The organism is Bradyrhizobium sp. MI1.3 (assembly GCF_055811695.1).
Genome location: NZ_JBVVPQ010000017.1, coordinates 1 through 57671 on the forward strand (window position 1 = coordinate 1; position 57671 = coordinate 57671).

The window sequence follows — 57671 nt, forward strand, 5'->3', positions numbered from 1 at the left end:
GGCCAACCTGTCAGTGATGTGTCCGAACAAGCGTCAGCTATGTCTCCGGTCTAAACACTTGACCGGGCGATCCAGTATTCCAGAGACGGTTGCGATCAATCGAGAAGCCGCGGCGTACTGGGGTCGCCCGGTCAAGCCGGGCGACGACACCGCCTGTGAGGCGACGCCCTGGACCTCACACCCGTCTCGCCTCAATACCCCCGCGCCCTCGCCAGCTGCTCGGTGTGGTAATTGGCGTCGCCGAACAATTCCTCGCACACGCGCGCGCGCTTCATGAAGAAGCCGATGTCGAACTGGTCGGTCATGCCCATGCCGCCATGCATCTGCACGCCTTCCTGCACCGCGCGCGTGGCGGTGGTGCCGGCGCGGGCTTTTGCCACTGCGACGCTTGACGCCGCCTTGGCGACGTCCGTATCGAGCGCTTGCAGCGCCTTCATCACGGCGGCGCGGGTGATCTCGATGTCGACATAGAGTTCGGCGGCGCGGTGCTGCAGCGCCTGGAATTCGCCGATCAACTTGCCGAACTGCTTGCGGCTCTTGAGGTACTCGACGGTGCGGTTGAACACTTCTTCGCTCAAGCCGACCATTTCGGAGGCTACCGCGCCGCGCCCGATATCGAGCACGCCGTCGAGCAGTGCGGCGCCCTGGTCGATCTCGCCCAGCACGCTGTCGGCGTCGACCTCGACATTGGCAAGCTCGATCCGCGCCGCATTGTGCGCGTCGACCATGATGGTGCGCTCGATCGCAACGCCCTTGGCCTTGGGGTTGACCAGGAACAGCGTCAGCCCCTCGCGTTCGCCGGCCGAGCCGGCGGTGCGTGCCGCGACAATGAGAAGGTCGGCGACGTGACCGTCGACCACCAGCGCCTTGGCGCCGGACAGCCTGAAACCATTGCCGGCGCGCACGGCCTGGAGGCCGGTCTGAAGCGGGCGATGTTTTGCACCCTCGTCGACCGCAAGCGTCGCCAGCAGGGAGCCGTTGGAGATCTTCGGCAGATATTCCGACTTCTGCGCGGCATTGCCGCCACGGTTCAGCGCCGAGGCCGCGACCACGCTGGTGGCGAGGAAGGGCGACGGCATCAGCGTGCGGCCGATCTCCTCCATCACCACGCCGGCCTCGACATAGCCGAGGCCGCTGCCGCCGAACTCTTCCGGCACCAGCAAGCCGGCAAAGCCCATCTCGGCGAAGGAATGCCAAAACTCCCTGGAAAAGCCGGTGGGGTCCTTGCTGTCGCGCAGATGGCGCAAATGCGACACCGGCGCCTTGTCGCTGATCAACCCGCGCGCGCTGTCGCGGAGCATCGATTGTTCTTCGGTGAGGACGAGGGCCATGACGGGCTCCAACAAAATGCGGTTCGACTGAATTCGGTGGTTGAACCTCATGGTGAGGAGGCGCAAAGCGCCGTCTCGAACCATGCAGGCCCCACTCATCCTTCGAGACGCGGCCTGACGGCCGCTCCTCAGGATGAGGACTTTTGCTAGGCCCCCGGCAAATCCAAAATGCGCTTGGCGACGATGCCGAGCATGACCTCGGTCGTGCCGCCCTCGATTGAGTTGGCCTTGGTGCGCAGCCAGGCGCGCGGACGGGCGCCTTGCCTGGAGCGCTCGCTCTCCCATTCCAGCGCATCGACACCGCCGGCCGACATCAGGATCTCGTAACGGCGCTTGTTGAGCTCGGTGCCGTAATATTTCATTGCCGACGAGAACGCCGGATGCGCCTGCCCCGCCTTGGCGAGATCGACCGCGCGTTCGGCGCAGGCTGCAAGGGCGGCTTCATCGACGTCGAAGCTGGCGATCCGGCCGCGCAGCATGGAATCGTCGAGCCGTCCCAGCGCATCGGTGCCGATGGAATCGGCCGCGATCTGGCCTAGCGGACGGCCGACGCCGCGCTCGCCCATGCCTGATATCATCGCGCGCTCATGCTGGAGCAGATATTTCGCGACGTCCCAGCCGCGATTGACGGTGCCGACCACATGCGATTTCGGCACGCGGACATTGTCGAAGAACGTCTCGCAGAACGGCGAGTAGCCGGAGATCAGCAGGATCGGCTTGGTCGAGACGCCCTTCGAGGCCATGTCGAACAGGATGAAGCTGATGCCGTCATGCTTCTTCGCGGCGGGATCGGTGCGGACGAGGCAGAAGATCCAGTCGGCGTAATTGGCATAGGACGTCCAGATCTTCGACCCAGTGATCACGAAATCGTCGCCGTCGCTCTCGGCGCGGGTCTGCAGCGAGGCAAGATCGGAGCCGGCGTTCGGCTCGGAATAGCCCTGGCACCAGCGGATCAGGCCCCCTGCGATTTTCGGCAGGTGCTCTTTCTTCTGCGCGTCGTTGCCGTATTTCAGCAGCGCCGGCCCGAGCATCCAGATGCCAAAACTCGACAGCGGCGGGCGCGCTCCGATTCGTCCCATCTCCGCACGCAGCACCTTGTGCTCGGCGGCGCTCAGGCCACCGCCGCCGTACTCCTTCGGCCAATCGGGTACGGTCCAGCCCTTGTCGCGCATGCGCTCGAACCAGATGCGCTGCGGCTCGGACGAGAATTTTGCGTTACGTCCGCCCCAGAACACGTCGGCGTCGGACGTTGCGGGCTTGCGCATCTCCGGCGGGCAATTGGCTTCCAACCAGGCGCGCGTTTCGCTGCGGAATGTTTCGAGATCGGCGGTCTCAGTCTCGCTGGCCCTGGAGTCAGTCATGGGTCGTTTCCATCATTCAAAATCGGCTTGTTGGGCACGACTCTGGGCCAAGCTCCCGCGGAATTCAACCACTTCCGTGTCACGCATCCGCTATAGTCGCGGCCACGGCGAGCTTGAAAACAAAGAGGAAACAACAATGCGCCTGAAGCTTCTTTCGCCTGGCGAAATGAACGAGAGCCAGCGGCAGACCTATGACGAGTCGATTGCCGGCAAGCGCGGCAAGCCGCCGGCACCGATGATGGCGTGGCTGAACAGTCCCGACATGGCCCGTCATGCCACGCGGCTCGGCGAGGTCCTGCGCTACGACACGATATTCCCCGCAAAACTTTCGGAGATCGCGATCCTGGTGACGGCGCGGCACTGGACCGCGCATTACGAATGGTACGCGCACAAGCGCCTCGCGCTTGCCGGCGGCATGGACCCCGACATCATCGACGCGATCCGCGACCGCCGCACGCCTGTCTTCGACGATCCCAAGGGCAAGATGATCTACGACGTCGCGAAGTCGCTGCATGAGGGCCATGGCGTCGAGAAGGGTCTCTATGATGAGGCGGTAAAGCTGCTCGGCGAGCGCGGCGTGGTCGAGGTGATTGGTCTCTGCGGCTATTACACGCTGGTGTCGATGACGCTGAACACGTTCGAGTTCGAGCTGCCGGAGGGCGAGGCGCGGGAGCTGTCGTAAGTTGCCTATCCGGAAACGCTGGGTTTCGGGATAGGTCAGTAGCACTGTTCCGAGCCCGGGCTTATGTGGAGTCCATCAACGGAGCAGCCGCATGTCGCAGAACCAAGCCGTCGCCGCCGGCACCAGGATCGGCCACGTCCATCTCAAAGTCGCCGATCTCGATCGCGCGCTCGGCTTCTATTGCGGCGTGCTCGGTTTCGAGCTGATGCAGCGCATGGGCTCGGGCGCGGCCTTCATCTCGGCCGGCGGCTATCACCACCACATCGGGCTCAACACCTGGGAGAGCAAGGGCGGCTCGCCGCCACCGCCAGGCACGACCGGGCTCTATCACACCGCGATCCTCTATCCGACCCGGCCCGCGCTGGCGGATGCGCTGCACCGCGTGCTCTCGGCCGGCATTGCGCTCGACGGGGCGAGCGACCATGGCGTGTCCGAAGCGCTGTATTTGCGCGATCCGGACCAGAACGGCGTGGAGCTGTATTGGGACAAGCCGCGGGAGCAATGGCCGTTCGGGCCGGATGGCAAGCTCGCGATGTTTACGAAGCGGCTGGATGTGGACGGGCTGCTGAAGCAGCGGGAGGCTTAAACTCAACTCTCTCCTCGTCATTGCGAGGAGCGAAGCGACGAAGCAATCCAGAATCTTTCCGCCGTAGCAGTCTAGATTGCTTCGCTGCGCTCGCAATGACGGAGGATGTTGAAGCGACGCCGCGCCTCTACGCAGTCGTCGCATGCGGCTTCCCCCGCACCATGATCAGCGCCGCCGCTACCAGCTCCAGCGCAATACACAAATAGAACGGCAGCTCATAGCCACCGGAGAAATCGCGCAGAAAACCGACCACGCCGGGGCCGAATGCATAAGTCACCTGGTTGATCGCGGTGTTGAGGCTGATCAGCACGCCGAACGAGGCGGAATCGAATTCCTGCTGCACGATCAGCGACGGCAGCGTGATGAGATTGCCGACCGAGAAGCCGAACAATGCGCAGGCGGCGATCAGCACGTAATCATTGTGCAAATTGATGACGACGAGAAGCGCGACGGCCTGGCTCAGGAACGACAGCGCCGAGGCAAGCCGCTGATTGAGGCGGTCGATCACCAGCGAGAACAGCACCCGGCCGATCACCGCCATCGCGGTCAGCACCGCAACCGCGACGGCCGCGCGCTCGCGCCCGATCACGGGATCGAGGAACGAGATCAGGTGGACGATGAAGCCGACCTGCGCGAACAGCACCAAAGCAAAGGCAATTGTCACCGTGAGGAAGCCGACATCGCGCAACGCCTGGCTGCGAATCTGCGCCGACGATTGCGGTTTCGTTTTCGTCGCGGCGCGCCGGCCATGGAGATCGGGCGGGCGGCCGACGACAACCAGGATCACCGGCACGAGCAACGCCAGCATGGCGCCGGCGACGATAAACATCGCGCTGGCGAAGCCGACATGGCCGATCAACGTCACCAGCAGCGGCACGCCGACGATGCCGCCGAAGCTTGCGCCGTTCAGCGCGAGACTGATGGCCATACCGCGCTTGTGGTCGAACCACAGGCTGATCGTGTTGGTGATCATGGCCAGACTCGTGCCGGCCCAGCCGAAGGCGAGCACGGCGTTCGCGAGATAAAGCTGCCACGGCTCACGCACCGCGCCGATCGCGACCGCCGCGGCGGACATCGCCAGCGTCCCCGCGATCAGGCCGAGGCGCGGGCCGTATGTGTTGACGGCCTCGCCGACGAAGACGACGAGCAGCGCGCCGAACAGATAGAAGAACGTGGTGCCGGACGAGATCAGCGAGGCCGACCAGCCGTGCGCGCGCTGGAGCTCGGCGACATAGACGCTCTGGCCGTAGAAGCCGAGCCCCCAGCCGAAGGTCGCGAGCAGGAAGCAGACCGCAACGATGCGCCAGCCTTCGTAGCGGAGAGAGGACTCGTCGATCGTGGGATGTTGAGGATTGTCGAGCATGCCGCTTACTCCGTCATGCCCGGACTTGTTCCGAGCATCCTCGTTCTTCGATCCGGGCGCCCAAGACGTGGATGGCCGGGACAAGCCCGGCCATGATGACATCTAAGCAACTCGCCCCGGAAATCACTTCGGCCTGGATCGAACTATCAACGCTGCTGACAGCCTCCCGCCATCTCAGATCGCGTCCGGAAACTCGCCCATGGCCGCGTCCAGCCGCGCCTTGCGGCGGCGGGTCCAGGACGCCAGCGAGAGCACGGCGAGCCCGAGCAGCACCGGCGGGAACACCACCATGTTCACCGCGGACCAGCCGTAACTGGCGAGCAATTGGCCGGACGAGAACGAGCCGATCGCCATCATGCCGAACACCAGGAAATCGTTGAAGGCCTGCACCTTGTTGCGCTCCTGCGGCCGGTGCGTCTCCAGCACCAGCGCGGAGGCGCCGATGAAGGAGAAATTCCAACCGATGCCGAGCATGATCAGCGTGGCCCAGAAATGCATCGCGGTGATGCCGGACAGGCCGATGCCGGCCGCGCCGGCCTCCAGCAGCAGGCCGGCGGCAACAACCTTCCGCGCGCCGAAGCGGGCGATCAGCGCACCCGTGAAGAAGCTCGGCCCGTACATGGCGACGATGTGCCATTGAATGCCGAAATTGGAATCGGAAACGCTCAAGCCGCACAGCTTCATGGCGAGCGGCGCCGAGGTCATCACCAGATTCATCATGGGGTAGGAGATGACGCCGCACAGCGCCGCCGCGATGAAGCGCGGCTGGGTCACGATCTCGAGCAGCGGCCGCCCGCCGTGAAGATCGGCCGGTGCCGGCTTCGGCATGTCGACCCCGGCGACGATGCCCATCGCGATGAGCGCGACAGCCGCCTGGACCAGGAAGCTGAAGGCGAACAGATAGGGCTGCCAGACATCCATGGTCCATTGCACGAGCTGTGGACCGAGCACGCCGGCGAACACGCCGCCCGCCATCACCCAGGACACCGCCTTGGGCCGGTACGCCGCGCTGGCGCCGTCGGCGGCAGCGAAGCGGTAGGACTGCGCCACCGCGCCGTAGAGGCCGCCGAGAAAAGTCGCCAGACAGAACAACGGAAACGAAGCGTGCAGGATCGCGAAGCAGCCGAGCAGACCGGTCAGCGCGCCCACACCGGTGCCGACGATGAAAGCGACGCGGCGGCCGAAGCGGCGCGAGATCGCGCCGGTCGGCAGCGTGCCGGCGGCGAGGCCGAGCACATACATCGAGATCGGCACGGTTGCGAACGAGACGTCGGGCGCGAGCGTCGCGCCGACGATCGCGCCGGTTGCGAAGATCACCGCCGAGTTGGCGCCGGTCAGCGCCTGCGCGGCGGCAAGGCGCACCACATTGGCACGCACGCGGGCGTCGGCGGCGATCTCATTGGCTGCAGTCACATCCAGCATCGGCATTTCCGCCCCAACGGGCTTTCGAGGGGCTTCAAAGGCTTTCAAAGGCTCGCTTGATTCCCGCCACTATGGCGGGACGCGAGAGGGCGGGCAACCGGCGCAAACGGGCGCAGGCCATGCCTCTGACGCAATCGGGCCGATGATAATGGGCCGCGCACTTGACGGCTTGCGCTCGATCAAATCCTATCCGCCGCGACCTTCCGGAGTTTCGTTCATGTCCGTCGACGACAGGCCTACGCTCAGCGCTCCCGACGACGATCCCTGGCTCTGGCTGGAGGAGATCGAAGGCAAGCAGGCGCTCGATTTCGTCACGCGGCAGAACAGCCTGACGCTCGACGCGTTCGGCGGGACCGCCTTCGCGCGCGACCGCGACATGCTCGCGGCGATCTACGATCGTCCCGACAACATTCCCTATGTCAGCCGGCGCGGCGACGAACTGCACAATCTCTGGAAGGACGCCACCAACCCGCGCGGCTTGTGGCGGAAGACTTCGCTCGCCGAGTTTCGCAAATCGCATCCCGCGTGGGAAATCCTGCTGGACGTCGACCAGCTCGCGGCACGCGAAGGCGAGGACTGGCTGCTGAGCGGCATCACCACTCAGCCGGGAAGCGCGCGCGCCATTTTGAGTCTGTCGCGCGGCGGCAGCGACGCCGTCACCTTGCGGGAATTCGACCTCGGCACCAAGAGTTTCGTGGCGGACGGATTTGCGCTGCCGGAAGCCAAGGGCGGCGCCGATTGGCTCGATGCCGACACGCTGCTGCTGTCGAGCGCCCATGGCGAAGGCATGGCGACTGCTTCCGGATATTCGCGAACGGTTCGCCTGTGGCGGCGCGGCCAGCCTGTCGATCAGGCGCAAATGATCATCGAGACCACGGCCGATCATATGGCGATCTCCGGCATCGTCGACGACACCGCTGCGGCCCCGCGCAGCTGGATCGTCGACCAGATCGACTTCTTCAATCTTGCGCTCTGGCTGCGCGACGCCGACGGCACGACGACGAAGCTCGATCTGCCGACCGGCATCTGGTTGCAGGCGCATGGCGACTGGTTCGCGATGAAGCTGCGCGAGGCCTGGTCGATCGAGGGCAGAACCTATGCCGCCGACACCGTGCTCGGCATCTCGCTCCCGGCCTTCCTCGCCGGCAGCCGCGATTTCGCGGTGCTGTTCGCGCCCGAACCTCGCCGTGCCCTGCAAGGCCTGTTCTGGGCCGGGGGCAGGCTGGTGCTGTCGATCCTCGACGAGCTCCAGCCGCAATTCGAGATCTGCACGCCGTCCGCCACAAGCTGGAGCCGCGAATCACTTGGCGGCCTGCCGCAGATCGGCGTGGTCGACATCTGGCCGCTGGATCGCCATCCCTCCGAGAGCAACGGCGACCTGCTTGCCAATGTGCAGGATCCGCTGACGCCGCCGTCGCTGCTGCTCATCGAGCGCGGCGTCGCGAGCCCGATCGTGCTGAAGCAGGCGCCGAAAACATTCAACGCCGACGGCCTCGTGGTCACCCAGCACGAGGCGATCTCGATCGACGGCGAGCGCATTCCCTATGTGCAGACCGGCCCCAGCGGCGAGACCGGCGATGCGCCGGTCTATATGAGCGCCTATGGCGGCTTCGGCCTCGCCGTGAAGCCGTACTACAATTCGTCGCTCGGCAAGCTGTGGCTGGAGCGCGGCGGCACCACGGTGCAGGCGAATTTGCGCGGCGGCGGCGAATTCGGTACGCGCTGGCACGATGCGGGGCGATACGCCGGCAAGAAGCTGTCGCACGATGATTTCGCCGCCGTTGCCGCCGATCTCGTCCGCCGCGGCGTGACGACGGCAAAGCGCATCGCCGCGCAGGGCGGATCCAACGGCGGCATCCTCATCACCAACATGCTGGTGCGATACCCCGAACGTTTCGGCGCGCTGTTCTGCACCATCCCGCTGATCGACATGCGCCGCTACACGAAGCTGCTCGCCGGCGCGAGCTGGATCGCGGAATATGGCGATCCCGACAAGCCCGAGGAATGGGACTGGCTGAAGACCTACTCCGCCTATCACAACGTCAAAGCCGGCCAGCCCTATCCGCCGATCCTGATCGCCACCACGCGGCGCGACGACCGTGTCCATCCCGGGCATGCGCGCAAGATGGCGGCAAAGCTCCAGGCCATGGGCTACGAGGCCTGGTTCTACGAGCCTGAAGCGGGCGGCCACGGCTACGGCAAGGACAACAAGGAGCGCGCCGGGTTCGAGGTGATTGGCTTTCGGTTCTTGAAGGACAAGATCGGGTGGAAGGACGGCGAGGGCTGACGACCTCTTGATTGAATCAGTGGGAGCGCAGCAGGCGGTGCACCTCGCCCGCTTGCGGGAGAGGTCGGCGCGAAGCGCCGGGTGAGGGTTCTATCCTCTAGGGGATACCCCATTGCGGAGACACCCTCTCCCCAACCCTCCCCCGCAGGCGAGGGAGGGAGCGCAGCGCCGTCTAGGCTTAGCGCGAAAACACCAGCGTGAGATTGTTCGCTGGCATGTCAATGGTATCGACAAGGCGAAGACCTGCGCCGCGCGCGAGCGCCTCGACATCGGCGATGTCACGCACGCCCCAGTCGGGATTGCCTTCACGCAAGGAGGTGTCGAACACGGCGTTGCTGAGCGCGATGTGCTTGCCGCCGCGCTTGAACGGGCCGTAGAGGAGCAGCTTGCCGTCGGTCCGCAAATAGCGGCCGGCGCCGGCGAACAGACCCTCGGCGACGCTCCATGGCGCGATGTGGATGACATTGGCGCAGAACAATGCGGCAAGACTCGACGGTGCCTGCCCGCTTTTCATCTCCGGACACCAGTCCGGATCGGTGAGATCGATCCGCAGCGGCGAGCGGATGTTTTTCAGGCCTGAATGAACACGCCAGGCCTCGATGCTCTTGAGGTGGCGCTGGTTGAGATCGCTGGGCCACCAGATCAGGCCGGGCGTGTGACGGGCGAAGTAGACCACGTGCTGGCCGGTTCCGCTGCCGAGCTCGACCACGTTGCCGGTGCAGCCGGCGAGATGCTTCTCCAGCGCCGCCCAGAGCGGCTCGTGATTGCGATGAAATGCCGGTGCATCGAGCCGACCATCCGACTCGACCCGACCGCCATCCCTGCCGAATTCGACGACATATTCAGCCAAGTGAGGTCCCCTTGAAAAAACGAGAACGCGATGAAAACAGGTTGAGCGCCCAAACGCTCGGGAAACAGCCGGCCCGCGCCACAGCCCTTAACTCTCGGGCCAAATCGGCTGAACAAATAATCTCATTAGTTGCAATGGGGAAGATATTAACTTCATTTTGTCGCGTGCATAGTCTTGATTGTCAGGCGGTGCCCTTTGTGCTTTGGAAACGCTTCTATTTCGCGATCGAGACCATCGATATAACGCCTCGGAATAACGCCGTGACCGCCTTTTCCCGGACGCCCGTTCTGTTCATCTTGCTGGCCATTGCCGCCGGCCTCGCCAGCCCGGCGTGGGCGCAGTCCGCTGTGGCCGACGGCCAGAAACTCGCTTTCGACCGCGGCAAGGGCAATTGCCTGACCTGCCACGTGATCAAGGGGGGCGACCTGCCGGGAACGATCGGGCCGGAACTGAAGGACCTCAAGGCCAAGTACCCCGATCGCAACGAGCTGGCCGCGATCATCTTCGACGAGACCAAGCGCAATCCGCAGACCATGATGCCGCCGTTCGGCCGGAACCGGATTTTGACCGAACAGGAGATCAGCGCGATCGTTGATTTCCTGCAGACCCTGTGACTTCAGGCACGCCACGAGATTTGGTTGGGAGACCCGAGATGACCACACTCACCGGCCCAAGCGCGACGCGGCGCCTGATCCTTCAGGGCGCAGCCTCGGTCGCGCTGCTCGGCCTCGGCAATCTGCCGTTCGGCGCCGCGCCCGCGCGCGCTGCGGCCAACGACAAATATCCCGAAGAGGCCTTCAAGCAGAAGAGCGAGGCGGACGCCATCAAGGCGCTGTACGGCAAAACCGCCGAGCCGTCCGACAAGGTCAAGCTGGACGCCCCCGAGATCGCCGAGAACGGCGGCGTGGTGCCGATCTCGGTGGCGACGACGCTCGACAAGGTCACCTCGATCTCGTTCTTCGTGGCCGAGAATCCCAGCGCGCTGGCCGCGTCCTACAGGATTCCCGAAGGCACGATCCCTGCTGTCGCCAACCGGCTGAAGATGGCCAAGACCACCAACGTCGTTGCGATCGTGGAGGCCGACGGCAAGCTCTACAGCGCGACCAAAGAGGTCAAGGTCACCGTCGGCGGCTGCGGCGGCTAAGCGAGGAAGATCGAGATGGCATCCAGCATTCGCGTCCGCGCCACCGCCAACGGCGACATCACCGAGGTGCAGGCGCTGATTCAGCACCCCATGGATACCGGCTTCGTCAAGGACGCCAAGGGCGAGCTGATCCCGGCGCATTACATCCAGCAGCTGAAATTCGAATGTAACGGCAAGGACGTCTTCGTTGCCGATTGGGGCACCGCGATCTCGAAGGACCCCTATGTCAAGTTCAGCTTCAAGGGGGCCAAGAAGGGCGACGATCTCAAGGTCTCCTGGACGGATAACAAGGGTGCGTCGGACACGACCACCGCGAAGATTTCGTGATGAAGGCCCGCACCTCCATCCTGCTTGGTTCGTTGAGCGCCGCGCTCGTCGCGTTGGCCCTCACCTCTCCGCGCGTGGTGGCGGCCGACAAGGTCGATCCCGTCGCCGATGCCAAGGCGTTCCAGAACTTCTTCTTCCAGAAGTTTCCGACCGTGAAGCACGAAGATTTCGTCAACGGTCCTTATTCCATGAACAAGGATATGAAGCGGCAGTGGCAGGAGAAGGAGGAATTCCCGCCCTACGAGTTCGCGCTCGACGCCGGCAAGGAAATGTTCGCCACCCCGTTCAAGAACGGCAAGACCTATGCCGACTGCTTCCCGAACGGCGGCATCGGCATCCGCCAGAACTATCCTTATTTCGACGAGAAGGAAGGCAAGGTCGTCACGCTGGAGCTGGCGCTCAACCGCTGCCGCGAGGCCAATGGCGAGGCGCCCTATTCCTACGTCAAGGACGAGATGGCCTCGCTCACCGCCTACATGGCCTTCACCTCGCGCGGCAAGCCGATGGACATCAAGATCCCCGACGATCCTCGCGCGCTTGCGGCATTCGAGAACGGCAAGCGCTATTTCTACACCCGCCGCGGCCAATTGAATTTCTCCTGCGCGAGCTGCCATGTGCAGAGCCCGGGCGAGCGCATCCGCGCCGAGATCCTGGCGCCGGCGCTCGGCATTCTGAACGCGATGCCGATCTACCGCTCCGAATGGAGCGGCATGGGCACGACCAGTCGCCGCTTCGTCACCTGTAACAGCCAGACCCGCGCGGTTCCGCTGGAGCCGCAGGCGGATGAATATCGCGACGTCGAATATTTCCTGTCCTACGTCGCCAACGGCCTGCCGATATCGGGACCGGGAGCGCGGCCATGAAGCGGTCGCTTGCTCTCGCCGTGGTGCTTGCCTTGCCGCTCGCCCTGAGCCTCGCGCCGGCGGCGCGTGCGGCAAACGAGGCGGATTACAAGACGGCCTATGCCGCCGCCGAGGCCTCCTCCAAGGAGGCCGCCGGCATGCGCAACCAGTGGACCGTGACCGTCTCGACGCTGGCCGCCGCGAAGAAGGCGGCCGATGGCGGCGATTACGACCGCGCCGTGGCCGCAGCCAGGGAGGCCGAGGCGCTGGCGAAAGCGTCGATCTTCCAGGCGATTTCCGAAAAAGAAGCCTGGAAGGCGATGGAAATCCGCTAGACTGTTCGCTCCTGCAACAGCCTTGCGACCATGAGAGGGCGCGGAGAATTTCTGGATGGCGATCCGCCGCCGCGATTTCCTGAAGAATGCAGGCCTTGCTGCCGCATCGCTCAGCCTGCCACGGCTTGCGCGCGGTGCTGAGGCCGCGAGCATTTACGACCTCGAACGGTTCGGCAATGCGCGTATCCTTCACCTCACCGACACGCATGCGCAACTCAATCCGGTCTATTTTCGCGAGCCCAGCGTCAATATCGGGATCGGCGAGATGGCAGGACGGCCGCCGCATCTGGTCGGCCGCGCCTTCCTCGACCGTTTCGGCATCAGGCCCGACAGCGCGGACGCCTATGCCTTCAGCTGCTTCGAGTTCGAGAAGTCCGCAGGCCGTTTCGGCAAGCTCGGCGGCTTCGCCCATCTGAAGACGCTGATCGACCGCTTGCGCGGCGATGCCGGCGAAAAACACTCCATGCTCGTTGACGGCGGCGATCTCTGGCAAGGCACGGGACTCGCCAACATCATGCAGGGCCGCGACATGGTCGAGGCCGCAAACCTGCTCGGCATCGAGGCGATGACCGGGCATTGGGAATTCACCTACGGCGAGCAGGCGCTGCGCGACAATCTCGCGCGCTTCAAGGGCGAGTTTCTGGCGCAGAACGTCTTTCTCACGGAGGAAGCCGCATTCAACGACGCCCCCGCCTTCGACAAGGCGACGGGGCGCGTGTTCAAGCCCTCCCTGATCAAGGAGCTCGGCGGCCATCGCGTCGCGATCGTCGGCCAAGCCTTCCCTTACGTGCCGATCGCGCATCCCAAACGGTTCACGCCGGACTGGTCCTTCGGCATCCGCGAGGAGGAACTCCAGAAGCATGTCGACCGCTTGCGCGGCACCGACAAGGTCGATGCGGTCATCCTGCTGTCGCACAACGGCATGGACGTCGATCTCAAGCTTGCAAGCCGCGTCACCGGCATCGACGTCATCCTCGGCGGACATACCCATGATGCGATCCCGCAGCCCATCGCCGTGAAGAATGCGAGCGGCACGACGCTCGTCACCAATGCCGGCTCCAACGGAAAATTTCTTGCCGTGCTCGATCTCGCGCTCGAAAAAGGCAAGGTCGGCGACGTCAAATATCATCTGCTGCCGGTTTATTCCGAGCTGTTGAAACCCGATCCTGGGATGGCCGAACTGATCGGCCGGTTGCGGGCGCCCTTCGCTAACGACTGGTCGGAAAAGATCGCGACGCCCGATCGCCTGCTGTATCGCCGCGACAATTTCGCCGGCCCGGTCGACGAGCTGATCTGCAGCGCGCTGCGCACCGAGCTCGACGCCGAGATCGCGCTGTCGCCGGGCTTCCGCTGGGGCGTCACCGGGCTGTCCGGCCAGGCGCTGACGATGGAGGATTTGCTCGCGGAAACCGCGATCAGCTATCCCGAGACCTATGTGCAGGAGATGACGGGAGCCCAGATCAAGGACGTGCTGGAAGACGTCTGCGACAATCTCTTCAATACCGATCCCTACTACCAGCAGGGCGGCGACATGGTCCGCGCCGGCGGGCTCAGCTACACCTGTACGCCGACGGCGGCGATCGGCAGCCGCATCTCGGAGCTGAAGCTCAATGGCGGCAAGGCGCTCAGTGCCAGCCACCGCTACAAGGTCGCGGGCTGGGCCTCGGTCAACGGCCAGCAAGGCGCGCCGGTGTGGGATGTGGTGGCGAAATATCTGCGGTCCGGCCGGATGTTTCAGGAGCGGCTCGGCTCCGGCGTCACGCTAAAGGGCGTCGAGGGTAATCCGGGCATTGCAGGACAGGGATGATGCGGTCGCAAGCCCTATCCGCGATGCTACTGGCGCTGTTCGCCTGGGCGGCGATGCCGCCGGCGTTTGCGCAACAGGTGCCGCTCCAGGACAAGCCGTTCGCCGAGCACAAGATCGTGCTGCAGCTCTCCGATGGCGATGCCAGGAAGCAAGCTCTGGTGCTCAGCGTCGCCAACAATTTGCTGAAGGCCTACGACCCCGACAAGGTCGCAATCGAGGTGGTGGCGTTCGGTCCCGGCATCGATCTCCTGTTATCAGGCAGCGAGCGCCGCAAGCAGGTCGAGAGCCTGATCGCGCAAGGCGTACGCTTCGACATCTGTCTCAACACCGTCGACACGATCGAGCGAGAAACGGGCAAGCGGCCGGACTTCATCCCCGCCGCCACGCCGGTGCAGGTCGGAGTCGGGCAGATCCTGTTTCTCAGCGAGAACGGGTACACATTGGTGCGGCCCTGAGCCTTTTGTCGGGGCAAAGCGTCGCGGCACAGTCGGTGTCATCGCCCGCGAAGGCGGGCGATCCAGTACTCCGAGACCGCGAGGGATACGGAAAGGGCGCGGCGTACTGGATTCCCCGCCTTCGCGGGGAATGACAGCGGTGGCCAAGTGACGCCCACTCGCCGGTCACAGGAATAAAAATCTTCCAAATTTTCTTGCTTACACAGTGAATTGCTTCTCTTGTGAGCCCGAAATGTAGTAGAATCTCCGGGTAATTCACGCCGGGTCTTGCCATGATCTTCCGTCAGCTCTTCGACAGTGTTTCGGGTACCTACAGCTATCTCCTGGCGAGCCGCCCCGGCGGCGAGGCGCTGATCCTCGATCCCGTCCTCGAGAAGGTCGACCGCTACTGCCAGCTGCTGCGCGAGCTCGATCTCAAGCTGGTCAAGGCCGTGGACACCCATCTCCATGCCGACCACGTCACCGGCCTCGGCGAGCTGCGCGACCGCACCCATTGCATGACGGTGATGGGGGACCAGACCAAGGCCGACGTGGTGGCGATGCGGGTTGCCGACGGCGACAAGGTGACGATCGAGGGCCTGGCGCTCGACGTGATGTACACGCCCGGCCACACCGACGATTCCTATTCCTATTTGATGGGCGACCGCGTCTTCACCGGCGACACGCTGCTGATCCGCGGCACCGGCCGCACCGATTTCCAGAACGGTTCTTCGCGCGCGCAGTATGAGTCTATTTTCAATCGGCTGCTGAAGCTGCCCGACGAGACCATGGTGTTCCCAGCGCATGACTACAAGGGCGACACCGTCTCCACCATCGGCGAGGAGAAGCGCTACAATCCGCGGCTCCAGGTTCGCTCGGTCGACGACTATATCGAGCTGATGGCCAATCTGAAGCTGCCCAACCCGAAGATGATGGACGTCGCGGTGCCCGCCAACATGCATGTCGGCCTGCACCAGGAGGAGCTGGAGAAAGAGGGCCGCGCGCTCCGCGCCGTCGAGGCGATCCGCAGCCTCGGCCGTCCCGATATCCTGCTGGTCGATTTGCGCGAGACCAATGAGCGGATGAAGCACGGCATGCTCGAAGGCGCGTTGCATACGCCCTATCCGTCCGTCGAGGACAGCCTCAAGCCCGGCGGCATGCTGCGCGAGGTCGCGGCCGCCACCGGCCGCCGCGTCGTGTTCTTCTGCGCCTTCGGCGAACGCTCGGCGATGGCCGTCGCCGCCGCCAAGGAGGCCGGGCTCACCAACACCGCCCACATCGCCGGCGGCATCGACGCCTGGAAGAAGGCCGGCGGGCCGGTGGTGCACTGACGACTTGAGATAAGTCAGGAACCGCACATATCTTCCGGATAGGATCGGCCGCAGCATCACCATCCGGGACCAGCCATGGCCAAGATCGGCAAGCCGAGCGCGCCGCCCAAAATTGCGGACGACACGCCAGCAAAAGACAAGGCGAAGAAGCCTCCGCCTCCGCGCGACACCGAAGACGATGATTACGAAGACGGCGACATCGCGACACCAAAGCGAGACCGCTACGGGCCGGATGACGAGCCGTTTTGAGGGCTCGGCTCTTGCCTCGCTCTCAACTGTCGTCCTGGCGAAAGCCAGGACCCATACCGCGTGATCTCTCGATCGTGGATGGTCGCAGTACCGGACCACGAGTTTTCGCCAAACTGCTTCCTGGGGTAATGGGTCCTGGCTTTCGCCAGGACGACGGCGGGGAATCTCCCACCCACACTACCTGCCATGCGCCTGCGTTCATGGACAAATAACCGCTCTGCCCGATAGTTTGCGCGTCTCCAAAGGACGTGAAACGGAACTGCAATGGTCGACGTTCTCGCCGCACCGCAACAAGGCAAGGCGGACAGCGCGCTACGCACGCTGACGGGAATCTCGATCGCGCATTGGGTCAGCCATTTCCATCTGCTGGTCCTGCCGATGCTGTTTCCGTTCCTCAAGAATCAACTCGGCGTCGGCTATGTCGAGCTCGGCTTTGCACTGACCGTGTCGGCCGTGGTCTCGGGGCTGACGCAGGCGCCGACCGGCTATCTCGTCGACCATTTTGGTGCGCGAAGAATCCTGCTGGGCGGCCTCACGCTTGGCGGCCTCGCGCTGATCCTGCTCGGCCTGCACCTCAGCTATGCCTCGCTGATCGCCTGCGCCGTGCTGCTCGGGCTCGCCAACAGCGTCTACCATCCCGCCGATTACGCCATTCTCGCCGAGCACATGGACGAAGCGCGGATGGGCCGTGCTTTCTCGATCCATACCTTTGCCGGCTATTTCGGCGGCGCGGTGGCGCCGGCGATCGTCGCCGCGCTGGTCACCGTATCTGGCGGTGCCGGCGCGCTGATCGCATCGGGGGCGATCGGTGTTCTGGTCGCGCTGCTGCTGGTGACGATGAACATTCCCGATGCCGGCGCGCACAAGACGAAGCCGGGCACCGAGAACGCACCAAAACAAGCCGTGATCACGCCGGCGCTGATCACGCTGACGGCGCTGTTCATGCTGCTCAGCCTGTCGGTCGCCGGCATCAACAATTTCGGCGTGGTGGCGCTGATGAGTGGCTACGGCGTGACCTATTCCGCGGCCAATGTCGCGCTCACCGCGTTCCTCGGTGCAAGCGCCGCCGGCGTGCTCGCGGGCGGCTTTCTCGCCGACCATACCGAGCGCCACGGCTATGTCGCCGCCGCCTGCTTTGCCGCGAACGCGGCGATCGTGCTGCTGATCGCGCTGGTCACGCTCCCGGGCTGGGCGCTGACCGCCACGATGGCGGCCGCGGGTTTCCTCTCCGGCGTGATCGCGCCCTCGCGCGACATGCTGGTGCGCAATGCAGCACCTCCCGGTGCTGCGGGGCGCGCCTTCGGCATCGTCTCCACCGGCTTCAATCTGGGCGGCATCGTCAGCCCGCTGCTGTTCGGCTGGATCATGGACCAGAGCGCGCCGCATTGGGTGTTCGGGGCGTCCGTGATCTTCATGGTCGCGACCGTGGTGCTGTCGCCGTTCACGGAGCGGAAGCGGCCAATCGCTGCTTGAGCAACAAGCTCAATTGTCGCCCCGGCCTTGCGCGCAATTGCGCACAGGGGCGGGGATGACGTTGTGATTGGGTTGACCGAAGTGGCCCCTTACGTCGGCGATACCGCGCCCTTCAGCGCGCTGGCCTGCGGCGCGGCGGTGCCGGTCAGCCTGGCGCGCTCGGTGTTCGGCCACAGCAACAACAGGCCAACCACACCGGAGCCGACCATCACCACCGCATTGATGGTGAAGCCGGTCATGTAGCCGTCCAGCATGCTGCCGGCGCGCTGGATCACGGTGCCCATCACGGCGGGCGCGATGATGCCCGAGAGCGTATAGAGCGCGCCGTAGATCGCGAGGATCGCGCCGCGCTGCGACGTCGGCGTGAACTCGCCGAGCATCGGCGGGCAGACCACGTAGATCGCTCCGCACAAGCCCGTTCCAACCACAAGCAAGGTGAGCTGAAAGCCCGCGCCCTGAACATGCGGCATCGCGGCCAGGATCAGGCCACCGATGACCAGCGGCACGGAGCCGAGCACGCCGCGTGCGACGCGGGTGGTCGAGCCGCGGGCCATCATCAGTTGCGAGATCCAGCCGGTCAGGATCACAATGGTGGCGCCGAACACCCAGGGCAGGGTCGAGATCCAGCCGGCCTGGCTCTGCGAGAAGCCGAGGCCCTTGATGATGAACGGCGTGAACCAGGTCAGCCCGAGCGACAGCGCCCAGTAAGCACCGAAGGTCGCCGCGACGCAGCCGAGGAAGGTGCGCGAGGTGAGCAGCTGAAGGTAGGGAATCTTCGTCTCGGCCGCAGCCTGAGCCTGTGTGTCCTCCAGCGGGCCTTCCTTGCCGAATGCGAGCCAGGCGCAAACCCAGATCAGGCCGACGACGCCGAGCGCGCCGAACGCATAGTGCCATGAATGATTGACGATGATCCAGTTCAGCGCCGGCACAGCGAGGATGACGCCGAAGGTCGAGCCCTGCGACAGGATCGCGGTCGGCAGCGTCCGCTTCTCGTCGGGAAACCATTTGTAGATCGCATGCGCAGCGACCGAGAAGGCCGGGCCTTCGCCGGCGCCGAGCACGATGCGGCAGATCAGGAGCGTGGTGAAGGAGACGGTGCCGACCATCGGAAACTGCGCGAGCGCCCAGACCACCGCGAGCGCGAGCAGCACCCAGCGCGTCGGCACCTTGTTGACGATGAAGCCGACCACGATCGCAGAGATCGAGAACAGGAAGAAGAACGACGAGCCGAGCAGACCGAACTGCTCGGGCTCGAGCTTCAGCTCAGTCATGATCGGAACGCCCGCGAGACCGACGACGATCTTGTCGGCGAAGTTCACCAGCATGAAAAGAAACAGCAGAAATGTAACGGTCCAGGCGCCCTTAGGCGTTCCAGTCGTCTTGCCCGCCACCTCGGGCGTTCCCTGAGCGCTCATCATTCTCCCCGTCGTCCGTTTTTGGCACTTTTTTGATGTAGTCCTCTTAGGAGCTAACAACGGCTTCAAGACCAACGCAACCCGGCATTTCCGCAGCAGGTGTGCTACGCAGCAATTCCAGTAATTCCGTCCGGCGCCATTCATCGTGCTGAGCATCCGAAACCTCTCCAAGACGTTCTCTTCGGCCGGTGAGCCGGTCCATGTGCTGCGCGGCGTCGATCTCGACCTCAAGGCCGGCGAACGCGTCGCACTGACCGGCGAGTCCGGCAGCGGCAAGAGCACGCTGTTGCACCTGATCGCAGGGCTCGATGCCGCCGATAGCGGCACGATCCGACTGGAAGATACCGAGGTCACCAAATTGTCCGATGCGGGACGCGCCGGCCTGCGGCGCGACCGGATCGGCCTGGTGTTTCAACAATACAATTTGATCCCGAGTCTGTCGGTCGGAGACAATCTGGTGTTTCAGGCGCGGATCGCCGGCCGGTACGACGCAGCTTGGTATAAAGAGCTGATCGAGCGTCTCGGGCTTGGCGGCCTGCTCAAGCGTTATCCAGAACAATTATCAGGCGGACAGCAGCAACGCGTCGCGATCGGCCGGGCGCTGGCGACAAAGCCGTCGTTGCTGCTGGCGGACGAGCCGACCGGCAATCTCGACGAGGCCACCGCCGAGGACGTGCTTGCCCTGACGCGCGACCTCGTCACGCGCACCGGCTGCGGCTTTCTGATGGTGACGCACAGCCTGCATCTGGCCGCGACACTCGATCGCCACGTCAATCTGCATGCCGGGCGGATCGCATGAGGCGCGCGCTCTGGGTCCTCGCCGTGCTGCTCAGCCATTGGCGGCGCCACAAGATGCAGTTCGCGACGCTCCTGATCGGGCTGATCGCGGCGACCGCGCTGTGGAGCGGCGTGCAGGCGATCAACCAGCAGGCCCGCAACGCCTATGACCGCGCCGCGGCAACCTTCGGCGGCGCGCGCACGCCGATGCTGGTCGCGCCTGACGCCGCGACTTTTCCGCAGGAGCTGTTCGTCAAGCTCCGCCGCGCCGGCTGGCCGGTCTCACCGATGCTGGAGGGACGCATCCAGGTCAACGGGCGCTCGGTCCGGCTGCTCGGCATCGAGCCGGTGACGCTGCCGGTCGATGTCGGCAATGCACCGCGCCTAGGCGCCGCCGATCTGAGCAACTTCATCGCGCCGCCGGGCCAGACGCTGGTGGCACGGGAGACGCTGAACGATTTGCAGGAGCAGGAGGGCGCGGCACCAGCGATCAGCAGCGGCGCAAAACTGCCGCCACTGCGCGTGCTGCCGCAGCTTGTGCCCGACGTGCTGGTGGTCGATATCGGCGTGGCGCAGCGGCTGCTGAACAAGCCGGAGCAAATCTCGCGACTTCTGATCGGCAAGCCCAGGGGCAAGCCCGCGCCATTGGCGAGCGTCGTCGGCGACCGCTTGCAGCGGGTCGAGCCCAATGCGGAGACCGAGCTGGAGCGCCTCACCGACAGCTTTCACCTCAATCTCACTGCGTTTGGCCTGCTGTCGTTCTTCGTCGGTCTTTTCATCGTCAATTCTGCCGTCGGTCTCGCCTTCGAGCAGCGGCTGCCGATGCTGCGCACGCTGCGGGCCTGCGGTGCCTCGGCGCGACTGGTCAACACCGTGCTGGTGGTCGAACTCGTGGCGTTGTCGCTGGTCGCAGGCCTGATCGGGCTTGCCTGCGGCTATTTCATTGCGGCTGCGCTCTTGCCCGACGTCGCGGCGTCCCTGCGGGGACTCTATGGCGCGCAAATCCCGGGGCAGCTCAGCTTGCGACCCGAATGGTGGCTCGCCGGGATCGGCATCAGCATTGCCGGCGCGCTGGTGGCCGCGGCGACCAGCCTGATCAAGGCTGTCAGGATGCCGGTGCTGGCGACCGCGCAGCCGCGCGCCTGGCAACAGCGGCAGCGCCGTTGGCTGATCCTGCAAAGCGGGGCTGCCTGCGCCGTGTTCGCGGTCGCGCTGTTGCTGCTCCAGTACGGGCAATCGTTGATCGCGGGCTTTGGCGTGCTGGCAGCGCTGATGCTGGGCGCCGCGTTGATCCTGCCGGCCTTCCTCGACATCATCCTGCGGACCGGGCAGCGTTTCGCGCGACAGCCGCTCGCCCTGTGGTTCTGGGCGGATAGCCGGCAGCAGCTCTCGGGATTGTCGCTGGCGCTGATGGCGCTGCTGCTCGCGCTCGCCGTCAATGTCGGGGTATCCACCATGGTGGAAACGTTCAGCCGCACTTTTGTCGGCTGGCTCGACGGGCGGCTCGCAGCCGACGTCTACATCAGCGCCTCCGACAATGCGAAAGGCGTCGCGATCCGCAATTGGCTGAAGGAGCGCAGCGATGTCCAGGCGATCCTGTCGGGCGGACGCGCCGAGGCGCAGGTTCAGGGGCAGCCGGTGGAACTGCTCGGCCTGCCCGATCATGCACTCTATCGCGAGCGCTGGCCGCTGCTCGAAGCCGCGCCCCGTGCCTGGACACAACTCATACCCGGCAATGCCGCGTTCATCAGCGAGCAGCTGAGCCGCCGCCTCAACGTCCGCGTCGGCGACGTCATCGACGTGCCGGCGCCGGGCGGGACCTGGCAGCTCGACATCGTCGGCATCTATGCCGACTACGGCAACCCCAAGGGCCAGCTTGCGGTGAATGTCGCGGCGCTGATCCGGCAGTTTCCGCAGACGCCGCAGACGCGCATCGGCCTGATTGTCGCGAAGGAGAATATCCCCGGCCTGATCATGGCGCTGCAGAAGCAGTTTGCGCTCGACGATCGCAGCGTCGCCGATCAGGCGACGGTGAAAGCGGAGTCGATCCGGATCTTCAACCGCACCTTTGCGGTGACGTCGGCGCTGAATGCGTTCACGCTCGGCGTCGCTGGGATCGCGCTGCTGACCAGCCTTCTCACGCTGGCGAATTCGCGCCTGCCGCAGCTTGCGCCGCTCTGGGCAATCGGCATCACGCGGCCCCGCCTTGCCGCGATCGAACTGACCAAGACGCTGTCGGTCGCGCTGTTCACGTCACTCCTGGCCGTGCCGCTCGGGCTGTTGGTGGCGTGGTGCCTGATCGCGATCGTCAATGTAAAAGCGTTCGGCTGGCGGCTGCCGTTCCATGTGTTTCCGTTGCAATTGGTCGAGCTGGTCGCGGTCGCGCTGTTCGCCTCGTTGCTTGCCGCGCTGCTGCCAATGATACGGCTGGCGCGGATGCAGCCGGCGAGCCTCGTCAAGGTGTTTGCCAATGAGCGCTGACAGCATCTCGCGACGCACCTTCGCCGGCGGCATCGCCGCGCTGGTGGCGACCCGCCGTGCGGGCGCGCAGGGCTATGCCGGGCTCGGTGAAACCGCCGACGGCTTTGCGAAGGTCGAGCCGGGAAAGACGTTCTCCTTCCCCGCCGATCACGGCCCGCATCCGGAGTTTCGCATCGAGTGGTGGTATCTCACGGCGAATCTCGTCGACAGCAGCGGCGCGGCTTGCGGCCTGCAATGGACGCTGTTTCGCCAGGCGACGCAGCCGGGACCGCAGGGCGAGGGCTGGGCCAACCAGCAGGTGTGGATGGCGCATGCGGCGGTGACGCGGGCCGACACCCACCGCTTCAGCGAGCTGTTTTCACGCGGCGGCGTGGGACAGGCCGGCGTCACGGCGAAACCGTTCTCAGCCTGGATCGACGATTGGGCGATGAACGGATCCGAGCGCACCGAAGATCGCGCTTTGGCGCCGCTGACGCTGAAGGCCTCGGGCGCCGACTTCAGTTACGCGCTGACGCTCGAGGCCGATCGTCCCGTGGTGCTGCAGGGCGATCGCGGCTACAGCCGCAAGTCGGAGCGCGGACAGGCCTCCTACTATTACAGCCAGCCGTTCTATCGCGCCCGCGGCACGCTCACCATCGATGATAGGCCGGTCGATGTTTCCGGCCAGGCCTGGATGGACCGCGAATGGAGCAGCCAGCCGCTCGACACCGACCAGACCGGCTGGGACTGGCTGTCGCTGCATCTCGCGTCCGGCGACAAGCTGATGCTATACCGGCTGCGGCAGAAGGACGGCATGGACTATCCATTCGGCAACTGGATCAGCGCCACAGGCGACACGCAGATGATCGTGGGTGCCGATATCCGGATGATTCCGAAAGCGACGGCTGAGGTGGCCGGGCGCAAGCTGCCGGTGGAGTGGCAGATCGCGATCCCCTCGCGGTCGTTCTCGATCCAGTGCAAGCCGCTCAATCCAAAGGCGTGGATGGGGACCGGTTTTTCCTATTGGGAAGGGCCGATCAGCTTTACCGGCACGCATGACGGCGTTGGCTATCTCGAGCTGACCGGGTATTGAAGCGCAGCGTCCTCCAAGGAATCCGTTATGTATCACCTCACTGCCCTCGTCACGCTGCTGACGATCCTGTTCTACTTCTTCATCACCATCAACGTGTCGCGCTCGCGCACCAAAACCGGCGTCAAGGCGCCGGCGATGGCGGGCCATCCGGATTTCGAGCGCGCGTTCCGGATCCAGATGAACACGCTGGAATGGATGCCGATCTTCCTGCCGTCGCTCTGGCTGTTCGCTATCTATATCAGCGATTCCGGCGCGGCGGCGATCGGCGCGCTCTGGATCGTCGGCCGCATCGTCTACTTCATCGGCTATTCGAAGGGCGCAGCAAAACGCGGCCCGGGATTTTTTATTCAGGGTATCGCGGCCATTGCGCTGTGGGCCGGGGCGCTGGGAGCGGCGGTGCTGCGGCTGGTGTGAGGTAGCCGACATGCGTCCACTTGCCCCGCCGTCGTCCTGGCGAAGGTCAGGACCCATAGCCGCAGGGCGCAGCTATGGGCACGATGGTGGCGACAGCTTGTTTCAACAAGTCGCTATCGGGGTAATGGGTCCTGGCTTTCGCCAGGACGACATCGCGCTTTTTAAGCCGCCGTCATCCTATTTCGTCAGCGGACAGCCGCTCTCCTTGGCCGTGAAGAACGCCTTCTCGCCGGGAACGACCGCGAGCTGCTTGTAATAGTCCCAGGGCTTCTTCGATTCCGAGGGCTTCTTGACCTCGAACAGATACATGTCGTGGACCATGCGGCCGTTCTCGAGCACCTTGCCACCTTGCGCGAAATCGTCGTCGACCGGCAGCTCCTTCAGCTTCTTGGCGACTGCATCCGGATCCTTGCTGCCGGCGGCCTTGACCGCCTTGAGATAGCTCAGCGTTGCCGAATAGGTGCCGGCCTGGATCATGTTCGGCATCCGGCCGGTGCGCTTGAGAAAGCGTTCGCCGAGATGGCGGGTGCGGTCGTTGATGTCCCAGTAATAGCCCTCGGTCAGCACCAGGCCTTGCGCGGCCTGCAAGCCGAGGCCGTTCACTTCGGCGAGCGTCATCAAGAGGCCCGCGAGCTTCTGGCCACCGGAGACGATGCCGAACTCGGACGCCTGCTTGATCGAGTTGGTGGTGTCGAGGCCGGCATTGGCAAGGCCGACGATCTTCGCCTTCGAGCTCTGCGCCTGGAGCAGGAAGGAGGAGAAGTCCGAGGAGTTGAGCGGCACGCGCACCGAACCGAGCACCTTGCCGCCATTGGCGGCGACGATCTCGCTGGTGTCCTTCTCCAGTGCGTAGCCGAAGGCGTAGTCCGCGGTGAGGAAGAACCAGGTGTCGCCGCCGGCCTTGGTCAGCGAGCCGCCGGTGCCGACACCGAGCGCGCGGGTGTCATAGGCCCAGTGGAAACCGTAGGGCTGGCAGGCATCGCCGGTGAGGCGCGAGGTCGCAGCGCCGACGACGATGTCGATCTTCTTCTTTTCCTTCGAGAGCTCGTGGATCGCGAGCGCGACCGATGAGGTCGTCAGCTCCGTGATCATGTCGACGTTCTCGACGTCGTACCAGCGCCGCGCGATCGAGGTCGCGAGATCCGGCTTGTTCTGATGGTCGGCGGTGACGAGCTCGATCTTCTGGCCGAGCACCTCGCCGCCGAAATCCTCGATCGCCATCCTGGCGGCTTCGACCGACCATTTGCCGCCGTAATCGGCGTAGACGCCGGACTGGTCGTTGAGGATGCCGATCTTGACGCCTTGGGCGGAGGCCGGCGCGGCCAGCAGCAAAGCCGAAATTGCGACAGCGGCCAAAAGGGCTGATTTCATGTGTTAGCTCCCAGCAGTTTTCTGTTTTGAAATCGCGCGGATACTAGTGAAGAACCCCGCGCCTGCCCATCCATTTCGGCCTAGGCCGTTAGTATGGGCGCGGCCATTTTTGATGAATTGCCGTCGTCCTGGACAAGCGAGCGGAGCGAGCGCTGATCCAGGACCCATTACCCCAGGGAGCAGTTTGGCGAAGTCTCGGAGTGAGCAGCTCGCACAGCAACCACTCCCTGGGGGTAATGGGTCCTGGCTTTCGCCAGGACGACATGGAGAGGAATTAAGCCAGCGCCTTCGGCTTGCCCTCGTTCTTCCCCTCGGCCAGGTTCCGCACCACGACGTAGAAGATCGGCGTGAACAACAGCCCGAACAAGGTGACGCCGATCATGCCGAAGAACACGGCGACGCCGACGGCCTGCCGCATCTCCGAGCCGGAGCCGGACGAGATCACCAGCGGCAGCACGCCGAGGATGAAAGCGAAGGACGTCATCAGGATCGGCCGCAAGCGCAGGCGGCAGGCGTCGATCACGGCCTCCAGCCGCGGCTTGCCTTCATTCTCGATGTCGCGGGCGAACTCCACGATCAGGATCGCGTTCTTCGCCGCCAAGCCCACCAGCACGACAAAGCCGATCTGGGTGAGGATGTTGACGTCCTGCCCCATGATGCGCACGCCGATGGTGGCGGCCAGCAGGCACATCGGCACGATCAGGATCACCGCGAACGGCAAGGTCCAGCTGCCATATTGCGCGGCGAGCACGAGATAGACGAACAGCACGCAGATCGGGAACACCAGCAGTCCCGCATTGCCGCCGGTGATCTGCTGATAGGACAGATCGGTCCATTCGAAGGTAAAGCCGCTCGGCAAGGTGTCGTCGGCGAGCTTCTTGATCGCGTTGAGCGCAGTGGTCGAGCTGGTACCCGGGGCTGGCTCGCCCTGGAGCTCGGATGCTGCATAGAGATTGTAGCGCGCGACGCGGTCAGGGCCGGAAACATCCTTGAAGTCGACCACGCTGCCGAGCATGACCATGTCCCCGGAGGCGTTGCGCGTCCGCAGCCGCGCAAGATCGCTCGGCTCTTTCCGGAACGGGAAGTCGGCCTGTGCGGTGACGTGGTAGGTGCGGCCGAACAGGTTGAAGTCGTTGACATAGGTCGATCCGAAATAGGTCTGGATCGTGTCGTTGATGTTGGCGATGGGAACGCCGAGCTTCTGCGCTTTGGTGCGGTCGATGTCGACGAAGAGCTGCGGCGTGTTGGCCGAGAACGGCGAGAACACCGTGGGAGCGAGCAGCGACGGCGATTTGCGCGCCGCGGCGACCAGCTCGTCGGTGGCCGCGGCGAGCAGCTCCGGCCCGCGTCCCTGGCGGTCCTGGATGCGGATGGTGAAGCCGCCGCCGGTGCCGATGCCGGGCACGGCCGGCGGCGGAATGACAATGATGAACGCGCCCTGGATTGCAGCGAGCCGCTTGCGCAGCTCGGCCGTGATGGCGTTCGCAGTCAGCCCCTTTTTGATCCGCGCCTCTGGCTCGTCGAAAACAGGGAACAGCGCCGCTGCATTGCCTGCCTGCGTGCGCGTCGCGCCGGAGAAGCCGGCGAAAGCGGCAACGCGGATGATACCCGGCGTATCCAGCGAGATCCGCTCGATCTCGCGCACGACCTCGGTGGTGCGTGCCAGCGACGCCGCGCCCGGCAATTGCACGGAGATGATGACGTAGCCGCGGTCCTGCGCCGGAATGAAGCCTTGCGACGTGGTCCCGATCAGCCAGCCGGCGCTGCCGATCAGCACGACGTAGATCAGGATCATCACCGCCGAATGCCGGATCACGAAATTGGCGAGGCCGGCGTAGCCATGCGCGAGACGGTCGAACACGCGGTTAAACACGCCCGTGAAAGCGTTCCAGCCGCGTGCGAGAAAATTCCAGCGCGCCGGCGGCCGCTTCTCCTCGTGCGGAACGAGAAGAAGCGAGGCCAGCGCCGGCGACAGCGTCAATGAGCAGAAGCAGGAGATTGCGGTTGCGACCGCAATGGTGACGGCGAATTGCTGGAAGAACTGACCGGAAATTCCGCCCAGAAACGCCGTCGGGACGAATACCGCGCAGAGCACCAGCGCGATCGACACCAATGCGCCGCCGACCTCCTCCATGGTCTTCAGCGCGGCGTCGCGCCGGCTCATGCCGTGCTCGAGATGCCGCTCCACATTCTCGACCACCACGATGGCGTCGTCGACCACGATACCGACGGCGAGAACGAGACCGAACAGCGTGAGATTGTTGATGGAGAAGCCGAGCGCCGCCATCACCGCGAAGGTGCCGACCAGCGACACCGGGATCGCGATGATCGGGATGATCGCGGGCCGCCATCCTTGCAGGAACACCAGAACCACGATGACCACGAGCAACATGGCCTCGTAGATGGTCTTGATCAGCTCATGGACGGACTGCGCGATGAACTCGGTCGGGTTGTAGCCGATATTGAAGTCGAGGCCTTTCGGGAAGGTCTCCTTCAGCTTCGCCATCGTGTCCGAAATGTTCTTCGCGGTCGCGAGCGCATTCGATCCCGGCCGCTGCGTCACCAGCATCGCGACCGCCGATTTGCGCAGCAGGAAGCTGTTGGTGGAGTACGCGAGAGCACCGAGCTCGATACGGGCGACGTCGCGCAGGCGTACCGTGCGGCCGTCGGAGCCGGCCTTGATCAGGATGTCCTCGAACTGCTTCTGGTCTTTCAAACGCCCTGTGAAGGTGAGGTTCGGCTGGAAGGCGCGGTCGGCGATCGGCGGTTCGGCGATCTGGCCGCCCGCGATCTGCACGTTCTGCGCGCGGATCGCGGCGAGCACTTCGGCCGAAGTCAGGCCGAGATTGGCGATCCGGTCAGGATCGAGCCAAAGCCGCATCGAATAATCGCGCGCGCCGAAAATCTGGATGTCGCCGACACCGTCGATCCGCAGCAGCTGGTCGCGAACCTGGAGCAGCGCATAGTTGGAAATGTAGAGCTGGTCGAACGTGTCGTCGGGCGACAGCATGAACACGACCATCAGGATGTCGGGCGAGTTCTTGCGGGTGACGACGCCGTTGCGCTGCACTTCGTCCGGAAGTTGCGGCTGCGCGATCGCGACGCGGTTCTGCACCAGCACCTGGGCCTTGTCGAGGTCGGTGCCGAGCTTGAAAGTGACGGTGATGGTGAGCTGGCCGTTCGAGGTCGCCTGGCTGTAGAGATACAGCATGTCCTCGACGCCGTTGATCTGCTGCTCGATCGGAGCGGCAACGGTGTCGGACACGGTCTGCGCGGAGGCGCCGGGATATTGCGTAGTGACCACGACGGTCGGCGGCACCACTTGCGGATATTCGGAGACCGGCAGCGTGGTGTAGGCGAGCGCGCCGACGATCAGCAGCACGATCGACAGCACCATGGCCAGGATGGGCTGGTTGATGGAGAGACGGCCAAGATTCATGATTTGCCACCGGCGGGCGCTGGTGCCGTCTGCGGAGCGACCTTGGCACCGACGCGGGCGCGCTGGATGCCGTTGACGATGACGCGGTCGTCCGCCTTCAATCCCTCGCGGATCACGCGCAGGCCCTCGTCGAGCGGCCCGAGCGTCACGGGACGCGCCTCGACGGTGTCGTCCGGCTTGACCACGAACACGATCTTGCGGGACTGGTCGGTTGCGACCGCGACGTCGGGGATCAGCAGCGCCTCATAGGGCGCGCTGCCGATCAGTCTGATGCGCCCGAACTGACCGGGCAGGATCGAAAGATCGGTGTTCTTGACCACGGCGCGGCTGCGTAGCGTGCCGGTGGAGACGTCGAGGCGGTTGTCGAGGAAGTTGATGGTACCCTCATGCGACGGCTTGCTCTCGCCGGCCAGCGTCACCTGCACCGGGTTCGCCGTGTCGCGCGAGCTCGGGCGCTTACCTTCGAACCACAGCTTGCTGTATTTGATGAAGGTTGCCTCATCCATGTCGAAATAGACGTAGATCGGATCGAGCGCGACGATCGAGGTGAGCAGCGTCGAGGAGCCGGTATCGCTGCCTTGCACCAGATTGCCGGGGCTGACGAGATGGCGGCTGACGCGGCCGGTGAGCGGCGCGGTCACATGGGTGAATTCGATGTTGAGCCGCGCGGCCTTCAGCGCGCCAGCGGCCTGCGTCTCCGCGGCGTGCGCGGCCTGTAAGGCCTGGCGTCGCTGGTCGACGGCCTGCTCGGAGACCGCGCTGGTCTGCACCAAATTGAGGCCGCGGTCGAGCTCGCGCTTGGCAAGCTCCACCTTGGCGCGCGCATCGGAGAGCTGGCCGTCTGCCTGCTCGGCCACCGCCTCGAATGGACGCGGGTCGATGACGTAGAGCAGATCGCCCTGATGCACGATGGCGCCGTCCTGGAATTCGACGGAGTTGACGAAGCCGCCGACGCGCGGGCGGACCTGCACCTCCTCGACCGCCTCGAAGCGGCCGGTGAATTCGTCCCAATCGGTGACGGTGCGCTTGACCGGCTGGGCGACGGTCACCGGCGCCGGCGGGGGAGCACTCGCTTGCGAGGCCGGCTGGCCGCAGCCGGTGAGCGCAAAGGCCGCGGCGAGAAGGCCGACCATGGCGTAAGGCCGAGGCGAAACGAAATCGTGCGTTTTGACAAATTGCTCGCTTCCGTCCGGTCCAGTCATCCCAGGTCCTCGCATAAAAACCACGGTAATAGCAGGGTACGCCCGTACCCGCGGGCGCCACAAGATGGGTTTCAATCATGAACTCTTCAAGACCAAAGCGCGGGCAATGCTCGGAGGAATGCCCTGGCCGGATGACGGGTTGACAGGGCTTGTTTGCCTCTCCCGGTAAACCGCAAGGCAATCGCATATGGATTTCACGAGGAGCGCGGGCTTGCTCCCCTCTCCCGCTTGCGGGAGGGGCCGACGCGCCCCGGGCGATGCGCAGCATCGTCCCGCGCGCGGCGGGTGAGGGCTCTCACCACGCAGGGACATCCTCCGCAATTCTCGACAATCCCGACGCGGAGACACCCCCACCCCAGCCCTCCCCCGCAAGCGGGAGAGGGGGAGGAGAGAGCGACAGCGTCTTCGCGCATGACGAATGCCGCCAGCGCGGTTAGACTACCCCCACAAAAACAAGACGAATTGTCCGGGGAGGACAGACGTGCATCAGGGACGTGTCGTTTACGGCGCGATCGAGGAAGTCGTGTTCGGCCACCCCGCGGCCGAGGCCGTGGTCGCCCAGATGGACCGGCTGGGGACGCGCCGTGCCTTCCTGATGGTGTCGGGCACGCTGAACCGGCAGACCGACGAAATCGCGAAGATCACACAAGCCCTGGGCACAAATTGCGCGGGCGTCTTCGATGCCATGCCGGCGCACACCCCGCGGGAGGCGGTGATCGCCGCCACCAATGCGGCGCGCGAGGCCGGCGCCGACCTGATCGTCACCGTGGGCGGCGGCTCGATCACCGACGGCGCCAAGGCGGTGCAGCTCTGCCTCGCCAACGGCATCGACGATGTCGACGGCATCGAGCGCATCCGCGTGCACAAGGGCGTCGCGCCGGAAATGACGGCGCCTGTCGTGCGCCAGATCAGCGTGCCGACCACGATCGCCGGCGGCGAGTTCAGCGCGATCGCTGGCGTCACCGACCGCAGCACGCACGTGAAGCAGATGCTGCGCCATCCGCTGACGGTGCCGCGCGCGACCATTCTCGACCCCGCCATCACCGTGCACACGCCGGAATGGCTGTTCCTCTCGACCGGCATCCGCGCCATCGATCATTGCGTCGAGGCGATCTGCTCGCCGGAGACGCATCCCTATGCCGACGCGCAGTCGGTCAAGGGCCTCGCGATGCTCGCCGACGCGCTGCCACGGGTGAAGGCTGACCCTGCTGACCTCGATGCGCGCATGGATGCGCAGATCGGCACCTGGCTGTCGATGGGCGCCCTCGCCGCCGGCGTGCCGATGGGCGCAAGCCACGGCATCGGCTACGTGCTGGGCGCGGCCTTCGACGTGCCGCATGGCTACACCTCCTGCATCATGCTGCCGGCCGTGATGCGCTGGAATGCGCCCGACAATGCCGAGCGCCAGATGATCGTGGCGGCCGCAATGGGCTTTCCGGGTCACAAGGCGGCCGACGTGCTCGATGCCTTCATCCGCTCGCTCGGCATGCCGCGCAGCCTCGCCGATGTACGCGTCACGCCGGAGCATTTCGACGCCATCGCCGAACAGGCGATGCGCACACCCTGGGTGCCGCGCAACCCGCGCAAGATCGACGGTCCCGCGCAGGTGCGCGAAATCCTGCTTCTTGCCGCATGATCTAAAGCCGGAGGACCGATGTATCCAGGTCAGCATGCCCGCCTGCGTCCGCTCCAGCCCGCCTTCATCATGGCGGCGAGCGGCGAGGCCGTCACCTATCGCGAGTTGGAGGCGCGCAGCAATCGTCTGGCGCATCTGTTCCGCAGGCACGGCTTGAAGCGGCTCGACCACTACTCGATCTTCATGGAGAACAATTCGCGCTATCTCGAAGCCTGCGGCGCCGGCGAGCGCTCCGGGCTGTACTACACCTGCATCAACTCCTTCCTGACGCCGGGCGAGCTCGCCTATCTCCTCGTCAACAGCCAGTCGAAGATCCTGATCACGTCGATGGCGAAGCTCGACATCGCACGGGAGGCGATCAAGGCCTGCCCCGATATCAGGCTCTGCGTCGTCGCCGACGGCCCCGGCGAGAGTGACCGTATCGTCGGCCTCGCCGAGGTCACGGCCGATCTGCCGACGACGCCGATTGCAGATGAATGTCTGGGTACCGCGATGCTCTATTCATCGGGCACAACGGGACGGCCGAAAGGCATTTTGCGGCCGCTGCCGGAGGAGCCACCGAAGCACAATCTGCCGCTGTTCGATTTCCTGACCAAGCTTTGGCACTATCGCGAGGGCATGGTCTATCTGTCGCCGGCGCCGCTCTATCACTCCGCGCCGCAGGCCGCGGTCAACCTGACAATCCGGATGGGCGGCACCGCGATCATCATGGAGAATTACGATCCCGAGCGTTACCTCCAGCTCGTCGAGCAATGGGGTATCACTCACACGCAGCTGGTGCCGACGATGTTCTCGCGCATGCTGAAGCTGCCGGAGGAGGTGCGCACGCGCTACGACCTTTCCTCGCTCGAGATCGCGATCCATGCCGCCGCGCCCTGCCCGGCGCTGGTGAAGGACGACATGATCAAATGGTGGGGACCGATCATCCACGAATATTACGGTGCGACCGAAGGCCTTGGCTTCACCGCCTGCGACAGCGCGGAATGGCTGGCCCATCGCGGCACCGTCGGCAAGGTGCTGCTCGGCGACCTCCATATTCTCGACGAAAACATGAAGCCATGCCCGACAGGCACGCCGGGTCAGGTCTGGTTCAAGACGGCCTCACCGTTCGAATATTTCAACGACCCGGAGAAGACCAAGGAAGCGCGCTCGGCCGACGGCAGCATGAGCACGGTTGGCGACGTCGGCTATGTCGATGCCGATCGGTTCCTGTACCTCACCGACCGCGCGACTTTCATGATCATCTCCGGCGGCGTGAACATCTATCCGCAGGAATGCGAAAATCTGCTGATCACCCATCCGAAGGTCGCGGACGCCGCGGTGTTCGGCGTGCCCAATCCCGATCTCGGTGAAGAGGTGAAGGCGGTGGTGCAGCCGATGCCCGGCGTCGTGCCGGACGAGGCGCTCGTCGAAGAGCTGATCGCGTTCTGCGGGGCGTCGCTGTCACGGCAGAAGGTGCCGCGCTCGGTCGATTTCGAGAAGGAGTTGCCGCGGCTGCCGACGGGGAAGCTGTACAAGCGGCTGCTAAGGGACCGGTATTGGGGGAACAAGGCGTCGCGGATTGTGTGAAGTCGCAGCTGTCGTCCTGGCGAAAGCCAGGACCCATACCGCGTGATCTCACAACTGAAGAAGGTAGCAATCCGGAGCGGCCAATCTTCGCCAAACACCTCCCTGGGGTGTTGGGTCCTGGCGTTCGCCAGGACGACGCCGGAGGGACTTCTCACAATTTGTGAGAGAACCGCCCCTGCGCCCGCCGTCATCCGAATTGCCGAGAGGCCCTCCGTCCTTGCCGGTTGCCTCACCGCGCCTGCGTCGCTATCGTCCTGACAAACAGGCCAAAAGGCCGAAAAGACTAAGTCCAGGGAGGACGAGGATGCGGAGCGTACGGGCGCTCGCCGCGACGGCGGCGCTGTCTTTGCTGGCGTTTTCGACGATCGCATCGGCCGGCGAACCAAAGCAGGGCGGGATCCTGCGGATGTATCACCGCGACAGCCCGGCCAATGCGTCCATCCTGGAGGGCGCGACATATTCGATCAACGTGCCCTTCATGGGAGTGTTCAACAATCTCGTCATCTACGACCAGCACATTGCGCAGAATAGCCCTGATACCCTGAGGCCAGAGCTGGCCGAGAGCTGGTCCTGGAGCGGCGACAACAAGAAGCTGACCTTCAAACTGCGCCAGGGCGTCAAGTGGCATGACGGCAAGCCGTTCACGTCGGCCGACGTCAAATGCACCTTCGATCTCCTGATGGGCAAATCGCAACAAAAGCTGCGGCAGAATCCGCGCAAAGCCTGGTACAGCGAGGTTAACGATGTCACGCCGAACGGTGATTTCGAGGTCTCCTTCGATCTGAAGCGGCCGCAGCCTTCGCTGCTGGCGATGCTCGCATCCGGCTATACGCCGATCTATCCCTGTCACGTCTCGCCGGCGGAGATGCGCACCCATCCGGTCGGAACCGGCCCGTTCAGATTCGTCGAGTTCAAGGCCAATGAATCGATCAAGCTGACGCGAAACCCGGACTATTGGAAGAAGGGCCTGCCCTATCTCGACGGCATCGAGTACACGATCATCACGAACCGCTCCACCGCGATCCTCGCCTTCGTCGCCGGCAAGTTCGACATGACCTTCCCGACGCACATCACGATCCCGCTCCTCAAGGACATCAAGTCGCAGGCGCCGAACGCCCTCTGCGTCGTCGAGCCGACCAACGTTTCGACCAACATCATCGTCAATTCGGCGTCCCCGCCGTTCGACAACATCGACATCCGCCGGGCCATGGCGATGGCGCTCGACCGCAAGGCCTTCGTCGACATCCTGTTCGAAGGCCAGGCCGATATCGGTGGCACTATGCTGCCGCCGCCGCAGGGCATCTGGGGCATGCCCAAGGACAAGCTGGAGACCATTCCAGGCTATGGCCCGAACGTGAATGCGAGCCGGGATGAGGCCAGGAAGCTGATGCAGAAGGCGGGCTACGGTCCCGACAAGCACTTGGCGGTGAAGGTCTCGACGCGCAATCTCGCGGAATATCGCGATCCCGCGGTGATCCTGATCGACCAGCTCAAGAGCATCTATATCGACGGCGAGCTCGACGTCGTGGAAACCGCGAACTGGTTCCCGAAGGTTGCACGCAAGGATTACATGCTCGGCCTCAACTTGACCGGCAATTCCGTCGACGATCCTGACCAGTCTTTCTACGAAAACTATTCCTGCGGCTCGGAGCGGAACTACACCAATTATTGCAACAAGGAGATCGAGAAGCTGTTCGACCTGCAATCGCAGGAGATCGACGTCGGCAAGCGCAAGCAACTGGTCTGGGACATCGACAAGAAGCTGCAGGAGGATGTCGCCCGCCCGATCATCTTCCATGCGCGGGCCGGCACCTGCTGGCAGCCTTATGTCAAGGGCGTGACGATCATGTCGAACAGCTCCTATAACGGCTTTCGCTACGAGGACGTCTGGCTCGACAAGTAGCGCGCAAGACTGACGACTAGCGGCTCGACAGGAGGGCGCGGGATGTTTGCCTATCTGGTGCGGCGCCTGTTTCTGATGCTCGTGACCCTGTTCGGGATCTCGGTCGTCATCTTCTTCCTGCTGCGTATCGTTCCCGGGAATATCGTCGACATCCTGTTTGCCGCGGCCGGCTATGTCGATCCCGCCGACAAGGCCAATCTGGAGAAAGAGCTCGGCATCGACCAGCCACTGGTGGTGCAATATTGGCACTGGATCAGCGGTTTTCTGCGCGGCGATTTCGGCTACTCCTATGTCTCGGAGAAGCCGGCGCTTCAGGAAATCCTGCCACGGATTCCGATCACCGCACGGCTCGCCGGCCTGGCGCTGTTGTTCTCGGCGTCGATCGGCATTCCCCTGGGCGTGATCAGCGCGGTGAAACAGGGAACGAGGCTCGATTACGCGTTGCGTGTGGTGAGCCTGAGCGGATTGTCGCTGCCTTCGTTCTGGCTCGGCCTGCTCATCCTCACCGCCTCGGTGGCGATGTTCAACCAGATGCCGATCTTCAACCCGAATCCGGCGACATGGCTGGAAGCCTTCGCGACCTACGCCGTACCCGCCGCCGCCGTCGGCTTCCGCAGCGCGGCACTGACCATGCGGATCACGCGATCCTCGATGCTGGAGGTGTTGCGGCAGGACTATATCCGCACCGCGCGTGCCAAGGGCGCATCGGACGCCGCCGTGAACTATCAGCATGCGCTCAAGAACGCGATTTTGCCCGTCATCACCGTGATCGGCATCGAGGCAGCGTTCCTGATCGGTGGCCTTATCGTGACGGAGACCGTGTTTAACATCCCCGGCGTCGCCCGCTTCCTGGTCGAGGCTATACGCTGGCGCGATTATCCGATCGTGCAGAACCTGGTGATGCTGATTGCCATCGTCGTGGTGAGCGCGAATTTCATCGTCGACATGCTCTACGCCGTGTTCGACCCGCGTATCCGGTACACGGATTAGGAGAGATTGTTGGCTGCGATCGACTATGACGTTGAACTGAGGCGCGCCGGGGCGCACGCGACCGTCGGCTGGCGCCGCGTGCTGTTTTTGGCGCAGCGGCATGTGCTGGGTGCGGCCGGGCTCGTCATCATGACCCTGTTCGTGTTCACCGCGATATTCGCCGAGTTCATCGCGCGTTACGATCCGCTGACGATCGACGCCGCCCGGGCACTGGCGCGTCCAAGCCTGACCCACTGGATGGGCACGGACTCCTTCGGCCGCGATGTCTTCAGCCGCATCATTCATGGCGCGCGGATCTCGCTCACGGTCGGCATCGGTTCGACGGCGCTCGGTGGCTCGATCGGAGTGATCGTGGGCCTCACCTCCGGCTATCTCTCCGGCTGGGTCGATCTCGTATTCCAGCGTGTGTCCGACGTTCTCCAGGCGCTGCCGCTGCTGGTGCTCGCCCTGATCATGACCGCAGCGCTTGGGCCGTCCTTGCCGAACGTCATCATTGCGATCGCCATTCCGCTGATCCCGACCGTCTCGCGCGTCATCCGTGCCAACACGCTGGCGCTGCGCGAGCTGCCATTCATCGAGGCCGCCAAGTCGATCGGCATGAGCGAGGTACGCATTGCGCTCCGCCACGTGCTGCCGAACACGCTGGCGCCGTTGATCGTGCTTGCGACCGCCCAGCTCGGCTCGACCATCCTCACCGAAGCCTCGCTCTCCTTCCTCGGCCTCGGCATTCCCGAGCCTTACCCGTCGTGGGGCCGCATGCTCTCGGAATCCGCCGCCGAATATGTCCGCACGGCGCCCTGGCTGGTGATCTTCCCGGGCATCGCCATCAGTCTCGCGGTGTTCGGCGCCAATCTGTTCGGCGACGCCTTGCGCGACATCCTCGATCCCCGGCAGCGCGGCTGATGGCTGATAAATCCGATCTCGTGCTCGAGGTGAAGAACCTGAAGACGGTGTTCTTCACCAACTCCGGTCTCTTCCAGGCCGTTGACGATGTCTCCTTCACGGTGATGCGCGGCGAAACCCTGGCGATCGTCGGGGAATCTGGCTGTGGCAAGAGCGTCACTGCACTATCGCTGATGCGGCTGGTGCCGGATCCGCCCGGCCGCATCGTCGGCGGCTCCGTCATGCTTGAAGGCACTGATCTTCTGACGCTGGACGAAGCAGAGATGCTGGCTGTTCGAGGCAACCGCATCTCGATGATCTTCCAGGAGCCGATGACCTCGCTCAATCCGGTGATGCGAATCGGCGACCAGATCGTCGAGGCCGTGCGGCTGCACCGGAAGATGTCGAAGCGAGAGGCTCAGGATGTCGCAGTCGAGATGCTGCGCCTGGTGCGCATCCCCGAGCCGGCGCGGCGCGCGCGGGAATATCCGCACCAGCTCTCCGGCGGCATGCGCCAGCGCGCCATGATTGCCATGGCGCTGGCGTGCCGGCCGGCACTGCTGATCGCGGACGAGCCGACGACCGCGCTCGACGTCACCATCCAGGCGCAGATCCTGGCGCTGATCCTGGAACTCCAGAAGGAGCTCGGCACCGGCCTCGTGCTGATCACGCATGATCTTGGTGTCGTCGCGCAGACCGCACAGCGCGTCATCGTGATGTATGCGGGACGGAAGGTCGAGGAAGCGAGCGTCGAGGCACTGTTCGCCGCGCCAAAGCATCCCTACACGCGCGGATTGATGGCATCGATCCCGACGGTGCCAGCGCCGGGCGTCGCCGCGCCGGCGCGGCTGAACGAAATTCCCGGCACGGTCCCGTCGCTGGTGCGGCTGCCAAAGGGTTGCGCCTTCGCGCCGCGCTGCAAGCTCGCGATCAAGCGCTGTGAAGCCGAATATCCGCCGCTCATCGATTGGGGCGGCGGCCATCTCGCCGCCTGCTGGCGCGCGGCCGAGATTGCGGAGGTCGCATGACCGAGGTGCTGCTCGAAGTCACCGATCTCAAGAAGCACTATCCGGTGCGCGCCGGCGTGTTGCGCCGACAAATCGGCACAGTGCATGCAGTCGACGGCGTCTCGTTTTCGGTTGAGGTGGGCGAGACGCTGGGCCTCGTCGGCGAATCCGGCTGCGGCAAGTCGACAGTGGCGCGCAGCGTGCTGCGGCTGGTCGAACCGACCTCGGGCCAGATCCGGCTCGAGGGCGAAGACATCACCCATCTCTCCAAGTCCGCGCTGCGGCCGCACCGCCGTTCGATGCAGATCGTATTCCAGGATCCGTTCGCCTCGCTCAACCCGCGCATGACCGCAGGCGACATCGTCGGCGAGCCGCTGTTCGTGCACGGGCTCGCGACCGGGAAAGCGCTGGAGGCGCGTACCGCAAACCTGTTCGAGCAGGTTGGCTTGCGGCCCGACCAGATGCGCAACTTCCCGCACCAATTCTCCGGCGGCCAGCGCCAGCGCATCTGCATCGCTCGCGCGCTGGCGCTCGGGCCCCGCCTGATCGTCTGCGACGAGCCGGTCTCCGCGCTCGACGTCTCGATCCAGGCGCAGGTGATCAACCTCCTGATCGATCTGCAACGGCAGCACGGTTTCTCCTATCTTTTCATCGCGCACGACCTCGCCGTGGTCGCCCATATCAGCCACCGCGTCGCCGTGATGTATCTCGGTCGCATCGTCGAGATTGCAGACAAAGACGAGCTGTTCCGCAATCCGCGGCATCCCTACACACAGGCCCTGCTCGCCTCGGTGCCGGTCGCCAACCCCCTCGCCAAAAAGCTCGTGCCGCTGGTCGACGGCGACGTGCCAAGCCCGGTCAATCCGCCGCCGGGATGCGCGTTTCACACCCGCTGCCGGTTTGCGATGGAGCGATGCAGGATAGAGCGGCCGGTGTTGGTGGATGCCGGTGACGGGCACCGGGTGGCGTGCTTGCTCAACGAAGGGACGGGGCGACCAAATGCGACGCCGTAGGGTGGGCAAAGCGAAGCGTGCCCACCATTCAATCGCAATCGCCGCACGATGGTGGGCACGGCGCTGCGCGCCTTTGCCCACCCTACGATAGCTACACTTGCCGCTCTACCCAGCCCCGATCTCGGCGACAATCTTCCCCGTCGTCACCTGCTCGCCCTCGGCGACGTCGATCGCGGCGACGACGCCATCGATGCCGGCCTTGTGGACGTGCTCCATCTTCATCGCTTCCAACGTGAGCACCGGCTGACCGGCGGTGACGCGGTCGCCCGGCTTGACCAGGACGGCAACGACGCGGCCGTTCATGGCGGCACGGACCTTGCCGTCGCCGCCGTTGCTTGCGGCCGCCTTTGGCGCGGCGAGCGTGAGATCGGCGGCAGCGACCGGGATCCCGCGGCGCTGGACGTACAGCCGGTCGCCGTCGCGCAGGAATTTCGCGCTGTCCGTCACGCCGTCATGGCGGAAGCGGATCACGTCGAAATCGAGCTGGTCGATCTCGAACTTGTCCTGCCGGCCGTCGCTGCCAACAATGTAGCTGCCATCGCGTTCGCGCCAGAGTTCGAGCTCATACCCATGGCCTGCGATCTCGATCTTCGCCGGTAGCGGGAACGTTGCCGCGAGGCTCCGTCCGCGGCGCCACGCCGGTGCCTGCGGGTTCGTGACGTAGAGCAGCAGGCCGGCCAAAGCGATATCGAATGCGGCGTCCGCGCGCGGCGCCAGCAACTCGTCGCGGTGCGCGCCAATGAACGCCGTGGTCGCCTCGCCTTTGGCGAAGCCGGAATGACGCAGGCATGCCATCAGGAAGACCTGATTGGTGGTGACGCCGAAAGCGGTGAGCTGCTCCAGGCCGACGATCAGGCGCGCCCTCGCCTCCTCGCGTGTCGCGCCATGGCCGATGACCTTGGCGATCATGGAATCGTAGAACGGCGGAATCTCGGAGCCTGATTGCAGCGCGTGCTCGACGCGAATGCCGTCAGGCACCTGCCAGCGCGCCATGCGCCCGGACTGCGGCATGAAATCATGCGCGGCATCCTCGGAGCACAGCCGCACCTCGATGGCGTGGCCTGTGAAGTGAATGTCTTGCTGCTTGACCGACAACGGCTCGCCGCGCGCGACGCGCAGCTGCAATTCGACGAGATCGAGCCCGGTGATCGCCTCGGTCACGGGATGCTCGACCTGGAGGCGCGTATTCATTTCCATGAAATAGAATTCGCCGCTCGCGTCGAGCAGAAACTCCAGCGTGCCGGCGCCCTCGTAGCGCAGCGCCTTCACCGCGGCGACCGCGACCTCGCCCATCTTTCCGCGCAGTTCCGGCGTCACTGCGGGCGACGGTGCCTCCTCGATCAGCTTCTGGTGCCGCCGCTGCACTGAGCAGTCGCGCTCGCCAAGATGGATGGCATTGCCATGGCTGTCGCCGAACACCTGAATTTCGATGTGACGGGGATTCTGGATGGCGCGTTCGAGGATCACCGTCGGATCGCCAAACGCCGCCTTCGCCTCGGACCGCGCGCTCCGCAGTGCGTCGGGGAACGAATTGGCATCCGCCACGAGCCGCATCCCGCGCCCGCCGCCGCCGGCGACCGCCTTGATCATCACGGGGAAGCCGATCTTCTTGGCCTCCACGAGCATCACCTCGTCGCCCTGGTCTGCGCCCTGATAGCCGGGCACGACGGGGACGCCGGCCTTTTTCATGATCTCCTTGGCACCGGCCTTGTTACCCATCGCCTCGATCGCCTGCGGCGAGGGGCCGATGAAGACGAGCCCGGCATCCTTGCAGGCCTGCGCAAACTCCTCGTTCTCGGCGAGGAAGCCATAGCCGGGATGAACGGCATCCGCGCCGCTGGCCTTTGCGGCCGCAACGATCGCGGGAATGTTGAGATAGGACTGCGCCGGCAGCGGCTCGCCAATGCGTACGGCCTGATCGGCCTGTTGCACATGAAGCGCATTGCTATCCGCATCCGAATAGGCCGCGACGACGCCGAGGCCGAGCCGCCGCGCGCTGCGCATCACCCGCAGCGCGATCTCGCCGCGATTGGCGATCAGGACCTTGAAGAACGGCCGGTGCTGCGTTGAACCGTTCCTCATGGGCGAGCCACCGAAAACTGCATGCGTTGGGGTGTGCGCGCGTCGCCCTCGCGGCAGATGGCGAGCACTTCCGACAGCACCGCGCGGGTGTCGCGCGGATCGATCACGCCGTCGTCGAGCACGCGCGCGCTGGTCGAGAACACGTCCATCTGGCCGTCGAACACGCCGATGATCTGCGCCTTCATCGCATCGAGCTTTTCTTTTTCGACCGGCTTGCCGCGGCGGGCTGCGGCGGCTTCGGTGACGATCGCCATGGTCTCGGCGGCCTGCTCACCGCCCATCACGGCGGTCTTGGCGTTGGGCCAGGAGAAGCAGAAGCGCGGATGGAAGCCGCGCCCGCACATGCCGTAATTGCCGGCGCCGAACGAAGCCCCGCAATAGATGGTGATCTGCGGCACCGTCGCCGACGTCACCGCCTGGATCATCTTGGAGCCGTGCTTGATCATGCCGGCTTCTTCGTAGGATTTGCCGACCATGTAGCCGGTGGTGTTGTTCAGATAGAGGAGTGGCGTGCGGGTCTGGCAGCAGGCCTGGATGAAATGCGTCGCCTTGTTGGCACCCGCCGGATCGAGCGGGCCGTTGTTGGTGACGATGCCGATCGCCTGGCCCTCGATGCGGGCATGGCCGCAGACGGTGGCCGGGCCGTAGTTCGGCGCCATCTCGGTAAAGTCGGAATCATCCACGATGCGCGCGATGACCTGCTTCATGTCCACGGAGCGCTTGTGGTCCATCGGCATGATGCCGAGCAGCTCGTCCGGGTCGTAGCGCGGCGGCTTGTATTGCGCGGCTCCCTTGTCCGGCCGCTCCCATTCCAGCGCCGCCATGATCTCGCGCGCGATGCGCAGGGCGTCGCGGTCGTCCTCGGCAAGATAATCGCCGAGACCGGAAACCTGCGTGTGCATCTCGGCGCCGCCAAGCTCCTCCTCGGTCGCAATCTCGCCGGTGGCGGCCTTTAGCAGCGGCGGCCCGGCGAGGAAGGCGCGGGTGCGGCCACGGACCATGACGATGTAATCCGACAGGCCGGTCTGATAGGCGCCGCCGGCGGTCGAAGAGCCATGCGTCACGGTGACGACGGGCAGCCCGGCCGCCGAAAGCCGCGCGAGGTTGCGAAAGATGTTGCCGCCACGGACAAAGTCTTCGACGCGGTAGCGCAGGAGATTGGCGCCTGCGCTCTCAACCAGCTGGACGTAGGGCAGCTTGTTCTCCAGCGCGAGCTCCTGCACCCGCAGCGTCTTGTCCAGGCCGTAAGGTTGAAGCGCGCCGGCATCGATGCCGGAATCGTTGGCGCTGACCATGCAGCGGATGCCCGAGACGAAGCCGATGCCGGCGATGACGCCGCCGCCGGGCACGCTTTTGTCCGGATCTGAGACGTCGAACATGTAGCCGGCGAGCGTGGACAGCTCGATGAAGGGCGCGCCAGGATCGAGCACCAGCGCGACGCGCTCGCGCGGCAACAGCTGGCCGCGCTTGTGGAAGCGATCCTTCGCCGCGGCCGACGCCGCACGCGTGCGCTCTTCCAGCGCGCGCATGCGGTCGATCAGGCCGAGCATGCCGTCGCGGTTGGCGCGATAGGCGGCACTGCCGGGGGAAATGGTGTTTTCGAGAATGGACATGATTATTTCCTACCCGTCATTGCGAGGAGCGAAGCGACGAAGCAATCCAGACTGCCTCAACAGAAAGATTCTGGATTGCTTCGCTTTGCTCGCAATGACGGCTGGGGCTACATTCAGCGATTCGTCCCAAAAATCTTCCGCGCTTCCGCCGGGCTCGCGATCTCGCGGCCCGCACGACGGGCGCAGGCGGCGATGGCCTCGATCAGCTGGCCGTTCGACGTCACCTTCTTGCCGTCGGCGAGATAGAAGGCATCTTCGAGACCGGTGCGCAGATGACCGCCGAGTTCGGCGCAGCGCTGGTGCAGCGGCCAGATCTCTTCGCGGCCGATCGCGGTGACCTGAAAATGCCCTTCGGGACGCTTCAGCTTGATCAGGATCGGCAACAGATCGGGATCCGACGGCATGCCGGAGGCGACGCCCATCACGAAATTATATTCGAGCGGGCCCTTGTACATGCCGACCTGGCGGTACATGCCGACACAGCGGACGATACCGACGTCAAAACATTCGAATTCGGGGATGGTGCCGACCGCGTTCATGACGTCGAGGTAATCCTTCACCTTCTCGACCGCATTGTCGAACATCATCGGCGGCCAGGCCCAGCTATTGTCGGCCTTCACCTTCAGATAGTTCAGCGACCCGGCATTGCAGGCGGCGATCTCCGGCCTGGTCTCGCGGATGCAATCCAGGGCACCGCTGTAGTTCGGCCCGGAGACGCCCGAGGTGTGGTTGATGATCACGCCGGGGCAGGCTTCGCGGATCGCCTGCTGGATCTCCTTGCTGACGCTGACCTCCCAGGACGGCAGATGCCCCTTGTCCGGTGCCTGCTGGCGCAGATGGATGTGCATGATGGACGCGCCGGCATCGAACGCAGCCTTGGCCTCGCGCGCCATCTGCTCGGGCGTGACAGGCACGTTGTGCTGCTTCGGGTCGGTGAGCACGCCGTTCAGCGCGCAGGTGATGACAGCCTTGTCGCTCATGCCTTGAATGTCTCGCACGTTGATAGTTCAACGTTTGCGATCATGTGATGGGCGGCATGCGGCTTCTTGCGCGGAGAAGCTGGAAAACGAGATGCCGTAGGGTGGGTTAGCCGAAGGCGTAACCCACCTCTTAAGCTTCCTCGGAGGCAGAATTGGTGGATTACGCCTTCGGCTAATCCACCATACGAAGCGATCAACTCGCCTCCGCCAGCCTCACCGTCTCGGTGCTGCGATAAATCGCAAGATCCCGCGAGCCGACGAAGATCGCGCGCGGCTTCAGGCCGTAGAAGCGGCGGATCGAGTGGCTGAAATGGGTGGAATCGGGATAGCCGATGTCCTGCGCGAGATGGGCGAGGTTGAGGTCCTGGTTGGCGAAGTGCAGCAGGTGACGCGCACGCTTCCAGGCGCGGAAGGAGCGGAACGAGATGCCGGTCTCTTCCTTGAACAGATGCAGGAAACGCGAAGCGGAAAGTCCGGCGTCCGCCGCACAAGTGTCCGCCGTCAAGGGCTCACCCGTGAAGCGGCCGATCCGGGCGACCGCGCGCGTCACACGGGGATCGAGCACGCGGCGCGGCAGCGCTTCGCCAAAACACATCTCGTCGAATTCGGCGGTGGTGATGTCGCCGTAGCGACGCTGGCGCAGCAGCGCGTAGGCGGCGAGGATCTTGCGGGCATAGACGGCCCTGTCGGGTCCGGTGAGCCGCTCGGCCAGGATCTCGATCACGCCATCGGGCATGCTCTCCGGCTCCAGCGTCACGCTGATCGCGGTGCGGTAGTCACTGGCAATGGAATGCCGCTGGTTCGGCAAGGTAACGAACAGCTCGCCGGTGGCGAGGGCATCGTCGATCGTCAGATGCAGGCTGCCCTTGACCGCGACATAGACATGACAGCAGCCGGGCGTTCGCTTGCGGGGGCGGCCGAGCAGGCCGGCATAGAACACCCGCTCCGGCGTGATCAGCATCAAATGGTCGGATTCGCGACCGGTATCTTCCATTGGGATCCTCCTCGCGCGGCTCTTTGGCCGCTGCGGACGGAGGTCACCTTAGCGGAAATCTGGGCGCTGTCACGGCGGGATAGCGCTATCATGAAGCGCAAAACAGCGGCAGTCCGGGAGCGTGGTGGACGACCCGGAACTCGTGCCAACATCGTCGTCCTGGACAAGCGCAGCGGACCGGAGCGCCGATCCAGGACCCATTACTCCAGTGGGAAGTTGCAGCGCCAGGGCGACAACCGCGACTCGTCGCCAAACAAATCCTTGGGGTAATGGGTCCTGGCTTTCGCCAGGACGATAATTACGCCCTCACTCTTGCTGCCACGTTCTGCTCGACGCCGGCTTGTTGCTCCGCAGCAACCGCGCGCTTGAAGCCATCGCGTTGCTGCAAGCGCGCCCAATAGGCTGCGACATTTGGCCCAAAATCCTTGGCGAGCCCGATATTGTCCGCGAGGCGGAGCGCGTAGCCGATCACGATGTCGGCGGCAGTGAAGCGGCCCGCGCACAAGGCCTCGGTATTTGCGGTGGCTGCCTCGACCGCGCGCAGGCGGCCCAAGAACCACTTGGCATAGTCGCCGGCGACCTGCGGATTGCGGCGCTCTTCCGGCTCGAGCTGGGTGTATCGGAGCACCAGCGTCTGCGGGAAGGTTAACGTGGCGTCGCTGAAATACATCCAGTTCAGGAACGCGCCATAGGCGGGATCTTCGGGTCTGACCATCAGTGGCGTCGGTCCATGCCTGGTGCCGAGATAGTGGCAGATGCCGGAGGACTCGGTCATTTTCGTCTCGCCATCGACCATGAAGGGAATCGTGCCCAGCGGATTGAGCGCGAGGTATTCCTTGGCGAAGACCCGCGGCGGGAACGGCAGCATCTTCAATTCATAGGGCAGCCCCATCTCCTCCAGCATCCAGAGCGGACGGAACGAGCGCGCGGCGTCGCAATGATAGAGCGTGATCATCAGGCGTTACCTTTACTCCCGGGCAACGTGCCCATCGTCTTGCACAGGACCATCAGCATGACCTCGTCGGCGCCACCGCCGATCGATGTCAGGCGACTGTCGCGATAGGCGCGACTGACCGGCGTCTCGTTGGTAAAGCCCATTCCGCCCCAATATTGCAAGCAGGCGTCGGTGAGCTCGCGCCCGAGCCGGCCGGCCTTCAGCTTGGCCATGGTCGCCAGTTTCGTGACATCCTCGCCCGCCACCAACGCCTCGCCGGCACGGTAGATCAGCGCGCGCAGCAGCTCGACCTCGGTCTGCATCTCCGCGAGCTTGAAGTGGACCACCTGGTTGTCGAGGATCGACTTCCCGAAGGCCTTGCGATTGCGGGTGTATTCGATGGTCTCGTTGATGATGTATTCGTGCGCCTTCAGGCAGGCCGCCGCACCCCAGAGCCGCTCCTCCTGGAATTGGATCATCTGGTAGGTAAAGCCCTTGCCCTCCTCGCCGATCCGGTTGCGCTTGGGCACGCGGACGTTGTCGAAGAAGATCTGCGCAGTGTCGGAGGAGCGCATGCCCAACTTGTCGAGCTTGCGCGCGACGGTGACGCCCTTGGTCTTCATGGGCACGCAGATCAGCGACTTGTTGCGGTGAACGGGTCCGTCGCCGGTATTGGCGAGCAGGCAGATCCAGTCGGCCTGGGTGCCGTTGGTAATCCACATCTTGCCGCCATCGATGACATAATCGTCGCCGTCCCCGCGCGCATTGGTCTTGATCGATGCGACATCGGAGCCTGCGCCGGGCTCGGAGACGCCGATACAGGCGACGTAATCGCCTGAGATCGAGGGGCTGAGAAACTCGCGCCGCACTTCATCGGAGCCGAACCGCGCCAGCGCCGGCGTCGCCATGTCGGTCTGCACTCCGATGGCCATCGGCACGCCGCCGCAATTGATGGCGCCGAGTTCTTCCGCCATCATCAGCGCATAGGAATAGTCGAGGCCGGAGCCGCCGAATTCGACCGGCTTGTTCAGCCCGAGAAAGCCGAGGCTGCCCATCTCCCTGAACAGCGCGTGCGCCGGGAAGATGTCGGCTTTTTCCCATTCATCGACATGAGGATTGATCTCGTTGGCGATGAATTTTTGCAAGGAACGGCGGATCTCGTCGTGGTCGGCGGTGAACAGCATTTCTTTCCCTTTGTCATTCCGGGACGCGCGAAGCGCGAACCCGGAATCCATTCTTCTGCGACATCTGCGGCTCGATGGATTCCGGGTTCGACGCTACGCGCCGCCCCGGAAAGACGGCGTCCTTCACAACCCCATCTGCCGCGACGCCAGATCCTTCATGATCTCTTCGGTGCCGCCGCCGATCGCGTTGACCTTGACCTCACGATAGATGCGCTCCGCCTTGATGCCGCGCATGAAGCCTGCGCCGCCAAAAATCTGCACGGCCTCCGAGGCGCAGAATGCCATGGTCTGGGTCGCCTGGTTCTTCATCATGCAGATTTCGGCGACCGGGCTGTCGCCCTGCTCCAGCCGCCAGGCCAGCATCTCAAGCATCGCTTGCGAAGCGGCGACCTTCTGCGCCATGTCGACGATCTTGTGGCGGATCACCTGGTGCTGCGCGAGCGGCTTGCCAAAGGTCTTGCGCTCCTTGGCGTAGGCGATCGCCTCGTCGAGGCAGACGCGCGCGAACGCGGTGCAGCCCGCCGCCATGCCCATGCGCTCGCTGTTGAAATTCCGCATGATGATCTTGAAGCCATGGCCTTCCTCGCCGATCAGGTTTTCCGCCGGTACGCGGCACTCGTCGAAATGCAGCGTCGCGGTGTCAGAGGCCCACCAACCCATCTTCTTCAGCTTTGTCCGCGACAGGCCGGGCGTATCCCCCTCGATCAGGAGCAGGCTGACGCCGCCGGCGCCCTCGCCGCCGGTGCGCACCGCAACGGTCAGATAGTCGGCACGCATACCCGAGGTGATGAAGGTTTTCTCGCCGCTCACGACGTAGTGATCGCCGTCGCGCCGCGCCTTGGTCCGGAGGCCCGCAACATCAGAGCCGCCGCCCGGCTCGGTGATCGCGAGGGCAGAGATTTTCTCACCCGCGAGCACCTGAGGCAGCACGCGCGCCTTGACCTCGGGGCGCGCAGCCCTCGCGACCGGCGGCGAACCGATGGTATGGCTCATCAAGCTGGCGCTGATGCCGCCGGCGCCAGCCCGCGCCAGCTCCTGGCTGGCGACGATCTTCATGAACTGGTCGGCGGCGATCCCACCATATTCCTCGGGAAAACCGAGCCCCAAGAGCCCGATCTCGGCCGCCTTGCGATAGAGCGCGCGCGGGAATTCGCCGGCCTCGTCCCACTCGTGGGCGAAGGGCGCAATCTCCTTGTCGACAAAGCGGCGCATCACCTCGCGAAAGGCGTCATGCTCGGCGGTATAGAACGGGCTCATCATCGCACTCTCGCCTCGCTGGCGGATTCGTCTCGTCCACCATGGCCGGAACCTTGGCGGCTCACTTGCGCGGAGTGGCTGGCCGGCGGCCGCTTCCGAGCAGCGCCCGCTCTAGCAACTCAACGCAAGACGATTTTCACCGCTCGCGCGCCAACTCCGGATCAAAAAAAGGCGTGGTGCACAAACTCCGGCTGGCCCCAGGGCCATGCCGGGCATGGTGCATGGCAATAGGGACGCGGGCGGCACCAAACCGCCGAGGGAGGAATTCTTGGCCGTTCGTTACTACGACTGGATCGCCCACCATGGCCGCCGCACGCCGAACAAGATTGCGGTGATCGACCTCGCGAGCGAGCGCCGCTTCAGCTATGCGCAGCTCGACGCGCGCATCTCTCGTCTCGCTTCATTCCTGCGCAATACACTGAAAGTCTCGCGCGGCGAGCGGGTCGCGGTGCTGGCGCTGAACACGACCGATACGCTGGAGGTGCAATTCGCCTGCGGGCGATTAGGTGCGATCTTCGTGCCACTGAACACCCGGCTCACCGTTCCCGAACTCCAGTTCATCACCGCAGATTGCGCCCCGAAGGTGATGATCCACGACACCGATCTCGCCGAAACGGCGCTTGCCGTGGCAAGGCTCTGCGGCATTGAGACGAGCCTGCTGCTTGGCCCCGGCGGGACTTACGAGGCCGGCATCGCCGCCGCAAAGCCACTCGAGAAAATCGAGGAAGTGACCCTCGATGACGTCTCGACCATCATGTACACCTCCGGCACGACGGGTCATCCCAAGGGCGCCACCATCACCCATGGCATGACCTTCTGGAATTGCGTCAATCTCGGCGGCCCCGCCTGCATCGGGCCGTCCTCGGTGCTGCTCACCGTGCTGCCGCTGTTCCACACCGGCGGCCTGAATTGCTACACCAATCCGGTGCTGCATGCGGGCGGCACCGTGATGATCATGCGCGCCTTCGATCCCGGCACGGCGCTTGGCCTGATCAATGATCCCGCGCAGGGCATCAACGTGTTCTTCGGCGTGCCCGCGATCTACCAATTCATGGCCCAGCATCCGGCCTTCGCAACCACCCACCTCGGCAGGCTGATCGTCGGCGGTGTCGGCGGCGCTCCGATGCCGGTGCCGCTGCTCAAGGTGTGGGAGGCGCGCGGCGTCGCGCTCCAGCAGGGCTACGGCATGACCGAGACCTCGCCGGCCGTGCTGGTGCTCGACCGCGAGGATGCGGCACGGAAAGCCGGCTCCGCCGGCAAGCCGGTGCTGCACACGGAAGTGCGCATCGTACGTCCTGATGGCAGCGACGCCGATGTCGGCGAGCTCGGCGAACTCTGGGTCAAGGGACCGAACATCACGCCCGGCTACTGGAACAGGCCGGAGGCGAACAAAACGTCGTTCACCGACGGTTGGCTGCACACGGGAGACGCGACACGCGTCGACGAGGAAGGCTTTTACTACATCGTCGACCGCTGGAAGGACATGTACATCTCCGGGGGCGAGAACGTCTATCCGGCCGAAGTGGAGAACGTCCTGCACCAACTCAACGCCATCGCGGAAGCCGCCGTGATCGGCATTCCCGATGTGCAATGGGGCGAGGTCGGCCTCGCCATCGTCGCGGCCAAGCCCGGCCAGCGGTTGACCGAGGCCGATGTCTTCGCACACTGCGCGGCGAATCTCGCGCGGTTCAAATGTCCACGCCAGGTCCGCTTCGTCGACGCGTTACCTCGCAACGCCACCGGCAAGATCCACAAGCCGACCTTGCGCAAGGAATTCTCGGTCACTTCCGAAGTCGACAAGAAAGCCGCCAACGCCTGATGAAAGCGCTCTCTCGCGGGCGCTTTTCTTTTTGACGTGCGTGTTCCAACCCAGAAGAAACCCCAAGGAATTTTAACGAATTTTCATGAAGGGCCGCTATTCTCTTCGGTGAGCGCGGGGGGGCCCGCGCTTTCGACCTCGATCATGTCGTGGCCGACGTCGACGCCCGCGACGGCCAGACCGAGACGACGAGAATCGCCGACGCCCCTGAACACAGGGCATGCCCAGGCGAGGGTGGCGATGCCTGACGGCGGCAGATCGAGTCTCAGCGTGTAGCCGTCATAACCGGTCACGACCGCTTCGGGGGCGACGGGCGTGCCGTCGATATAGAATCGCGTGTCGATCGTATCCAGCGGCGCGCGAAGCGCGGGGCTTCGAACGCGAAGGATGGTGCGGCCAGGCATCCCCTTGATGCGCACGGCAGCCTCCGGTTCGCTCCAGCGGAAAGTGTAACCGGCGGAGAACTCCTCGGCATGGAATCCGATCTGCGCGATAACGTGGCCACCAAGAAAGCCGCCGACAGACCGCGCATCTCGCCCGAGACGATGAATGCAATCGAGTCTCTGATGCCGGATCAGCGCAGCGATGTATCGCCGCATCCATCGCGCGATCGCCTCGCTCGATCCGGCGGCCGTCAGAACGACCAGTACGGCCCGCGCGTGCCATGCCCCCAGCCGCGCGAAAGCGCGCGCGCCGAGATCGCCGAGCAGCGCCGGCACGGCCCAACGCCATAACGCCAGCAATTTCTCGCCGGACCGTCCTCGGCCGCCGCCAGCGAGGCTGTAGCGCAGGAGCGCGTTCAGTGCATTGCGGGCGAGCGACGTGCCGGCCTCACTCCGCGAGCTCCACTCGATCGGAACGTCGAGCAGCTCGCTGCCGGGATCGTTGCGGGCCTCGCTCAGATAGCGAATCTCGCCTTGCACGAAGTCGAGCGTGAATTGCTTCAGCTCGTCGATCTCGCCGACATAGTAGTGATGGAAGCGCGCCTCCTCGAGATAGCCGATGGAATGGCCTCTCGCGTGATAGGCGGCGGCAAGCACCCATTCGGCGAAATGACCGAGCTCTTCGCGCAGGCCGCCGCATTCCCAGTAGACGTCTCGCCGCGTCACGAAACACTGATCCAGCACCTTGCGCCAGGGATGCTGCTTCATACCGAACTCGATGTCGGCCTTGTACATGGCGGCCTCTGCCACGGATAACCGGTTATGGCAGATCGGGATCGAACGGCAGGAAAAGCCGGCCCAGTCGGGATGAGCATCGATCGCGCGAATGCAGAGTTCGATCACGTCGGGTTCGGGCCGGCAGTGCGATTCCGTGAAGAACAGATAGCTGCCGCGCGCCTTCGTCGCGCCAAATGCGCAGAGCCCGATGTCGTGTTCGGAATCGGTGAATTCGAGTCGAGCCCTGTTGCCGGCCAGCGTCTTCAACTGCTCGCGTGCCGTGAAATCCGGTGGCACGACCAAAATGATCTCGTAGAGCGATTTGTCGGCAGTCTGCGACGTCCAGCCGAGCCAGGACATCTCCCACTGCCCGCGGTGAGATTCGAGCGGGATAATGATTGAGAACAGCGGAGATTCGCCGTCATCGAGTGCGGGCGCGTCCTGCATGTCCCCTTATAGACGCATGCCGCGTCATTCCGGATAATTTCCTGCGGACTATACCGACAGAAACAGCGCGAACGATTCTTCCACCGTTCGGCGCAGGTGCTTTTGGTACAGTTCATGGTTGGCATCGCCGGGCGCGACCCGACCCAGCGAGGGCTTCGCGAAGTTTCGAAGCGGCACATAGGCGATCGGCGCTGCGATCGGCGTCAGCTGCGAGCCGGGGCCGGCGCGGAGCGTCGAGATGATCCCGTACATTTCGCCGGCGACCGTCGGCCGCGACACGGTGATTACGCGATGCTGGCCATGCTTGATGATGACGAGATAGATGAAGCCGGACTGATGCGGCACGGCGACCTCGCCGGTGTGTTCATAAGCGGCATCGGTCCGCTCCCCCTCGCGGAACACCAGTGAAGAGACCTTCGGCTCCCAGACGATCTCGGTGCGGTAGGCGAAGATCGCGTCCTTGTCGCCGAACGACGGTCGCAACGTGATGTAGACGTCCTCGAGCCAGGTCACCGCGCGATGCGCATAGGAGCCGAGGCTGTCGGGCGCGACATCGTTTGCGGCCGGAGGCGTCACCACGGCGGCGCTTCTGCGCAGGGAGACGCCCAGCGCCTGCTCCAGCCGCACTGTGGTCGCCAGTGTGAACGGCCGTCGGCCACCGAGCACCTTCTCCAGCGTCGACAGGCTGAGCTTGGCCTGCTCGGCCAGCGCCTGCCGGGAGATCCGGCGCCTGGCGAGCTCCTCACGGATGGTCTCCGCAATCTCGCGGCTCTGCTCGTCCGAAAGCTGCTTGTCGGTGAATTTGTCCTGCGTCTGCATCGTGGCCCTGCTCCAGGACAGCATCCTAGCAGGGCGGACAAACCAGCACAAAACCGCACTTGGCCATCTCGGAGGCGGCCGGCGGGGCCGGCCGTGGCGGAACATTGCCGATCATTCTGCTCGCGAAACCGCGCCGTCCTGGCCGATGCTCAGAGCCAGCAAACATCCTCGGGAGCAGGCCAAATGGATACCTACGACACGACGGACAGCAACGAACACCCTTGGCTGGGCAGACTCATCGTGGTCGGACTGTTCCTTCTGGCGCAGGGCATCGCGGTGATGCTGGTCGCCTTCGTGGCGCTGCTGGTGAGCTTGGAGCCGGGCTGGTCGGCGACGACGGAGCAGGCCAGCCTGCTTCAGCCCGGCGACGCCAAGTCCGGCACCCTGCTTCTGAAGGAGGATCGCGCCTACACGGAAGCGATCCGCCTCGGCATCGACGTCGACATCACGGTGTCGGGCCCGACATTGCGCGCCCGCGTCACCCAGATCTTCCGCAATCCGACCAAGGACTGGGCCGAGGCGACCTATGTCTATCCGCTCCCCGCCGGCGGTGCCGTCGATTCGCTGAAGATGGTGGTCGGCAATCGCGTCATCGTCGGCGACATCAAGGAGCGGCAGCAGGCGCGCGTGATCTACGAAGAGGCGCGCCGGGCCGGCCAGAAGGCCGCGCTCACCGAACAGGAGCGGCCGAATATCTTCACGAACTCGGTCGCCAATATCGGTCCCGGAGAAACCGTGCTGGTGCAGATCGAATATCAGGAACCGGTGCATCAATCCGGCAACGAATATTCGCTGCGCCTGCCGCTGGTGGTCGGACCGCGCTACAATCCGGCGCCGATCGTCCAGAGCGTCGATTTCCGCAACGATGGCTCCGGCTGGGGCGCGACGAATTCGGACCCGGTGCCGGACCGCGACCGCATCTCGCCGCCCGTGCTGGATCCCGCCAGGAATCCACCGGTCAACCCGACCAGCATCACGATACGCCTGAACGCCGGCTTTGCGCTCGGCGAGGTCAAGAGCCCCCACCACAACGTCAAGGTCGAGAGCCCGGACAATACGACGCGAATCGTCACGCTTGCCGACGGTGCCGTGCCTGCCGACCGCGATTTCGAACTGACCTGGAAGCCGGCCGCCGCGAAGGCGCCGTCGGTTGGTTTATTCCGCGAGCGCGTCGGCGACACCGATTATCTGCTCGCCTTCGTCACCCCGCCCGCCGCCGAGCAGGCGACGCAGAAGCCACGGCCGCGCGAGGTGATATTCGTGATCGACAATTCCGGCTCGATGGGCGGCACGTCGATCGTTCAGGCCAAGGCGAGCCTCACCTACGCGCTCTCCCGTCTCCAGCCGACCGACCGTTTCAATGTCATCCGTTTCGACGACACCATGGACGTGCTGTTTCCGGCCTCAATGGCGGCGGATGCCGAGCGTGTCGGTGAAGCCACCTCGTTCGTCAGCGCGCTGCAGGCGCGTGGCGGCACCGAGATGGTGCCGGCGATGCGGGCCGCGCTGACCGACAAGCTCGGCGACGCCGGCATGGTTCGCCAGGTCGTATTCCTGACAGATGGTGCGATCGGCAACGAGCAGCAATTGTTCGAAACGATCACGGCGATGCGCGGCCGCTCGCGCGTGTTCATGGTCGGTATCGGGTCGGCGCCCAACACCTATCTGATGACGCGCGCCGCCGAGCTCGGCCGCGGTGCCTTCACCCATATCGGCTCGGTCGAGCAGATCGAGGAGCGCATGCGCGGCCTGTTTGCCAAGCTCGAGAACCCGGCCGTGACCGGCCTGAGCGCAAAGTTCTCCGAAGCCAAGGCCGACGTCACACCGGCGATCATTCCCGACCTCTATCGCGACGAGCCGCTGGTGCTGGCCGCAAAGCTCGACACGCTCGCGGGCTCGGTCGAGATCAAGGGCCGCGTCGGCGACCGCCCATGGTCGGTGACGCTGCCGCTGCAAAATGCGGCCGAAGGCAAAGGCTTGTCGAAGCTTTGGGCCAAGCGCAAGATCGACGATGCCGAAGTGGCGCGCACCCTGCGCGAGATGACGCCCGAAGATTCCGACAAGGCGATCCTGGCACTGGCGCTCGACCATCAGATCGTCACCCGACTCACCAGCCTCGTCGCGGTCGACAAGACGCCGAGCCGTCCCGAGGGTGAGCCGCTCAAGCTCAGCGAATTGCCGATCAACCTGCCGGCCGGCTGGGATTTCGCGAAGGTCTTTGGCGAACGCCAGCAGGTCCCGGCGCAACTCCGCGAGCGTCACGCCGATGCGCGCAGCCAGTCGGCCACGAGGCGGCCGACGCCGGCGGCAACCGATACGATCCGCCTGCCCAAGACCGCGACCTCGGCCGAGTTGAAGATGACCGCAGGCGTGATCCTGATCCTGCTCGCCATGATCCTGTTCGTGTTCAACCGGCGTCAGTCCTTGCTCACTGACGCCGCTTGAGAGAGGAGCTCCCCGAACTCCTCTGTTAGCGCGCGCGGCTGCCCGTCCCACACCAACGGCCGCGCGCGCCTTTTTGTTGTCATTGCGAGCGCAGCGAAGCAATCCAGGCTGCCTCCGCGAAAAGATTCTGGATTGCTTCGCTTCGCTCGCAATGACGAGTGTGGAAACAATGCCCCGCTTCATCTCTCCCTTGGTTCTTGCCTTGATCGGCATCATCCTGTTCGGCGACGGCGCCTACATCCATGCGAAGGCGTGGCTCGCGCAGGTGCTGCTGGAGCGCGCGTTCGACAAGAGCGTTGCGACCGGCGAAGTGGTCAGGCCATGGTCATGGGCCGACACATGGCCGGTCGCGCGGATCGAGGTGAGGCGGATCGGCGCCAGCGCGATCGTGCTGGAAGGCGCGAGCGGCCAGGCGCTCGCCTTCGGTCCCGGCCATATCCGCCAAACGGCTGACGCGGGCGAGCGGGGTGTCGCCGTATATGCAGCGCACCGCGACACTCATTTCCGCTTCCTGCGGAATGTCGCCATTGGTGACCTGATCGATGTCACACGCAGTGATGGCAAGCACTTTCGTTTTCGCGCGGATTCCTCCGCTGTGGTTCGCTTCGATGCCTCGGGCATCGATCCTGCGATACGGGCTGCCGAACTCGTGCTCGCGACCTGCTGGCCGTTCGACGCCGTCGTGTCCGGCCCCGAGCGCTACATCCTGCATGCCACCCTGATCGGAACCGATGAATAGCGGTTCGCAATCGATCCGCACCCCCCTCTTGAATCCGCCCGGCCTGTAGGGACAATCCCGCATGATGGAACCCGTGAACCGGCGCCGTCGACGCGAGACCTATCAGAATGGCCCATTGAGCATTTTCGCTGCAATTTGCGAGAAGAACGGGGATGGATGAGGAGTTCAGGCAGCGTCTCGAACAGCTCGAGAACCGCGTCGCGCTCCTGGAGAGGAACCAGGATCTTATCGCCGCCGGGCGAAGACGCTCCTCGCTTCGGAGCCTCTGGCGCCGCCCGCCGATGTGGACCTTCGAGCAATATCCGCCGCGCCTGCTCAACCTGACGGCTTTCCCGCCAGCACCTGCGATCCATCCGGGCGCGCCCCGAATCGCGATGGTCACGCCGAGCTACAACCATGCGCAATATCTCGACGCCACGATCGACAGCATCGTCAGCCAGAACTATCCGGACCTGTATTATCACGTGCAGGACGGCGCCTCGATCGACGGCACGCTCGATCTCCTGAAGGGGCGCGGCGATAGCCTGCGCTGGAGGAGCGAGCCGGACAAGGGGCAATCCAGCGCCATCAATCTCGGCTTCGCCGGCATCGAGAGCGAGATCATGGCCTATCTCAACAGCGACGACATGCTGCTGCCCGGGACGCTTGCCTATGTCGCAAATTACTTCATCGCACATCCGCATGTCGACGTCGTCTACGGCCATCGCGTCTTCATCGATCGCGAGGGACTCGAGGTCGGCCGCGCCGTGCTGCCGCCCCACGACGGCAAGGCGTTGCGATATGCCGACTACATTCCGCAAGAGACGATGTTCTGGCGCAAGCGCGTGTGGGACAGGATCGGGCCGATCGACGAGAGTTTACACTACGCGATGGACTGGGACTTCATCCTTCGAGCGCAAGCCGCAGGATTCAAATTCGCACGCTTGCCGCGATTTCTCGCCTGCTTCCGAATCCATGACGCACAAAAGACGGCATCCACCTATGCGGTCGGCGTCAGGGAGATGGGCGTCCTGCGGCGACGCGTTCTCGGCTTCGAACCGACACAGATGCAGATCCGGCGCGCCATCGCTCCTTATCTGGCGAAGCAGTTGGCCTATCACTACGCCTACAAACTCGGCATGCTGAGATACTGAACCACGGCGCGAGCAGAGATCCGAAGATGTCGATCACCACCAGGGCTTGACGCGCGCCCATTCCACCGCACGGCATACCTGCCCACGTGGTTGCCAGTCCGAAGAACTCGCCATAGAACAGAGTGACGCACCACCAACAAGAACAACAGGTGAGGTCACACCATGGAAGCTCGCGTATCTGCCGCCTCAGCTTCGTCGCGCCCATGGTCTCCGGCGCCCGATGCCAGCGACATCGTCAAGGGCATCCACGCCATGCTGCATCCGCGCAACATCGTGCTGGTGGGCGCGACCGACAAGCCCGGCAACTACGCCGAGCGCATCTGGAACAATTTGGTCAAATACGGCTACGAGGGCGGGCTCTATCCGGTCAATGCCAAACGCGACGCCATCTGGGGTGTCCCCTGCTACAAGGACTTTGCAAGCCTCCCGGAAAAACCCGACCACGTGCTGGTGCTGGTGCCGGCGCGCTTTGCCGTGCAAGTGATCCGCGACGCCGCCGCGGCCGGCGCGCGCTCGGCCACCATCGTCACTTCGGGCTTCAGCGAGTTGCAGGATGAGGAAAGCCAGAAGCTCGCCGCCGAACTGCAAGCGGCCGTGCGCGAGACGGGATTGGCGGTCACCGGCCCGAACTGCCTCGGCAATTTGAGCGCGGGCGAAAAACTCTTCACCAATATCGACGACCGTATCGTCACCATGGAACAGGGCGCGGTGGCGATTGCCGGGCAATCCGGCGCCATCGTCATGGCGATCCGCCAAGCTTTGGAAGATCGCGGTGCCGGGGTCGGCTACATGGTGACGACCGGCAACGAGGCCGGGCTCGAGACGCCGGACCTGATGCGCTATTTCGCCGAGGATCCGAGCATCAAGGTGATCGTGGTCTACCTCGAAGGCGTACGCAACACCAAGGCATTCCGGGACGCCTGCAAGGCGGCGCGCGCCGCGAGCAAACCGGTGATCGCGCTCAAGCTCGGGGCCTCCGAGGGTGGTCGCGCGGCGGCGATGGCACACACCGGCGCGCTCGCGGGCTCGATCGAGACATTCGACGCCATTGCAACGCGCGAAGGGGTCAT

At 64.5% G+C, this 57671-nt stretch carries 47 protein-coding genes (1 of these 47 running past the window's edge); 29 read left to right on the forward strand and 18 right to left on the reverse strand.

All coding sequences use genetic code 11. From position 1 onward, the window contains the following. Positions 1-191: 191 nt before the first annotated feature. Positions 192-1331, reverse strand: a complete 1140-nt coding sequence (locus AC0L3A_RS14815) for an acyl-CoA dehydrogenase family protein (protein ID WP_473254652.1) — start codon at positions 1329-1331, stop codon at positions 192-194. 146 nt (positions 1332-1477) lie between these two features. Further along, positions 1478-2692, reverse strand: a complete 1215-nt coding sequence (locus tag AC0L3A_RS14820; protein WP_007597997.1) for an acyl-CoA dehydrogenase family protein — start codon at positions 2690-2692, stop codon at positions 1478-1480. Between the two features lie 136 nt (positions 2693-2828). On the opposite strand from AC0L3A_RS14820, the gene AC0L3A_RS14825 reads away from it, so the two are divergent. After that, positions 2829-3374, forward strand: coding sequence for a carboxymuconolactone decarboxylase family protein (locus AC0L3A_RS14825; protein ID WP_007597998.1), 546 nt, complete (start codon positions 2829-2831; stop codon positions 3372-3374). A gap of 91 nt (positions 3375-3465) precedes the next feature. After that, entirely contained in the window at positions 3466-3960 is a 495-nt protein-coding gene (locus tag AC0L3A_RS14830) for a VOC family protein (protein WP_219678950.1), read from the forward strand. A gap of 127 nt (positions 3961-4087) precedes the next feature. On the opposite strand, the gene AC0L3A_RS14835 is transcribed toward AC0L3A_RS14830, so the two are convergent. Then, positions 4088-5323 carry an MFS transporter gene (locus AC0L3A_RS14835; RefSeq protein WP_007598001.1) on the reverse strand — a complete coding sequence of 412 codons (1236 nt, stop codon included), beginning with the start codon at positions 5321-5323 and terminating at the stop codon, positions 4088-4090. Positions 5324-5497: 174 nt separating this feature from the next. Next, the gene (locus AC0L3A_RS14840) at positions 5498-6745 is read right to left on the reverse strand and encodes an MFS transporter (protein WP_354127047.1); all 1248 of its coding nucleotides are present in this window, start codon (positions 6743-6745) and stop codon (positions 5498-5500) included. Between the two features lie 217 nt (positions 6746-6962). Here AC0L3A_RS14840 and AC0L3A_RS14845 point away from each other — a divergent pair, with 217 nt between their 5' ends. Beyond that, positions 6963-9032, forward strand: coding sequence for a prolyl oligopeptidase family serine peptidase (locus AC0L3A_RS14845; RefSeq protein ID WP_473254653.1), 2070 nt, complete (start codon positions 6963-6965; stop codon positions 9030-9032). Between the two features lie 178 nt (positions 9033-9210). Here the strand turns inward: AC0L3A_RS14845 and AC0L3A_RS14850 are convergent, their stop codons facing one another. Further along, entirely contained in the window at positions 9211-9882 is a 672-nt protein-coding gene (locus tag AC0L3A_RS14850; RefSeq protein WP_473254654.1) for a DUF938 domain-containing protein, read from the reverse strand. A 260-nt stretch (positions 9883-10142) separates the two neighbouring features. On the opposite strand from AC0L3A_RS14850, the gene soxX reads away from it, so the two are divergent. The 10 genes from soxX to AC0L3A_RS14900 all read left to right on the forward strand — a co-directional run bounded on the left by soxX (position 10143) and on the right by AC0L3A_RS14900 (position 17824). Then, complete coding sequence (soxX, locus tag AC0L3A_RS14855) at positions 10143-10496, forward strand: sulfur oxidation c-type cytochrome SoxX (protein WP_219682792.1); 354 nt, start codon at positions 10143-10145, stop codon at positions 10494-10496. Between the two features lie 38 nt (positions 10497-10534). After that, a complete protein-coding gene (gene soxY, locus AC0L3A_RS14860) occupies positions 10535-11026 on the forward strand; it encodes a thiosulfate oxidation carrier protein SoxY (protein WP_007598010.1) in 492 nt (163 codons plus the stop codon). A gap of 15 nt (positions 11027-11041) precedes the next feature. After that, positions 11042-11353, forward strand: coding sequence for a thiosulfate oxidation carrier complex protein SoxZ (gene soxZ, locus AC0L3A_RS14865; protein ID WP_007598011.1), 312 nt, complete (start codon positions 11042-11044; stop codon positions 11351-11353). Next, positions 11353-12216, forward strand: a complete 864-nt coding sequence (gene soxA / locus AC0L3A_RS14870) for a sulfur oxidation c-type cytochrome SoxA (protein ID WP_354127050.1) — start codon at positions 11353-11355, stop codon at positions 12214-12216. Before soxZ ends, soxA begins: the two co-directional genes overlap by 1 nt. Then, the gene (locus AC0L3A_RS14875) at positions 12213-12530 is read left to right on the forward strand and encodes a hypothetical protein (RefSeq protein WP_354127051.1); all 318 of its coding nucleotides are present in this window, start codon (positions 12213-12215) and stop codon (positions 12528-12530) included. Before soxA ends, AC0L3A_RS14875 begins: the two co-directional genes overlap by 4 nt. 55 nt (positions 12531-12585) lie before the next feature. Continuing rightward, positions 12586-14337, forward strand: a complete 1752-nt coding sequence (gene soxB / locus AC0L3A_RS14880) for a thiosulfohydrolase SoxB (protein ID WP_354127052.1) — start codon at positions 12586-12588, stop codon at positions 14335-14337. Beyond that, positions 14334-14792 (forward strand): DsrE family protein, encoded by a 459-nt coding sequence (locus AC0L3A_RS14885; RefSeq protein WP_354127053.1) that lies wholly within the window; start codon positions 14334-14336, stop codon positions 14790-14792. Before soxB ends, AC0L3A_RS14885 begins: the two co-directional genes overlap by 4 nt. A 272-nt stretch (positions 14793-15064) precedes the next feature. Next, positions 15065-16102 (forward strand): MBL fold metallo-hydrolase, encoded by a 1038-nt coding sequence (locus AC0L3A_RS14890; protein WP_007598021.1) that lies wholly within the window; start codon positions 15065-15067, stop codon positions 16100-16102. 75 nt (positions 16103-16177) lie between these two features. Further along, on the forward strand, positions 16178-16351 hold the full coding sequence (locus AC0L3A_RS14895; protein ID WP_007598023.1) for a hypothetical protein: 174 nt from the start codon (positions 16178-16180) through the stop codon (positions 16349-16351). 264 nt (positions 16352-16615) lie between these two features. Beyond that, positions 16616-17824, forward strand: coding sequence for an MFS transporter (locus AC0L3A_RS14900; RefSeq protein ID WP_007598026.1), 1209 nt, complete (start codon positions 16616-16618; stop codon positions 17822-17824). 89 nt (positions 17825-17913) lie between these two features. On the opposite strand, the gene AC0L3A_RS14905 is transcribed toward AC0L3A_RS14900, so the two are convergent. After that, positions 17914-19239, reverse strand: coding sequence for an MFS transporter (locus AC0L3A_RS14905; protein WP_473254692.1), 1326 nt, complete (start codon positions 19237-19239; stop codon positions 17914-17916). Between the two features lie 145 nt (positions 19240-19384). Here AC0L3A_RS14905 and AC0L3A_RS14910 point away from each other — a divergent pair, with 145 nt between their 5' ends. Genes AC0L3A_RS14910 through AC0L3A_RS14925 form a run of 4 tightly spaced genes read left to right on the forward strand, consistent with a single transcriptional unit; the run spans position 19385 to position 23983 of the window. Next, positions 19385-20038 (forward strand): ABC transporter ATP-binding protein, encoded by a 654-nt coding sequence (locus AC0L3A_RS14910; RefSeq protein ID WP_007598028.1) that lies wholly within the window; start codon positions 19385-19387, stop codon positions 20036-20038. Next, positions 20035-22497 carry an ABC transporter permease gene (locus tag AC0L3A_RS14915; RefSeq protein WP_354127054.1) on the forward strand — a complete coding sequence of 821 codons (2463 nt, stop codon included), beginning with the start codon at positions 20035-20037 and terminating at the stop codon, positions 22495-22497. Before AC0L3A_RS14910 ends, AC0L3A_RS14915 begins: the two co-directional genes overlap by 4 nt. Continuing rightward, positions 22487-23569, forward strand: coding sequence for a lipocalin-like domain-containing protein (locus tag AC0L3A_RS14920; protein WP_354127055.1), 1083 nt, complete (start codon positions 22487-22489; stop codon positions 23567-23569). Before AC0L3A_RS14915 ends, AC0L3A_RS14920 begins: the two co-directional genes overlap by 11 nt. Positions 23570-23596: 27 nt before the next feature. After that, positions 23597-23983 carry an MAPEG family protein gene (locus AC0L3A_RS14925; protein ID WP_473254656.1) on the forward strand — a complete coding sequence of 129 codons (387 nt, stop codon included), beginning with the start codon at positions 23597-23599 and terminating at the stop codon, positions 23981-23983. 177 nt (positions 23984-24160) lie between these two features. Here the strand turns inward: AC0L3A_RS14925 and AC0L3A_RS14930 are convergent, their stop codons facing one another. The 3 genes from AC0L3A_RS14930 to AC0L3A_RS14940 form a co-directional block, all read right to left on the reverse strand. Continuing rightward, positions 24161-25354 (reverse strand): ABC transporter substrate-binding protein, encoded by a 1194-nt coding sequence (locus tag AC0L3A_RS14930; RefSeq protein WP_354127056.1) that lies wholly within the window; start codon positions 25352-25354, stop codon positions 24161-24163. 274 nt (positions 25355-25628) lie between these two features. Further along, entirely contained in the window at positions 25629-28793 is a 3165-nt protein-coding gene (locus AC0L3A_RS14935; protein ID WP_354127057.1) for an efflux RND transporter permease subunit, read from the reverse strand. Next, positions 28790-29995 (reverse strand): efflux RND transporter periplasmic adaptor subunit, encoded by a 1206-nt coding sequence (locus tag AC0L3A_RS14940; RefSeq protein ID WP_354127058.1) that lies wholly within the window; start codon positions 29993-29995, stop codon positions 28790-28792. The genes AC0L3A_RS14935 and AC0L3A_RS14940 overlap by 4 nt, the downstream gene beginning before the upstream one ends. Positions 29996-30476: 481 nt before the next feature. Here AC0L3A_RS14940 and AC0L3A_RS14945 point away from each other — a divergent pair, with 481 nt between their 5' ends. From AC0L3A_RS14945 to AC0L3A_RS14975, 7 genes are all read left to right on the forward strand, one after another. After that, on the forward strand, positions 30477-31631 hold the full coding sequence (locus tag AC0L3A_RS14945; RefSeq protein ID WP_007598037.1) for an iron-containing alcohol dehydrogenase: 1155 nt from the start codon (positions 30477-30479) through the stop codon (positions 31629-31631). Between the two features lie 18 nt (positions 31632-31649). Then, a complete protein-coding gene (locus tag AC0L3A_RS14950; protein ID WP_354127059.1) occupies positions 31650-33200 on the forward strand; it encodes an AMP-binding protein in 1551 nt (516 codons plus the stop codon). 304 nt (positions 33201-33504) lie between these two features. Continuing rightward, positions 33505-35103, forward strand: a complete 1599-nt coding sequence (locus AC0L3A_RS14955; protein WP_354127060.1) for an ABC transporter substrate-binding protein — start codon at positions 33505-33507, stop codon at positions 35101-35103. A gap of 42 nt (positions 35104-35145) precedes the next feature. After that, positions 35146-36093, forward strand: a complete 948-nt coding sequence (locus AC0L3A_RS14960) for an ABC transporter permease (protein WP_354127061.1) — start codon at positions 35146-35148, stop codon at positions 36091-36093. Positions 36094-36102: 9 nt separating this feature from the next. Then, positions 36103-36996, forward strand: a complete 894-nt coding sequence (locus tag AC0L3A_RS14965; RefSeq protein WP_354127062.1) for an ABC transporter permease — start codon at positions 36103-36105, stop codon at positions 36994-36996. Continuing rightward, the gene (locus AC0L3A_RS14970) at positions 36996-38003 is read left to right on the forward strand and encodes an ABC transporter ATP-binding protein (RefSeq protein WP_473254657.1); all 1008 of its coding nucleotides are present in this window, start codon (positions 36996-36998) and stop codon (positions 38001-38003) included. Before AC0L3A_RS14965 ends, AC0L3A_RS14970 begins: the two co-directional genes overlap by 1 nt. Then, a complete protein-coding gene (locus AC0L3A_RS14975; RefSeq protein ID WP_354127064.1) occupies positions 38000-38995 on the forward strand; it encodes an ABC transporter ATP-binding protein in 996 nt (331 codons plus the stop codon). The genes AC0L3A_RS14970 and AC0L3A_RS14975 overlap by 4 nt, the downstream gene beginning before the upstream one ends. A gap of 105 nt (positions 38996-39100) precedes the next feature. Here AC0L3A_RS14975 and AC0L3A_RS14980 read toward each other — a convergent pair whose 3' ends face one another. From AC0L3A_RS14980 to AC0L3A_RS15010, 7 genes are all read right to left on the reverse strand, one after another. Then, positions 39101-41077 carry an acetyl/propionyl/methylcrotonyl-CoA carboxylase subunit alpha gene (locus AC0L3A_RS14980; RefSeq protein ID WP_354127065.1) on the reverse strand — a complete coding sequence of 659 codons (1977 nt, stop codon included), beginning with the start codon at positions 41075-41077 and terminating at the stop codon, positions 39101-39103. After that, positions 41074-42690: an acyl-CoA carboxylase subunit beta gene (locus AC0L3A_RS14985; RefSeq protein WP_219679651.1), complete on the reverse strand. Its 1617-nt coding sequence runs from the start codon at positions 42688-42690 to the stop codon at positions 41074-41076. The genes AC0L3A_RS14980 and AC0L3A_RS14985 overlap by 4 nt, the downstream gene beginning before the upstream one ends. 113 nt (positions 42691-42803) lie before the next feature. Then, on the reverse strand, positions 42804-43670 hold the full coding sequence (locus AC0L3A_RS14990; RefSeq protein WP_219679653.1) for a beta-keto acid cleavage family enzyme: 867 nt from the start codon (positions 43668-43670) through the stop codon (positions 42804-42806). 193 nt (positions 43671-43863) lie between these two features. Then, positions 43864-44664: a helix-turn-helix domain-containing protein gene (locus tag AC0L3A_RS14995; protein WP_007598047.1), complete on the reverse strand. Its 801-nt coding sequence runs from the start codon at positions 44662-44664 to the stop codon at positions 43864-43866. A 298-nt stretch (positions 44665-44962) separates the two neighbouring features. Further along, positions 44963-45619 carry a glutathione S-transferase family protein gene (locus AC0L3A_RS15000; protein ID WP_354127066.1) on the reverse strand — a complete coding sequence of 219 codons (657 nt, stop codon included), beginning with the start codon at positions 45617-45619 and terminating at the stop codon, positions 44963-44965. Further along, entirely contained in the window at positions 45619-46782 is a 1164-nt protein-coding gene (locus AC0L3A_RS15005) for an acyl-CoA dehydrogenase family protein (RefSeq protein ID WP_354127067.1), read from the reverse strand. Before AC0L3A_RS15005 ends, AC0L3A_RS15000 begins: the two co-directional genes overlap by 1 nt. Positions 46783-46905: 123 nt before the next feature. Next, positions 46906-48042, reverse strand: coding sequence for an acyl-CoA dehydrogenase family protein (locus AC0L3A_RS15010; RefSeq protein WP_354127068.1), 1137 nt, complete (start codon positions 48040-48042; stop codon positions 46906-46908). Positions 48043-48307: 265 nt separating this feature from the next. Between AC0L3A_RS15010 and AC0L3A_RS15015 the strand changes: the two genes are divergently transcribed. Continuing rightward, positions 48308-49858, forward strand: a complete 1551-nt coding sequence (locus AC0L3A_RS15015) for an acyl-CoA synthetase (RefSeq protein WP_354127069.1) — start codon at positions 48308-48310, stop codon at positions 49856-49858. Between the two features lie 83 nt (positions 49859-49941). On the opposite strand, the gene AC0L3A_RS15020 is transcribed toward AC0L3A_RS15015, so the two are convergent. Continuing rightward, entirely contained in the window at positions 49942-51465 is a 1524-nt protein-coding gene (locus AC0L3A_RS15020) for a glycosyltransferase family 2 protein (protein WP_219679679.1), read from the reverse strand. 48 nt (positions 51466-51513) lie between these two features. After that, the gene (locus AC0L3A_RS15025; RefSeq protein WP_007598058.1) at positions 51514-52284 is read right to left on the reverse strand and encodes a helix-turn-helix transcriptional regulator; all 771 of its coding nucleotides are present in this window, start codon (positions 52282-52284) and stop codon (positions 51514-51516) included. A gap of 183 nt (positions 52285-52467) precedes the next feature. On the opposite strand from AC0L3A_RS15025, the gene AC0L3A_RS15030 reads away from it, so the two are divergent. The 4 genes from AC0L3A_RS15030 to AC0L3A_RS15045 form a co-directional block, all read left to right on the forward strand. Further along, a complete protein-coding gene (locus tag AC0L3A_RS15030; protein WP_354127070.1) occupies positions 52468-54729 on the forward strand; it encodes a marine proteobacterial sortase target protein in 2262 nt (753 codons plus the stop codon). Positions 54730-54898: 169 nt separating this feature from the next. Beyond that, a complete protein-coding gene (locus AC0L3A_RS15035) occupies positions 54899-55468 on the forward strand; it encodes a class GN sortase (protein ID WP_219679686.1) in 570 nt (189 codons plus the stop codon). Positions 55469-55620: 152 nt separating this feature from the next. Next, on the forward strand, positions 55621-56601 hold the full coding sequence (locus AC0L3A_RS15040) for a glycosyltransferase family 2 protein (protein WP_354127071.1): 981 nt from the start codon (positions 55621-55623) through the stop codon (positions 56599-56601). Between the two features lie 162 nt (positions 56602-56763). Then, positions 56764-57671, forward strand: the 5' portion of a protein-coding gene (locus tag AC0L3A_RS15045) for an acetate--CoA ligase family protein (RefSeq protein WP_354127072.1). Its footprint extends 1312 nt past the window's final position; 908 of the gene's 2220 nt are visible here — the first part of the coding sequence; its start codon is at positions 56764-56766; its stop codon lies beyond the right edge, outside the window.

Coding starts and splice junctions, on each gene's coding strand:
- AC0L3A_RS14815 (WP_473254652.1), bottom strand. CDS start 1,331: ATGGCCCTCGTCCTCACCGAAGAACAATCGATGCTCCGCGACAGCGCG.
- AC0L3A_RS14820 (WP_007597997.1), bottom strand. CDS start 2,692: ATGACTGACTCCAGGGCCAGCGAGACTGAGACCGCCGATCTCGAAACA.
- AC0L3A_RS14825 (WP_007597998.1), top strand. CDS start 2,829: ATGCGCCTGAAGCTTCTTTCGCCTGGCGAAATGAACGAGAGCCAGCGG.
- AC0L3A_RS14830 (WP_219678950.1), top strand. CDS start 3,466: ATGTCGCAGAACCAAGCCGTCGCCGCCGGCACCAGGATCGGCCACGTC.
- AC0L3A_RS14835 (WP_007598001.1), bottom strand. CDS start 5,323: ATGCTCGACAATCCTCAACATCCCACGATCGACGAGTCCTCTCTCCGC.
- AC0L3A_RS14840 (WP_354127047.1), bottom strand. CDS start 6,745: ATGCTGGATGTGACTGCAGCCAATGAGATCGCCGCCGACGCCCGCGTG.
- AC0L3A_RS14845 (WP_473254653.1), top strand. CDS start 6,963: ATGTCCGTCGACGACAGGCCTACGCTCAGCGCTCCCGACGACGATCCC.
- soxY (WP_007598010.1), top strand. CDS start 10,535: ATGACCACACTCACCGGCCCAAGCGCGACGCGGCGCCTGATCCTTCAG.
- soxZ (WP_007598011.1), top strand. CDS start 11,042: ATGGCATCCAGCATTCGCGTCCGCGCCACCGCCAACGGCGACATCACC.
- soxA (WP_354127050.1), top strand. CDS start 11,353: ATGAAGGCCCGCACCTCCATCCTGCTTGGTTCGTTGAGCGCCGCGCTC.
- AC0L3A_RS14875 (WP_354127051.1), top strand. CDS start 12,213: ATGAAGCGGTCGCTTGCTCTCGCCGTGGTGCTTGCCTTGCCGCTCGCC.
- soxB (WP_354127052.1), top strand. CDS start 12,586: ATGGCGATCCGCCGCCGCGATTTCCTGAAGAATGCAGGCCTTGCTGCC.
- AC0L3A_RS14885 (WP_354127053.1), top strand. CDS start 14,334: ATGATGCGGTCGCAAGCCCTATCCGCGATGCTACTGGCGCTGTTCGCC.
- AC0L3A_RS14890 (WP_007598021.1), top strand. CDS start 15,065: ATGATCTTCCGTCAGCTCTTCGACAGTGTTTCGGGTACCTACAGCTAT.
- AC0L3A_RS14895 (WP_007598023.1), top strand. CDS start 16,178: ATGGCCAAGATCGGCAAGCCGAGCGCGCCGCCCAAAATTGCGGACGAC.
- AC0L3A_RS14900 (WP_007598026.1), top strand. CDS start 16,616: ATGGTCGACGTTCTCGCCGCACCGCAACAAGGCAAGGCGGACAGCGCG.
- AC0L3A_RS14905 (WP_473254692.1), bottom strand. CDS start 19,239: ATGAGCGCTCAGGGAACGCCCGAGGTGGCGGGCAAGACGACTGGAACG.
- AC0L3A_RS14915 (WP_354127054.1), top strand. CDS start 20,035: ATGAGGCGCGCGCTCTGGGTCCTCGCCGTGCTGCTCAGCCATTGGCGG.
- AC0L3A_RS14920 (WP_354127055.1), top strand. CDS start 22,487: ATGAGCGCTGACAGCATCTCGCGACGCACCTTCGCCGGCGGCATCGCC.
- AC0L3A_RS14925 (WP_473254656.1), top strand. CDS start 23,597: ATGTATCACCTCACTGCCCTCGTCACGCTGCTGACGATCCTGTTCTAC.
- AC0L3A_RS14930 (WP_354127056.1), bottom strand. CDS start 25,354: ATGAAATCAGCCCTTTTGGCCGCTGTCGCAATTTCGGCTTTGCTGCTG.
- AC0L3A_RS14935 (WP_354127057.1), bottom strand. CDS start 28,793: ATGAATCTTGGCCGTCTCTCCATCAACCAGCCCATCCTGGCCATGGTG.
- AC0L3A_RS14940 (WP_354127058.1), bottom strand. CDS start 29,995: ATGACTGGACCGGACGGAAGCGAGCAATTTGTCAAAACGCACGATTTC.
- AC0L3A_RS14950 (WP_354127059.1), top strand. CDS start 31,650: ATGTATCCAGGTCAGCATGCCCGCCTGCGTCCGCTCCAGCCCGCCTTC.
- AC0L3A_RS14955 (WP_354127060.1), top strand. CDS start 33,505: ATGCGGAGCGTACGGGCGCTCGCCGCGACGGCGGCGCTGTCTTTGCTG.
- AC0L3A_RS14960 (WP_354127061.1), top strand. CDS start 35,146: ATGTTTGCCTATCTGGTGCGGCGCCTGTTTCTGATGCTCGTGACCCTG.
- AC0L3A_RS14970 (WP_473254657.1), top strand. CDS start 36,996: ATGGCTGATAAATCCGATCTCGTGCTCGAGGTGAAGAACCTGAAGACG.
- AC0L3A_RS14975 (WP_354127064.1), top strand. CDS start 38,000: ATGACCGAGGTGCTGCTCGAAGTCACCGATCTCAAGAAGCACTATCCG.
- AC0L3A_RS14980 (WP_354127065.1), bottom strand. CDS start 41,077: ATGAGGAACGGTTCAACGCAGCACCGGCCGTTCTTCAAGGTCCTGATC.
- AC0L3A_RS14985 (WP_219679651.1), bottom strand. CDS start 42,690: ATGTCCATTCTCGAAAACACCATTTCCCCCGGCAGTGCCGCCTATCGC.
- AC0L3A_RS14990 (WP_219679653.1), bottom strand. CDS start 43,670: ATGAGCGACAAGGCTGTCATCACCTGCGCGCTGAACGGCGTGCTCACC.
- AC0L3A_RS14995 (WP_007598047.1), bottom strand. CDS start 44,664: ATGGAAGATACCGGTCGCGAATCCGACCATTTGATGCTGATCACGCCG.
- AC0L3A_RS15000 (WP_354127066.1), bottom strand. CDS start 45,619: ATGATCACGCTCTATCATTGCGACGCCGCGCGCTCGTTCCGTCCGCTC.
- AC0L3A_RS15005 (WP_354127067.1), bottom strand. CDS start 46,782: ATGCTGTTCACCGCCGACCACGACGAGATCCGCCGTTCCTTGCAAAAA.
- AC0L3A_RS15010 (WP_354127068.1), bottom strand. CDS start 48,042: ATGATGAGCCCGTTCTATACCGCCGAGCATGACGCCTTTCGCGAGGTG.
- AC0L3A_RS15020 (WP_219679679.1), bottom strand. CDS start 51,465: ATGCAGGACGCGCCCGCACTCGATGACGGCGAATCTCCGCTGTTCTCA.
- AC0L3A_RS15025 (WP_007598058.1), bottom strand. CDS start 52,284: ATGCAGACGCAGGACAAATTCACCGACAAGCAGCTTTCGGACGAGCAG.
- AC0L3A_RS15030 (WP_354127070.1), top strand. CDS start 52,468: ATGGATACCTACGACACGACGGACAGCAACGAACACCCTTGGCTGGGC.
- AC0L3A_RS15035 (WP_219679686.1), top strand. CDS start 54,899: ATGCCCCGCTTCATCTCTCCCTTGGTTCTTGCCTTGATCGGCATCATC.
- AC0L3A_RS15040 (WP_354127071.1), top strand. CDS start 55,621: ATGGATGAGGAGTTCAGGCAGCGTCTCGAACAGCTCGAGAACCGCGTC.